Below are 45,227 nucleotides of genomic sequence, written 5' to 3' on the forward strand. Positions count from 1 at the left end.
TGGGCGCACCGGGTCCCAGGAAGCGCTCGAGGTTGGTGCGGCCGGTCTGCGACACGGTCGACGGGTCGATCGGCTTGTCGGGGTCCATGACCGAGAGGTCGACGCCGGTGTAGAAGGCGTAGGAGGCCGCGGCCTCGTCGAGGGTCCGGCTCGCGACCTGCCGCTCGCGCAGCTCCTGCGCCTGCGCGCTGGTCGGGGCGACGATGAAGGTGCCGGCCTGCAGGCACGCGATGCTCGCCGGGTCCCGGCCGAACGACTCCGCGCGGCGGCGGATGTCGGTGATCTGCTCGGCCATCTTGGCGATCTCGGCCGCCAGGAACACGCCCTCGGCGTACTTCGCCGCGAGATCGCGGCCCGGTCCGGAGGCCCCGGCCTGGAAGAGCATCGGGGTCCGCTGCGGCCCGGGCGGCACGTTCAGCAGGCCCTTGCTGCGGAAGTGGGGCCCGTCGTGCTCGATCTCGCGCACCTTCGACGGGTCGGCGTAGACACCGCCCTCGCGGTCGACGATGATCGCGTCGTCGTCCCAGCAGCACTCCCAGAGCTTGAGGGTGAGCTCGACGTGATCGGCCGCGATCTCGTAGCGCAGGTCGTGCTCGATCATCGGAGCGCCGAAGAGCCGGGCCGAGGCGTTCTGGCCGGCACCGGTGACGATGTTCCAGCCGATGCGCCCCCGGGTCATGTGGTCGAGGGTCGCGAGCTTGCGGGCCACCATGGGGGGCTTCTCGACCGAGGTCGACTGCGTGGTCACCAGGCCGAGCCGCTCGGTGACCGCGGCGAGGGCGGGCAGGATCATCGACGGATCGGCCTTGGGCACCTGGATCCCGTTGCGGATCGCGGCGTCCGGGACCGAGTCGTTCACGACCGGGTAGCCGTAGTCGTCGGCCATGAACAGGAAGTCGACCCCCGCCTCCTCGCAGCGCTTCGCCATCCGGATCCAGTGGTCGAGCTCGAGGAACCGGGTGGACGTGTTCTCGGGCAGGCGCCACGAGCCCATCAGCATCGCGGACTGGAACATCCCGATCTTCCAGCGCTCTGTCATCGCGTCTCCTCGCGTCGTCGTCGCCGGTTCGAGTGAACCGATCAGTTCAAAGGTAGGCGAGCGATGTTTCCGGCACGTCACAGTCGGGGAACGGTCTGCGTCCAGGGGTGCGGGACAGCCGCGGATCAGCGGCCCGCGTCGAGCTCGGCGACGAGCGAGCGCACCCGAAGCGCGTAGCTCGCATCGAGCTCGGCCGCGGGAGCCCCCGTCAGGAGCAGGATCTGCAGGCCCCGCCAGAGCGACAGGATCTCGATCGCCGCGGTGCGGCTCCGCTCGGGCCCGAAGCCGTCGGCCAGCAGCTGCGTGCCGAGCGACTCGAGCCACTGCGTCGCCGAACGGGCCAGGAACGGCGCCCAGGCGTGCCCCTCGTGCACGGCCGTGCCCAGCTGCTGGAAGTAGAGCCGCAGATAGGGCAGGTGCTCCGGGAGCGAGAGGTCGTGCCACGCGCGCAGCAGCCGGGTCTCGAGGCCGCCGGGGCCGGCGAGGTGCACGAACAGGTCGCGCAGCAGGGGGAACCGGTCGAAGGCGCGCACGGCGGCCTCGTCGAGCAGATCCTCGCGGGAGGCGAAGTAGTACAGCAGCATGCGGTTGTTCGAGCCGATGCTGCGGGCGATCCCGCTGAGGCTCATCTGGATCATGCTCTCGTCGAGGATCCTGTCCACGACCAGTTCGAGCAGTCTGTCCCGCTCCGATCGCCCCGCCACTCGTCCGACCCTACTGCTCGAGCGGACGGCCTCCGCGCTCCGAGGCGACTGCACCGCGGCCGGCCCTCGAGGTCAGGCCAGCCAGGCGTCGATGCGGCGCCGGGCCTCCTGCTTGAGCGCGTCCGGGGCCGCGGTCGTCTCGATCGACGTCCACGCGCACGCCGCGAGCTGCTCGTCGCTCAGCCCGAGCGTCGCGCGGCACAGCTCGTACTCCGACAGGATCTGCGGTCCGAAGATGATCGGGTCGTCGGCGTTGATCGAGCAGCGCACTCCCGCCGCGAGCAGAGCGGGCAGCGGATGGGCGTCGAGCGACTCGACCACGTCGAGCAGCAGGTTCGAGGTCGGGCAGACGTCGAGCGGGATCCCGCGCTCGGCCAGCTCGGCGACGAGTGCCGGGTCCTCGACGGCGCGGACGCCGTGCAGGATGCGGTCGGCGTGGAGCACGTCGAGCGCCTCCCGGATCGACTCGGGCCCCACCAGCTCGCCCGCGTGCGGCGTCGACTGCAGCCCTGCCGCTCGCGCCAGCGCGAACGCGTCGGCGAACGCCGCTCCGGGATGTCCGCGCTCGTCGCTCGCCAGTCCCAGCGAGACCACTCCGCGACCGGCTGCGCCGACCGCCGCGCGCGCGACCAGGAGGGAGTCCTCGACGCTCCCCGTGCGGTCGATCGTCACCATGAAGCCGAAGGCGACTCCGTGCCGTTCGGAGGAGCGGTGCGCGTGCTCGAGCATGACCTCCAGCGCCGCCGCGTGCGAGCCGTAGCGCTCGACGTAGAAGGACGGATCGACGCCGAGCTCGAGGTAGACCACGCCGTCGGCCGCCTGGTCCTCGAAGATCTCGTCGATCAGCCGCGCCAGGTGCTCCGGCTCCTGCAGGACCGCGAGGAGGGTGCGGTAGACGACGTCGAACTGCGTGAATCCGCTGAAGACCGTGGTCTCGGGTGCTGCGATGCCGAGGGCGGCGGCCATCGACTCCAGGGTGGCGGGTCGGACGGACGCCTCCATGTGCAGGTGGAGGTGCCCCTTGGGCAGGGCTCGCAGGTCGCGGAGGGGGGCGGAGCCAGTCGCGACGGTGCTCATCGTGTCGGTCACGGCGGTCACTCGACCCGCGCCGCAGCGGCCTCGAGGTAGGACATGTCGAGGTACTCCGCGGGGTCGGGGAGGTCCTCGTAGCCGGCGGCCTCGAGCCCCGGGTACATCTCGTCGCGCAGGCGCGCCTCGCTCATCCAGAGCAGCGGGTCGCCCGTCGTGCCGACCACGAGCGGCTGCTGCAGCTCGTTCTCGCGCGTCTGCTGCACGAGGTCGAGTCCGAGGTCGGCGCCGTACTCGTCGACCGAGAGCTGCGCGCCGACGGCCGGGTCCTCGCCGTTCTCCTCCCAGCCGCGGAGCGACGCCGCGAGGAAGCCCTCCATGACGTCGGCGTTGTCCTCGACGTAGGCCGAGTCGCCGTAGATGATGTTGCCGTAGGTGGGCAGACCGAGGTCCGAGTAGAGGGTCACGACGTAGTCGTCGGGAGCGAGGTCGTACTGCTCCTCGAGCATGATCGGCTGGTTCGTGGCGTAGGCGGTGTAGGCGACGCCCTGTCCCTCGACCAGCGGGGCGATGTCGAAGCCCGCCGGGAGGAACTCGTAGTCGGGCTCGAGGCCGGCGACGCGGAAGACGGCGTCGTAGTCGATCTGCGTGCCCTCCTGGCCCAGCACCGTCTTGCCCACGAGGTCCTCGGCCGAGGTGACCGGGTCGTCGGCCAGCGAGACGATTGAGGAGGGGCTGTCCTGGTAGACGGTCCCGACCGCGGTCCAGTCGTTGCCGTCGGCGAAGCTCGCGAGCCACGCCTGCGCTCCGGGCTGGATGCCGAGGTCGGCGTCTCCTGCGGCGACGGTGGCCATGGTGGTCGGCGCGTTGGGCCCGCCGCCGATCCACTCGATGTCCAGGCCCTCGTCCTCGTAGTAGCCGTTGGCGTCGGCGAGCCAGAAGCCCGCCCACTCGACGTTGGTGATCCAGCCGAGTGAGACGCGGACGGTGGTGAGGTCGTCGGCCGCGGCCGCGGAGCCGTCGGACGACGAGCAGCCCGCGAGGGCGGCCGCGGTGGCGGCGACGAGGCCGATGCCGGCGGTGCGGAGCAGGCGGGGCGGGATGGATCGGGACATGGGACTCCTTCGGAAGACTGCGGGAGGGGAGGAAGAGGAACGGGCGGAGGGGGTGCCGAGGACGTCAGCCCACGCGGGCGACGACGCGGTGCTCGAGTCCGCGGGCGGCCAGGAACACGAGCACCGAGAGGACGGTCGCGACCAGCGCGACGCCCCACGAGCGCTCCATGTCCATGTAGCTCCGCGACTCCGAGAAGAGCGCGCCCAGTCCGTGCGCGCCCATCAGGAACTCGGCGAGCATCGCTCCGAGCACCGCGGTGGGTGCGGTGATGCGGACCGACACCATGAGCTGGGGCAGGGCGTGCAGGACGCCGAGCCGCCTCAGCACCTGCACCTTGCCGGCGCCGAGCACCGCGAACAGGTCGCGACCGGCGGAGGGGATCGAGGTGAGCCCCGAGAGGGTGAAGACGAACGCGGGGAAGAAGCAGATCAGCACCGTCGAGGTGATCACCGCCGGGTCGCCGTAGCCGACGATCCGGGCGATGATCGGGATCATCGCGGTGATCGGCACCGAGCGGATGATGAGCGCGGCCGGAGTGACGACGCCCGCCACCGCGGTCGAGGACCAGACCAGCACCGCCGCGGCGAAGCCGATGGCCGTTCCGCCGACGAGGCCGACCAGTGCCACGCCGAGCGTGTAGCCGACCGACGGGAGGTAGTCGACGAAGCCCAGCACCACGTCGCCCACCACGGGCCACGGTCGGGGCGCGACGGTGGCGGTGTAGCCGTTGAGCACGACCCAGAGGTCCCAGGCGACGAGGACGAGCAGGACCGGCCAGAGGTGCACCAGGCCGCGGAGGGCGGGGCGGATCACGAGAACCTCCCGACGGCCAGGCGCTGCAGCTGCACGAAGACGAGGTAGGCCGCGAGCGAGACCACGGTCGCGACCAGCGCCGCCGACCACAGCAGGGTCATCTGGTAGTTCTGCATCGCGCTCACGAGGAGGAGCCCCAGGCCGCGCGGGGCGCCGAACCACTCGCCGATCGTCGCTCCGAGCACGGCGGCGGGTGCGCTCATGGTGAGCCCGTCGAAGAACGCGGGCACCGCGCGGGGGAGCTCGAGGCGGCGCAGGCGCTGGGCCCGGCTCGCTCCGAGCACGGTCAGCACGTCCGCGTGCGCCGACGAGCCGGTCGAGAAGGCGGAGGTCATCGTCACGAACATCACGAAGCCGACGCTCAGCGCGGCGATGACGAGCGGGGTGTCCTCGCGGCCGACGGTGGTGATCAGCAGGGGTGCGAGGGCGATCGTGGGGAACGCGTTCAGGATCGCCGCGAAGCGGTCGAAGCCGGGGCGCAGCGCCGGGACGATCAGCGCGAGACCGGCGCCGAGGACCGCGACGACGGCTCCGAGGACGAGCCCCTGCCCCGCGGCCGTGATCGTCACGACTCCGTTGCGCCAGAGCAGGCTCGACCCGGCGGAGGTCGCGGCGTACGCCAGCACCTCGGTCAGCGGGGGCCACGCCCGCCCGGCGAGACCCGAGCGGCCGACGAGCTCGGCGACGACGAGCAGGAGGACGGCGCCCGCCACTGCGGAGAGGGCCGCCGAGCGCGCGCGCGTCACCTCGGCACCGTCTCGGCCCCGTCGAGGAGAGCCGTGAGCTCGTCGACCAGCTCGTGGAACTCGGGAGTGCGCGTCGTCACCGCGTCGCGGGGGCGGGCGAACGAGACGTCGCGCACGGTGCGCACCTGCCCCGGTCGGCCGCTCATCACGATCACGCGGTCGGCCAGGATGAGCGCCTCGTCCACGTCGTGCGTGATGAGGACGGTGGTGATCCGCTCCTCGCTCCAGATGCGGGCGAGCTCGGCGTTCATGCGGCGGCGGGTGACCGCGTCGAGAGCGCCGAAGGGCTCGTCGAGGAGGAGGAGGTCGGGGCCGAGCGCGAGCGCTCTGGCGATGGAGGCGCGCTGACGCATGCCGCCCGAGAGCTGCTTGGGCCGGGCGTCCTCGAATCCGGTGAGGCCCACGAGCCGGATCAGCTCGTCCACGCGAGCGTCGTCGATCCGGCGGCCGGCGACCTGGAACGGGAGCGCGATGTTGGCGCGGACGCTGGCCCACGGCAGCAGCGCGTGCTCTTGGAACGCGACTCCGAGGCGGTGCTGGCGCGCGAGGCGGTGCGGGTCGTCGCCGAAGACCTCGACCGTGCCGGAGGTCGCGACGTCGAGGCCCGCTGCGAGGCGCAGGATCGTCGACTTCCCGCAGCCTGACGGGCCGATGATCGCGACGAACTCGCCGTGAGCGACCTCGATGTCGATGCCGGTCAGGGCCTGCACGCTGCGCCCCCGGCCGAGCGGGAACACCTTCTCGACGCCGCGGATCGACACCGCGGACGTGCTCTCGGTACCGCGGGGCGGCGCCGCGATCGGGCTGGTCTCGCGCATGGGGGCTCCGCTCCGGGGGGTCGCTCCCGGTTCGGGAGGGACGAGTGAACTGATCAGTACAAACCCTACGAAGGCTCTGTTTCGCCCGTGTGTCGGGCCGATGCGGTGCGTGTTAAGTCCACTGAGGGGTCGGAGCCACGTCCCGGACCGGCGCCCGACTCGCGGCCGCAACGCTGTCCGGAATCTTTTTGAGAGCGCTCTCTCACAACTCTTGACCTCTCCGCAGAAGTGTTCGTACACTCGCCCTACATCTTGTGAGAGCGCTCTCACGGACGCAGCGCAGCCGCGTGAGAGCGCTCTACGGGATGCCCTCACCAACTCACGAAGGAGTGACCGTGCTCGCATCACGACGCGCCAGGATCGCCGCAGCGATCTCCGGCGCCGCAACCCTCGCCCTCGTCGTCACCGGATGCTCGTCGTCCGGTTCCGACGCCGCCGAGGGCGGGAACATCGAACTGACCGTCACCACGTTCAACGCGATGGGGTTCGACGACCTCTACGCCGAGTACGAGGAGGCGAACCCCGGGATCACCATCGTCCCGAACAACATCGACACCGGCGGCAACGCCCGCACCGACGCCTTCACCAAGCTCGCCGCGGGCTCCGGGCTCGCCGACGTCCTCGCGATCGAGGAGGGCTGGCTCGGTCAGATCATGGAGGTCTCGGACCAGTTCGTGGACCTCCGCGACCACGGCATCGAGGACCGCAAGGCCGACTGGGTCGACTGGAAGTACGAGCAGGCGACCGACCCCGACGGCCGCGTCATCGGCTACGGCACCGACATCGGCCCCGAGGGTCTCTGCTACAGCACCGCCGCCTTCGAGGCCGCCGGTCTGCCGACCGACCGCGAGGCCGTCGCCGAGCTGCTCGGCGGCGCGGACGCGACCTGGGACGACTACTTCGCCGCCGGGAAGCAGTACAACGACGCGACCGGCAAGGCCTGGTTCGACCACTCCGGATTCGTCTGGAACGCCATGGTCAACCAGCTCCCCGAGGGCTACTACACGGCCGACGGCGAGCTCAACATCGAGGGCAACCCCGAGCTCGAGGAGCGCTGGGGTCAGCTGACCGATGCCGCGGCCGCAGGCCTCTCGGCCGGCCAGAAGGCCTGGGACTGGAACAAGGGCAAGTCGTTCACCGACCAGACCTTCGCCACCTTCGTCTGCCCGGCGTGGATGTTCGGCACCCTCAAGGGCGGCGTGGAGGCCGGCGGAGGAGACCCCGAGAACACCGGCTGGGACTTCGCCGACGTGTTCCCCGGCGGCGCGGCCAACTGGGGCGGCTCGTTCCTCTCGGTCCCGACGCAGTCCGAGCACCCCGCCGAGGCCGCCGCTCTCGCCTCGTGGCTGAGCGAGCCCGAGCAGCAGATCACGGCGTTCGAGGCGGCCGGTCCGTTCCCGAGCACCCTCGCCGCTCAGGAGGAGCTCGCCTCCGCCGCCGAGCCGGACCCGTCGCTGAACGGCTCGCCCACCGGCGCGATCCTCGCGAAGCGCGCCGAGGGGGTCGTCGCCCAGTACAAGGGACCGGACGACTCGCTCATCCAGGAGAACGTCTTCGGCCCCGTGCTGCAGAAGGTCGACCGCGGCGAGCTCGACGGTGATGCCGCCTGGGCCGAGGCGCTGAAGCTCCTCGGCGAGCTCGTCGACTGACGCGCCTCTCCCACCTTGGGCTCCCACCCGGCGGCACCGTTCCGCCGGGTGGGAGCCCCTCCCCCCGAGCCCTCCCACCGGCCCCTCCCATCGAGGAAAGCGATCGCGCCATGACGAGCACACTGACCCCGCCGGCGACGGCGACCCCGCCGAGGGGCGGGCGGCCCACCGCCCGCGTCCCCCTGACCTTCCGCCAGCGGCTCGGCCGCTTCGACGTGAAGGCCTCCCCGTACCTCTACATCTCGCCGTTCTTCCTGCTCTTCGCGATCACCGGCGCGTTCCCCCTCGTCTACACGCTCGTCGTGTCGCTCTTCGACTGGGAGCTGCTGCAGGGCCAGGGCGACTTCGTCGGCCTCGGCAACTTCGCGGCGGTGCTCGGCGACCGGTTCTTCTGGAACTCGATCGTCAACACCATCAGCATCTTCCTGCTGTCCACGATCCCCCAGCTGCTGGTCGCGCTCCTCCTGGCGGCGGCCCTCGACCAGTCGCTGCGCGCCAGGACCTTCTGGCGGATGAGCGTGCTGCTGCCCTACATCGTGTCCCCGGTCGCGGTGGCGCTCATCTTCTCGAGCGTCTTCAGCGAGCAGGAGGGCCTCGCCAACAACCTGCTCGGCCTGATCGGCGTCCCGCAGATCGACTGGACGAACGACCGCCTCGCCAGCCACGTCGCCATCGCCTCGATGGTGAACTGGCGCTGGACCGGCTACAACGCCCTGATCCTCCTGGCCGCCATGCAGGCCGTGCCGCGCGATCTGCACGAGTCGGCCGCGATCGACGGCGCCGGCGCCTTCCGCCGCTTCGTCTCGATCACGATCCCGAACATCCGCCCGACCCTGATCTTCGTGATCATCACGGCGACCATCGGCGGCCTGCAGATCTTCGCCGAGCCGCGCCTGTTCGACGTCTCGAACGCCGGTGGCATCGGCGGCTCGGACCGTCAGTTCCAGACCACCGTGCTCTACCTGTGGGAGATGGCGTTCTTCCGTGGGAACTTCGGTGAGGCGGCCGCGATCGCGTGGCTGCTGTTCCTCCTGATCGTGCTGATCGGGCTGGTGAACTTCGCGGTGTCGCGGAGGATCGCCTCGGTCGAGAACCAGGTGCTCGGCACGCGGGCGCAGAAGAAGGCCGCGGCCGTGCTCGCCTCCTCGGCCGACCGCGCCGACGAGATCGCCGCGACCGACCCCCTCCTGTCCTCCACCGGCCTCGGCCAGAAAGCGAGCGAGCGATGACCGCCCCCGCACCCACGGCCGCGTTCCCGGTCCGCCGCCCCGTCGAGGGGGAGGCCCCCGCGAAGGAGCCGCGCCGCCGCCGGAAGGGCGCCGGGCGCGTCGACCGCCCAGGCTTCCTCGTCTACGGACTGCTCAGCGCCTTCATCCTCGGCTCGACCTACCCGCTGTGGTGGTCGTTCGTCGTCGCGAGCGGCACCAACGCCACGCGCAGCGAGACGCTGCCGATGGTGCCGGGCGGCAACTTCCTCGCCAACGCGGCGAAGGTCTTCGATGCCCTGCCGTTCTGGACGGCGCTGATGAACAGCATCATCGTCTCGGGAGTCATCACCGTCTCGGTCGTGACCTTCTCGACGCTGGCCGGCTACGCCTTCGCGAAGCTGAAGTTCCGGGGGCGCGACGGGCTGATGATCACGGTCGTGGCGACCATGGCGATCCCGACGCAGCTGGGCATCATCCCGCTGTTCATCCTGATGCGGCAGCTGGGCTGGACCGGCGAGCTCGGCGCGGTCATCGTGCCGACCCTCGTCACCGCGTTCGGCGTGTTCTTCATGCGCCAGTACCTGATCGACGTGATCCCCGACGAGCTGATCGAGGCGGCACGGATGGACGGGGCGAACCAGTTCCGCACGTTCCTCACGGTCGCGGTGCCCGCCGCCCGACCGGCCATGGCGATCCTCGGGCTCTTCACCTTCATGATGGCGTGGACGGACTTCCTCTGGCCGCTGATCGTGCTCAGCCCCACGAACCCCACGCTGCAGACGGCGCTCGCACAGCTGCAGTCCGGCTACTACATCGACTACTCGATCGTGCTCACCGGAGCGGTCATGTCGATCGTGCCGCTGCTCGTGCTCTTCGTGCTCGCCGGACGCCAGCTCATCGCCGGCATCATGAGCGGCGCGGTCAAGGGATAGACGGGCGCCGAGCGGTGTCGTGGCTCCACTACCCTCGGATCACTGATCCGAGAGGCCCGTTATGAGTCACGACACCGCCTCGGCCGCGCCGACGCTCGAAGAGGTCGCCGCCCTCGCAGGAGTCTCGCGCTCCACGGTCAGCCGCGTGGTCAACAACTCGCCCCGGGTGAAGGACGACGCGGCCCAGGCCGTGCGCAAGGCGATCGAGGAGCTCGGCTACGTGCCGAACCGCGCTGCCCGCTCGCTCGCGAGCCGCAAGACCGAGGTCATCGCCCTCGTGGTGCCGGAGTCGACCGCGAAGGTGTTCTCGGATCCGTTCTTCGCCTCGGTGGTCCAGGGGGCGGCGCTCCGCCTCGCCGACACCGAGTACACGCTCAACATCGTCATCGCGTCGGAGGCGGCGCCCGAGAAGACCCGCCGCTACCTCCTCGGCGGCAACGTCGACGGGGCGCTCGTCGTCTCGCACCACAGCGGCGACCACTCCTACGCCCGGCTCGGCACGAGCCTCCCGGTGGTGTTCGGCGGTCGGCCGCTCAGCGCCGAGGAGCAGGGCAGCTACTTCGTCGACGTCGACAACATCGCGTCGGCCCGCGAGATCACCGAGCACCTGCTCGGCCTCGGCCGCCGCGAGCCGGCCATGATCGCGAGCCGCCAGGACATGCCGGCCGCCGTCGATCGGCTGCTCGGCTGGCGCGACGCGGTCCGCGAGGCCGGGCTCGACGACTCCCGCGTCGAGATCGGCGACTACTCGCCGGCCGACGGAGCCGCGGCGATGCACCGCCTGCTCGATTCGGGCCGCCCGATCGACGCGGTGTTCGCCTCCAACGACCAGATGGCGGCGGGCGCGCTCGCCGCGCTGCGCGAGCGCGGGCTGTCGGTTCCCGGCGACGTCGCCCTCGCGGGCTTCGACGGCGACTACTTCGCGCAGGCCGCGGATCCGCCCATCACGACGATGCGCCAGCCGTCGACCGAGCTCGGCTCGGCGATGGCGGAGGTGCTGGTGCGCCTGCTCGCCGGCGAGACGGTCGAGCGCGTGACGATCATGCCGACGGAGCTGCTGGTCCGCGGGTCGACGGTGCCCGGGGCCTGAGGTCGCCTCTTCGCTGATCGAGTAGCCGCGCAGCGGCGTATCGAGATCCCCGTGTCCCGGGAGTGGCGGGTCTCGATGCGCGCCTGCGGCGCTCCTCGACCAGCAGAGGCCGCGCCTACGGCGCTCCTCGACCAGCAGGGGAGGCCGCGAGTGGTCACTGAACGGTGCCTGCCGGCCTCGCAGGCCCCGTTCCGGGTCGACTCGGCCTGAGCTGGCGTGGCGAGTGGTAGCGAGCCGGGCCCTGGCTGGGGCGCCGCGCCCGGTTCGCGTCCACTCGCTGATCGAGTAGCCGCGCAGCGGCGTATCGAGATCCGCGTGTCCGGGGGTCGATGGGTCTCGATACGCCCCTTCGGGGCTACTCGACCAGCAGGGGGCCGGTCACTCCACCAGCGTGTAGACGCTCGACGGCCGCCCCGTCGAGTAGCGCAGCGTCCGCGCCGCACGGCCCGACGCCACCAGGTGCTCCAGGTACCGCCGCGCGCTCACCCGCGAGATGCCGACCGCCACGCTGACCTCGGTCGCCGACGCGTCCGCATCCGGTCGCAGTGCGCCCAGCACCGAGGCGAGCGTCTCGGTGCTCAGCCCCTTCGGCAGCGCCTGCGCCCGGGCGCCCGAGGTGAACAGCACGTCGATCTCGTCCTGGTGCAGGCCCGCCGCCCCCTCGAACAGGCGCCGATCGTGCGCCACCTCGTCGAGCCGGTTCCGCAGCGCCGTCGCGCTGAACGGCTTCACCAGGTAGTGGTGCACCCCCGCCGCCCGCGCCGCGCGCACGCTCTCCACGTCGCGCACCGCCGTCACCGCGATGAAGTCCGGCTGCGGCCCCGCCGTCGCCCGCACCGCCCGCAGCACGTCGAGCCCCGAGAACCCGGGCAGGTGGAAGTCGAGCAGCACCACGTCGGGCTGATGCGCCTGGATCGCGGCGACCGCGGACGGTCCGTCGCCCGCGACCTCCCGCACCTCGAACCCGGGGTGCGCGGCGACGAACCGCTCGTGCAGGGCGGCGATGGCGGAGTCGTCGTCGACGATGACGACCGACAGCGGGCCGGTCACCGGACCACCTGGACGGCCGCGACCGGCGGCAGGTGCAGGCGCGCGGTGAGGCGCGCCCCTCCCCACTCCGACGCCCCCGCCGTGACCGTGCCGCGGTTGCGCTGCGCCACCCGGCGCACGAGAGCCAGCCCGATGCCGCGCCCGTGCACCCGCTGCCCGGAGTCGGGGCCGCCCTTGGACGACACGCCCTCCTCGAAGACCTGCTCGCGGTGCTCCGGCGGGATCCCCGCTCCGTCGTCGTCGACCTCGATCACGAGGTCCTCGCGGTCGATCGAGAACTGCACGCGCACGCGGTGCCCGGCCGAGCAGGCCTCGAGCGCGTTGTCGACGAGGTTGCCGACCACGGTGACGACGTCGTCGCGCAGGGTCGAGGGCAGGCGTCCGGCGAGGGCCTCGGCGTCGGGAGTCGCGGAGACGGCGAGGTCGATCCGGAGCTCGCGCGCGTGGGCGCTCTTGACCATGAGCAGCGCCGTGAGCTCCGGATCCTCCATCAGCATCTCGGGGGCGATCGCTCCGCCGACTCCGAGCGGGCCTCCGCTGCCGAGCCGCGCGATGAACGCGCGCGCCTCGTCGACGCAGTCCAGCTCGAGCAGCCCCGAGACGACGTGCATCGTGTTCGCGAACTCGTGCGCCTGAGCGCGCAGGCCGGCGGCGAGCGACTGCGCGCCGTCGGTGTCCTGCATCAGCTGGTGCAGCTCGGTGTGGTCGCGGAGCAGGAGGGTCGCGCCGACCGTGCGCTCACCGCGGTGCGTGCCGGTGCCGCGCGCGATCAGGATCCGCTCGCCCGCGAGGACCAGCCGCCCCTCGCGCTCGCCCGCCTCGAGCACCTCGAGCAGCGACGGCTCGAGCACGTCACGGGCCAGCGGGGGAGGCTGCGTCGGATCCGGCGACCAGCCCAGCAGTGCCGTCGCCGCGTCATTGACCAGCACGATCCGCCCTGCCGCGTCGACCGTGACCACCCCCTCCGAGAGCCGGTGCAGCATCGTCTCCTGCTGCGTCACGAGCGAGGCGATCTCCTCCGGCTCGAGGCGGAAGATGCGGCGGCGGATGATCGCGGTGACCCAGGCGGCCCCGAAGATCCCGAGCACCGCCGCGCCCGCCATCGCCCAGAGCAGCCAGCTGAGGTGGCCGAGGAAGTCCTTCCGCAGCGCCGACTCGAGGATCCCGACCGAGGCCGTGCCGATCACCTCCCCGTCGGAGCCGAACACCGGCACCTTCACCCGCCACGACTCGCCGAGCGTGCCCGTCTGCGTGCCCACGAAGGTCTGCCCGGCCAGCGGCACGGAGGGATCGGTCGAGACGCGCTCGCCGATCCGCTCGGTGTCGGGGTGCGAGAACCGCACTCCCGCGCGGTCGGTGACGACGACGTAGGTGACGTCGGACGCCTCCCGGATCACCTCGGCGATCGGCTGGATCACGATCGAGGGGTCCTCGTCGTCGAAGGCCTCGGTGATCGCGGGCAGGTTCGCGACCGAGCGCGCGACTCCGGTCATGCGGTCGAGATAGGAGGAGCGCAGCGAGCGCTCCTGCAGCGATCCGGCGACGAGGCCGGTCGCGACGACGGCGACAGCGACGATCAGCGCCTGCAGCAGCAGGAGCTGTACTCGAAGCGACATTGCCCGAACCACCCGCCCATCATGACGCGCCACGGGTGCCGCCACGTCGCTCCGGCACCGGATCGAGACCGACCGGCCGCCGACCAATAGTTACGAAAGCCCGCACTTAGTTTCCGAAGCCGCGGCCGCCGCATCGCTCTCATTAGGTTCTGACTCGCGCGCCGCAGCGGCGCATCACCCCGATCTCGCACTCGGGAGTTCTCAAAGGAGAGAAAGAACCATGCGATCCAAGCCCTTCCTCGTCGTGCTCGCCGCCTCGACCCTCGCCCTCACCGCCTGCTCGTCGGGAGGGACCGCCTCCGACGAGCCCGCGGCCGCCGGCGGCGCCGTCGAGTCGCTCCAGATCATCGTCCCCGCCGACCCGGGCGGCGGCTGGGACCAGACCGGCCGCGCCATGTCGCAGCTGCTGACCGCCGAGGAGCTCGTCGGCTCGGCCCCCGTCACCAACGTCGGCGGCGCGGGCGGCACCGTCGGCCTCGCCTCCCTCGCCAACGAGAAGGACCCGAACACCCTGATGGTCACCGGCCTCGTCATGGTGGGCGCGGTCGAAACCAACGCCGCCGACGTCCGGATGGAGGACACGACTCCGATCGCCCGCCTCACCGAGGAGTCGCTCGTCATCGTCGTGCCGGCCGACTCCGACTACGAGACCCTCGAGGACCTCGCCGACGACATCGTCGACAAGGGCCAGGAGGTGACCGTCACCGGCGGCTCCGCGGGCGGCGCCGACCACATCCTCGCGGGCCTGCTCCTCGAGTCGGCCGGCCTCTCGGGCGACGAGATCGCCGAGAAGCTGAACTACATCCCGAACTCGGGCGGCGGCGAGGCCGTCTCGCTGATCCTCGGCAACAACGTGGGCGCCGGCATCTCGGGCGTGGGCGAGTTCCTCGAGCACATCGAGGCGGGCACCATGCGCGCCCTCGCCGTCTCGTCGGCCGAGCCCGTCGAGTCGCTCCCGGACGTCGAGACCATGACCGAGGCCGGCTACGACGTGACCCTCACCAACTGGCGCGGCGTGCTCGCCCCCTCCGGCATCACGGAGGAGGAGACCGCGGCCCTCACGGACCTCGTCACCGAGCTGCACGGCACCGAGGCGTGGACCGAGGAGCTCGCGACCCGCGGCTGGACCGACGCGTTCCTCACCGGCGACGAGTTCGGCGACTTCCTCGAGAGCGACATCACCGAGGTCGGCGCCACGCTGAAGAACATCGGGCTGGTCGACTGATGTCGACCTCCGCTCCTCCGGTGGCCCCGGGGACGGATGCGGCCCGCGCCGACCGGGGCCGCCTGATCGGCGAGCTGGTCTTCGCGGTGCTCGCCGTCGCCCTCGGGATCTTCGTCTTCGTCGGCGCGTTCTCGATCCGCGCCCCCGGCGCCGGCTCGCAGGTCGGGCCGCGGGTCTTCCCGTTCCTGGTCAGCGGCATCCTCACTTTCTCGGCGGTCATGGTGCTGATCGACGTCCTCCGCGGCCGCCTCGGTCCGCAGGAGGAGGGCGAGGACATCGACTCCGCCGCGACGACGGACTGGGTCACCCTCGGCAAGCTCGTCGCCTTCGTCATCGCGCACATCGTCCTCGTCGACCTGATCGGCTGGGCGCTCGCCGCGGCCGTGCTCTTCGGCGGAGTGGCCTGGTCGCTGGGCGCGAAGAAGTGGTGGGTCGCGATCCTCGTCGGCCTGGCACTGGGCCTGGTCGTGCAGATCGTCTTCGGCGGTCTGCTCGGGCTCTCGCTGCCGCTGGGTCCGCTCCTGGGCTGGCTGCAGCCCCTCCTCGACGCGATCGGAGGCTGACGTGGACAACATCTCGGCACTGCTCGAGGGCTTCGCGATCGCCGCGCAGCCGGAGTACCTGATCTTCGCGTTCCTGGGCGTGCTGGTCGGCACCGCCGTCGGCGTGCTGCCCGGCATCGGCCCGGCCATGACGGTGGCGCTGCTGCTGCCCCTGACCTACACGCTCGACCCCACCGCGGCGCTGATCACCTTCGCCGGCATCTACTACGGCGGCATGTACGGCGGCTCGACCACGAGCATCCTGCTGAACACGCCGGGGGAGTCGGCCTCGATCGTCACCGCGCTCGAGGGCAACAAGATGGCGAAGATGGGGCGCGGAGCCGCGGCCCTCGCCACGGCGGCCCTCGGCTCGTTCGTCGCCGGCACCGTCGCCACGGTGCTGCTGACCCTCCTCGCCCCGACCATCGCGGCCTGGGCCGTGAACCTCGCTCCCGCCGACTACGTGGCCCTGATGGTCATCGCGTTCATCACCGTGGGCGCCCTGCTGGGCTCCTCCGTCTGGCGCGGTCTCAGCTCGCTGGGCCTGGGCCTGTTCGTGGGCCTGGTCGGCACCGAGATCCTCTCGGGCCAGCAGCGCTACACGTTCGGACTGCTCCCGCTGGCCGACGGCATCGACGTGGTGCTCGTGGCGGTCGGTCTCTTCGCGGTCGGCGAGACGCTCTACGTGGCGTCCCGGATGCGGCACGGCGGCATCCAGGTGATCCCCGTGACCCGCGGATGGCGCAGCTGGATGACCCGCGACGACTGGAAGCGCTCGTGGAAGCCGTGGCTGCGCGGCACCGCGATCGGCTTCCCGATCGGCACGATCCCGGCCGGCGGTGCGGATGTGGCGACGTTCCTGTCGTACGCGACCGAGCGCAAGCTCTCGAAGCACAAGCACGAGTTCGGTCGCGGGGCGATCGAGGGCGTGGCCGGTCCGGAGTCGGCGAACAACGCGGCGGCGGCGGGCGTGCTCGTGCCGCTGCTGACACTGGGCCTGCCGACGACCGCGACCGCCGCGATCATCCTCTCGGCGTTCCAGAGCTACGGCATCCAGCCCGGACCGCAGCTGTTCACCAACCAGCCGGGACTCGTCTGGGCGCTGATCGCGAGCCTCTACATCGGCAACGTGATGCTGCTGGTGCTCAACCTGCCGCTGGTGGGCATGTGGGTGAAGCTGCTGCAGATCCCGCGTCCGTATCTCTACGCGGGCATCCTGACCTTCGCGGTGCTGGGCGCGTACGCCGTCAACTTCTCGACGGTCGACATCGTGATCCTGCTGGTCGTGGGAGTGGTGGGCTACTTCCTCCGCCGCTTCGGCTACCCGGTGGCGCCGCTCGTGATCGGGCTGATCCTGGGCCCGATGGCGGAGGCGCAGCTGCGCCGGGCGCTGCAGCTCTCGCAGGGCGACCTGACCGCGCTGGTCACCCGCCCGTTCGCCGCCTTCGCGTACCTCGCGCTGATCGTGATCATCGCGCTCGGCCTCTACCTCCGCTCGCGCCAGAGCCGGATGGAGAGGGCGATCGCCGCGGCGACGGTCGTCGACGAGTCGGTGCAGTCGGCGGTCGACACCGCCTACCGCCCGGGCGAGCGCCCGACCGACATCGACACCACGGGCGTGAACCAGGTGACGGGGACGACCGGTATCCGCACCGTCGAGAAGGGCCCCCGCCGCAAGAAGTGAGGTGGATCTCGATACGGCCGCCGCGCGGCCTACTCGATCAGCAAGCACTCTTCTGCTGGTCGAGTAGCCGCGCAGCGGCGTATCGAGACCCGCCCCACACGAGACGTCCTCGGACCGTCGAGACAGCCCGCAGCAGCGGGACGTGTCGACGGCACGGGGACGTCTCGTCGTGGGTGCGGGGGCTGGAGGAAGGGGGTGGATCTCGATACGGCCGCGGGGCGGCCTACTCGATCAGCAGTAAGGGCCTCGCCAGTCCTTGCTGGTCGAGTAGCCGCGCAGCGGCGTATCGAGATCCACGTCCTTCAGAACCTCGATCTCCCCTGCCCCGTGCAGGATGCGAATGGTCGCGAAACGGCGCTCCCCGCCCTGGCAGGCCCCGTCCAGCGACCACTCGCACCATCAGCGCTCACGGAGTCGACCCGAAGCGGGGCCCACGAAGGCGGCAGCCCCCGTCCGGCGACCACTCGCCTCACCAGGCCCTCTCGCTGGTCGTGCAGCCGCGCAGCGGCGTCTCGAGACCCGCCCCCGCCGAGGTCCGTCCCGAACCCTGCCCCCGCCCTGACGCTCCCCTGACGCAGCGCTGACGGGCCGGTCGAGACAGTGGTTGCACCGATGACCGCTCGATCCGGAACCCCCGGGTCACGACCTCGAGGACCCCCTCATGACACTCCGCACCCGTACCGCCCTCCCGCTGCTCGCCGTTCCCGCGGCGGCGATCCTCGCCCTCACCGGCTGCACCTCCGGAGCCGTCGCGGCCTCGGCTCCGGTGCTCGCGACACCCTCCGACTCCGAGGTGCAGGGCCTGTTCGACGAGTGGAACGCCGCGCTCGCGACGGGCGACCCGGAGGCGGTGAACGCCTTCTACGCCCAGGACGCGGTCCTCCTCCCCACCGTCTCGCCCGGGGTGCACGACACCCCGGAGGAGCGCCTGGGCTACTTCGACATGTTCCTCGACAACGAGCCGCAGGGCGTGATCACCGAGAGCGTCGTGCGCGACCTCGGCGACGGCACGGTGTCCCACTCCGGGCTCTACACGTTCACGATGGGCGCGAGCGGCGACGTGGTGCCCGCGCGCTTCACCTTCGTCTACGAGCAGGTCGACGGTGAGTGGCTGATCGTCGAGCACCACTCCTCGAAGGAGCCCGCAGCGGCGTGACCGCTCCTCCTCAGGCGGCGATGGGACCCTCGAGCGTGCTCGTTCTGCTCGTGGAAGACGACCCCTCGATCGCGCAGTCCCTCCGGGAGGGGCTCGAGCGCTTCGGGTTCGAGGTCGACTGGGTGACGACCGGGGCCGAGGCGCTCGCCGCCGACGCCCCGGACGTCGTGCTGCTCGACCTCGGGCTGCCGGATATGGACGGGCTCGACGTCTGCCGCAGCCTGCGCGCCCGCTCCGACCTGCCGATCATCGTGATCACCGCCCGCGGCGACGAGATCGACACGGTCGCGGGGCTCGAGGTCGGCGCCGACGACTACGTCGCGAAGCCGTTCGGGGTGCGCGAGATCGTTGCGCGGATCCGGGCGGTGACGAGGCGTCATGCGGTTCTCGACCGGGAGACGCCCGCCCGCCCGGTGATCGCGCTCGGGCCGCTCGCGATCGACGTCGCCGCCCGCCGCGTGCACCGCGACGACGAGGAGCTGGCGCTCGCTCCCAAGGAGTTCGACCTGCTCGTCGCGCTCGCCGGCGCGGTGGGCGCGGTGCTCACCCGCGAGTCGCTGATCGACGAGGTCTGGGACAGCCACTGGTTCGGATCCACGCGGACGCTCGACGTGCACGTGTCGACCCTGCGGCAGAAGCTCGCCGGCGCCGCGGTGATCACGACCGTGCGCGGAGTGGGCTTCCGCCTGGAGCGGCCCTGATGCGCCGCCGGCTGATCGCCGCGTGCGTCGTGCTGGTGACTCTCGCCCTGGCCGTCTTCACCGTGCCGGTGGCGCTCGACCTCGACCGGGTCCTGCGCGACGACCAGCGCGAGGTGGCGCTCCGGGAGGCGCGGACCATCGCCGTGCTGCTCTCGACCGCGACGGAGGCCGACGAGGAGACCGCCGAGGGCGCCGAGCTGGCACTGGTGCGGCTGCGCGCCGAGCTCGAGGCGCAGACCGACGGCCGGGTCGAGCTGCTCTCGCCCGACGGCGCACCGGCACTCGGCCGCGCGGTCGAGGGGGCGGACGACTCCGATTTCTCGGCGGCGCTGACGGGGGAGGAGCGCGTGCGCACGCGCGAGGACTCGGTGCTCGGCGAGCCGGGACTCCAGGTGACCGTGCCGGCCACGACCGACGCCGGAGTCGTGGACGGCGCCGTGCGGCTGACCCTGCCCACGGCGCCCGTCGACGAGCAGCTGCAGGCGATCTGGCTGTTCCGCGGAGCCGTCGGACTCGCGGTGCTGGGGCTGGCGGTCCTCGCGAGCGCCCTCATCGCGAGGTCGCTCCTGCGCCCCCTCCGCCTGCTCGACGCGATGGCGGGGCGGATGTCGCACGGCGACTTCGACGCCCGTCTCGACCCGGCGACGGTCGGGCCCGCCGAGACGCGGCGCCTGGCCGAGACGCTCAACGACGGGGCGCACCGGATCGGCGTGCTGCTCGCCGCGCAGCAGGCGTTCACGGCCGATGCCTCGCACCAGCTCCGCACCCCGCTCACCGCGCTGCGCCTGAGCCTCGACAACCTGCACCACCGGCTCGATTCGCCCGGCGACCGTGCCGCCGTCGACCGGGCGCTCGCCGAGGCGGGCCGGCTCGGCCGCCTCGTCTCGGACCTCCTCGTGCTCGCGCGGAGCCAGGCGCCCACCCGGCCGCGCGAGCCCGTCGACGTGTCGGCCCTGCTGAGGGAGCGGGCGACGTTCTGGGCCGCGGCGGCCGACGACGCGGGCGCCGAGCTCGTGCTGTCGGCACCCCGCAGCACCCCGCGGGCGCTCCTGACCCCGGGGCACCTCGAGCAGGCGGTCGACAACCTCGTCGACAACGCGCTGCACGCGGGCGCGGGTCGGGTGCACCTGCATGTGGCCGAGCGCGGCCAGGAGCTGGTCGTCGAGATCGCCGACACGGGTCCGGGGATGAGCGCCGCCGACCGCGCCCGCGCGTTCGACCGCTTCTGGAGCGCGACCCCCGACGGCTCCGGCCTCGGCCTCGCGATCGCGCGGCAGGTCGTCGAGCACGACTCCGGCACCATCGAGCTGCTCGACACCCCGGGCGGCGGAGTCACGGCGCGCCTGGTGCTGCGGCGCGCGGGGTGAGAACGGGGGTCGCGCCGGCAGCTCGGGAGGGGGATCTCGATACGGCCGCTGCGCGGCCTACTCGATCAGCAAGGCCCCCGTGCTGGTCGAGTAGCCGTGCACCGGTATCTCGGACCCACGTCCACCGACGGCCCGCGTCAGCCCTCGACGGGCTCCCACCCGTTCTCACCGCACGCGTCCGCGAAGGCCTCCGACGCGTCGGTGAAGCCGGCCTCGTCACCCGATCCGAGCGCCGCCGTCATCGCGGCCGACGCGCTCCGGAGCTCGGCCGGATCCTCGCCCGTCAGCAGCTCGGCGACAGTCTCGACGATGCGCTCGCGCCGTTCCTCGAGCGCCCCTCCGCTCACCCAGCCCGCGTGAGCGGTGCAAGCATCCGTCGCCGGGGTCGAGAGGCCGGGCGCGCAGCCCGCCAGCGCGAGCACCATCGCGGTGACCACCCCGGCCTGCGCGCCGAGTCGCCCGGGAAGGCGCGTTCTCGCGGCGTGTCGGCAGCCGTTCCGGGCAGCTGAGCGCGCGCTGATCATGCCGGCAGCAGGCCGATGATCACCGACATCACCAGGATCGTCACGAGCTCGTGCGTGACGTTGAGGATCGTGAGCTTCGCGGGGCGGCCCTCGAAGGCGTCGTGGGTGATCATCCGGGCCGCGGTGAAGCCGACGAAGAGGAACAGACCGGTGACCAGGGAGTTCGCGAACCAGCTTCCGCCGTAGAAGGCGTGCGCGATGTCGACGCAGCCGGCCAGCACCAGTGCGGTGACGAGGCTGACGACCAGGGTCACCAGGATCGGCACCACCGCGCTGCGCGAGCGCATGCTCTCGTCGGTGATGCCGGTGAGGCGCATCCAGAGCGTGCCGAAGACCTTCGGGGTGTACCAGACCGAGCCGACGATCACCGTCGAGAGGGTGGCGAGGGCGACGGCCCAGGGATTGATGTCGGGGACCACGGCGGGGCCTTCCTCGAGGGGCGCCGCGGGTTCGGCATGCCGCTCACCCTAGGGCCGGGGCGCCCGCTCCGGGCGGCGCCTCAGCGAGCGGGCGGCGCCTCGATCGCGTGCGCGCTCCCGCTCACCGTGATCCCTCCGGAGGCGGGTACGTCGACGAGCAGCACGCTCGGCCGTCCGACGTGGCGGCCCTGGTGCACGACGACGCGGGTGGGAGGCGCGACCGCGCCGATCGCGCGCAGCCAGCCGCCGAGCGCGGCGGCCGCGGAGCCGGTGGCGGGGTCCTCCGAGAGGGTGCCGACGGGGAACAGGTTGCGCGTCTCGAACGCGCCGTCGGGCAGGGCCCGCGCGATCGTGACCGTGCCGCTCCAGCCGCGCGAGTCCATCAGCGAGCGCATCGCCGCCGGCTCGAACGAGAACCCGTCGAAGACCGCCGCGCCCTCGAGCACGAGGATCGGATGCCGGTTGCCCGCGAACGACTCGGCCGGCGCGAACCGCGCATCCAGCGCCACCCGATCCAGGCCCAGGAGCCGCAGGATCGCGTCGATGTCGGCGTCCGGCAGCGGGACGACCCGCGGCTCGACGCTCGTGAACGAGGCGAGCACGGCGCCGCCCTCGACGCGCGTCCCGATCGCGACCTCGCCGACGGGGGTGTCGAAGACGAACGCCCCGGCTCCGTCGCGCTCGGAAAGAGCGACCGCCGTCGCGATGGTCGCGTGGCCGCAGAACGGCACCTCGGCGACCGGCGAGAAGTAGCGCATCCGGAACCGCCGCGGCCCGGTGCGCTCGATCGCGAAGGCGGTCTCGGCGTAGCCGACGTCCGTGGCGACGCCCTGCATCGCGGCGTCGTCGAGGGCGGTCGCGTCGAGCACGACGCCGGCGGGGTTGCCGCCGTCGGGGGTCGCGGGGAAGGCGGCGAGGCGGAGGATCTCGGTCACGCGGTCCACCGTGCCCGACCCGGGCGGCCGGAGGGAAGGGCCGCTCCCGGATGCGCGGCCTCACCTCGGCGGACTCGAAGGCGTACCGTATCCATGTCAGCACATAACTACATGCTGGCCGGTTCACCGAAGAATCATCGGCCACCCGACGAAGGAGTCCCATGACCGCATCCACCCGTCCCTCCCAGGCGCTGCCGCCCCTCACCGCCGGCCCCCACAGCCGCCGGCTCGGCATCGTGGCCATGATCGCGACGCTCGGCGGCCTGCTCTTCGGCTACGACACCGGAGTCATCAACGGCGCTCTCGAGCCGATGGCCGCCGAGCTCGGCCTCACGACCTTCACCGAGGGCGTCGTGACCAGCTCCCTGCTCCTCGGCGCCGCTGTCGGCGCCCTGCTCGGCGGGCGGCTCTCGGACAGCTGGGGGAGACGCCGGACGATCATCCTGCTCGCCGTGATGTTCATCGGGGGCGCCCTGATCTGCGTGGTCGCGCCGAACCTCGGGGTCATGGTCGTCGGGCGCTCCGTGCTCGGGCTCGCCGTCGGCGGCGCGTCGGTCGTGGTGCCGGTGTTCCTGTCCGAGCTCGCGCCGTACGAGATCCGCGGTGCCGTCGCGGGGCGCAACGAGCTGATGATCGTGGTCGGCCAGCTCTCGGCCTTCGTCGTGAACGCGATCATCGGCACCGTCTGGGCCGACCACGGCAGCGTCTGGCGCTACATGCTCGCGGTGAGCGCGCTCCCCGCGGCCGGTCTCCTGATCGGCATGATGCGCGTTCCGGAGTCGCCGCGCTGGCTCCTCTCGAAGGGACGCGGTGAGGACGCCCTCGCCGTCCTGACCACGGTCCGCAGCCCGGAGCGCGCACAGGCCGAGCTCGACGAGATCGAGAGGTCCGCGCAGGCCGAATCCGCTCGGCCGCAGGGCGGTTGGCGATCCCTGAAGGACAAGTGGATCCTCCGGATCGTGCTCATCGGGATCGGCATCTCACTGGGTCAGCAGCTCACCGGCATCAACTCGATCATGTACTACGGGCAGTCGGTGCTCACCGAAGCCGGCTTCGATCAGGGATCCGCGCTGATCGCGAACATCGCACCGGGGGTCATCTCGGTCATCGGCGGCATCATCGGGCTCTCCCTGATGCAGAGGATCAACCGGCGCACGACACTCATCGTCGGCTTCTCCCTCACCACCACCATGCATCTCCTGATCGGGATCGCGTCGATCGCGCTGCCCGTCGGCAACCCTGCGCGGCCGTTCGTGATCCTGCTGCTCGTGGTGCTCTTCGTCGGGTCGATGCAGACCTTCCTCAACATCGCGATCTGGGTGATGCTGGCCGAGATCTTCCCGCTGTTCCTCCGCGGTTTCGCGATCGGACTGGCCGTCTTCTGGGGCTGGATTGCGAACGCGGTCCTCGGCCTGTGGTTCCCGAGCGTCGTCGAGGCGATCGGGATATCGGGGACGTTCTTCGTCTTCGCGGGCATCGGAGCGGTCGTCCTGCTCTTCGTGGCGACCCAGGTTCCGGAGACGCGAGGGCGCACCCTGGAGGCCATCGAGGAGGGCGTGACGACCGGGGCGATCTACACCGTCCGGGCGCGGTAGGGGTCCCGCCTCGCCCCCGATGCGCGGCAGGTCGACGAGGGCCTCAGAGCGACGCGAGGTACGAGCGCCACCCGCCGAAACGGGTGATGTCCTCGGCGCCCTCGACCACGATCGGCTCGACCAGGAACCCGCTGACGAGCGTCCCGTCGGCGAGCGTCACCTTCCCGATCGCCATCGGCTGAGGCAGAGCGGCGACGAACGAGCCGAAGCCGGCGTCGTCGAGGCGCCACACTTCGACCTCGAGCGCCGCACCGCCGTCGGCGACCCGCACCACTCCGGGCTTCGGCGGCGTCGTCGCGAGCGCGACCAGCCGGTAGTCGGGGCTCGTCGTGGTCGTCGAGACGAGCTCGGCGCCTCGATCGGTGAGCTGCGCGTTCAGCGGCTGCCCGCCGAGGTGGGCGCCGGCGACGGCGAGGAGGACGGTCATGAGCGGTTCCAGACGAGGTCGGCGAGTCGGTGGTCGGAGAAGGCGGGTCCGATGAGCTGGACGCCGAACGGGAGCCCGTCGACGAGGCCGGCGGGGTAGGCCACGGCCGCCAGATCGAGCAGGTTGGCGGAGTTCGTGAAGCGGCCGAGGCGCGAGTTGACGCCGATCGGATCCGCGGCCACGGCCGCGAGCGTCGGGTGCTCGACCGTCGTCGGCAGCAGCAGCGCGTCGATCCGCTCGAACACCTGGTCCGAGACGACGCGCGCCCGGTCCAGGCGCTCCTGGTCCTGGAAGAGCTTCCACGCCGGCAGCTCCCGCGCCGCGCCGATGATGCGGCCCACGGTCGGGTCGACCTCGTCCGGGTGCGCGTCGACGAAGGCGCCGACGGCGGCGTAGCGCTCGGCGACGAACGCGCCGTCGTAGAGCATCCGAGCGGTCTCGAGGAACACCTCGATGTCCACGGGGACCACCTCGGCCCCCGTCGCGACCCAGCGCGCGACCTCCGCGTCGAAGGCCCCGGCCCAGCCGGGGGCCAGCTCGCCGAGCTGCCCCGGCAGCGGCACGCCGATCCGCGGGGTCCCGGTGACCGGAGCCGTGGATCCGGAGCGGCTGAGCGGGTCGCGGGCGTCCGGCCCCGCCATCACGTCGAGCGCCCGCCGTGCGACGGCGGGGTCGGCCGCCATCACCGTCACGACGTCCAGGCTCCGGCAGGCCGGTACGACGCCCGCAGCGCTCACCCAGCCCTTCGTCGGCTTCAGCCCCACGAGCCCGTGGAACGCGGCGGGCACGCGTCCGGAGCCCGCGGTGTCGGTTCCGAGCGCGAAGTCGGCAGCACCCAGCGCGACCGCGACGGAGGAGCCCGAGGACGAGCCTCCGGAGATGCGCGTCTCGTCGACCGCGTGCCGCACCGCCCCGTAGGGGGAGCGGCTGCCGACGAGCCCGGTCGCGAACTGGTCGAGATTGGTGGAGCCGAGGACGACCGCTCCGGCCGCGCGCAGCCGCGCCACCGTCGTCGCGTCCTCGGCGGGCTCGTAGGCGAAGGCCGGGCACGCCGCGGTCGTCGCCAGGCCCGCGACGTCGATGTTGCCCTTCACCGCGAAGAGCAGCCCGGCGAGCGGCAGCGCCGGATCGACCGCTGCCAGTTCGGCCACCACGTCGGCCTGCGGTCGTAGCGCGATGAACGCCTCGGGTCGCGAGCGCAGCCGCTCGTAGCGCTCGGCGACGTGCGCCGCGGTGTCCTGGATCACGCCGCCTCCTCCTCGATCAGGGGTTCGAGAACGACGAGCACGGCACCCGCCGTCACCTGGACGCCCACCTCGGCGACGACTTCGACCACGCGACCGGCCGTCGGCGCGGTGACGGGCGCCTCCATCTTCATCGCCTCGAGGGCGACGAGCGTCTGACCGGCCTCGACGAGATCGCCGACCGCCACGTCGAGCCGGAACACCGTCGCGACGAACGGCGCCTCCACCGCCTCGCAGCCCTCGGGCACCACGACCGCCGGTCCGTCGACCGGAGCCGGCACCGCGTCCTCGCGGTCGAACTCGCCCGACGCCCGCCACGCGTCGCGCTCGGCACCGAACGCCGAGGCCTGGCCCGCGCGGAACTCCGCGATCTCCGACGCGTTCTCCGCGAGGAACTCCTCGTACTCGGCGAGCGAGAACTCGCCCTCCTCGATCCGCAGCGGCAGGCGTCCCGCGGCCATCTCCGCACGCAGCTCGAGCAGCTCCTCCGGCTCGACCGGGTACCAGCGGATGCGGTCGAAGAACCGCAGCAGCCACGGCACGCCCTCCTCGAACGCCCCGGCCTGGTGGTGAGTCGACCAGATCGGCACGGTGCGGCCGACGAACTGGTAGCCGCCCGGGCCTTCCATCCCGTAGATGCAGAGGTAGGCGCCGCCGATGCCGACCGCGTTCTGCGGGGTCCAGGTGCGCGCCGGGTTGTACTTGGTCGTCACGAGGCGGTGCCGGGGGTCGAGCGGAGTCGCGACCGGCGCGCCGAGGTAGACGTCGCCGAGCCCCAGCACCAGGTACTCGGCCTCGAACACCGTCCGGTACACGTCGTCGACGCTGTCGAGGCCGTTGATGCGGCGGATGAACTCGATGTTCCACGGGCACCACGGAGCGTCGTCGCGGACCCCGGCCATGTAGCGGCGGATCGCCTCGCGCGTGGACGGGTCGTCCCACGCCAGCGGGAGGTGCACGGTGCGACTCGAGACCCGCAGGTCCGCGGTGGCCGGCAGCACCGCCTCCGCGGCGAGGACCGCCTGCGCGACCGCCTCGGTGCTCGTGGTGCGGGGGTCGAAGTGGACCTGCAGCGAGCGGATGCCCGGAGTCAGCTCGATCACACCGGGCAGTCCCGCCGCTTCGAGCGTCTCGGCGATCGCGTGCACCCGCATGCGGGAGGCGATCTCGAGGCTCATCTCGCCGATCTCGACGAGGAGGTTCGCGTCTCCGCTGCGCCGCAGCACCACCGACGGGGCGCCCTCGCGCTCGGGCAGGCGGTGCAGGACGCCCTCGTCCTCGACCGGCGCCCGTCCCGCGGACGGCACGTCCAGCGGCGCGTCCAGGAGTGCCGTCGCTTGAGCGGAGGTGACGGGGACGAAGCGCACGGTGTCGCCGGGCCGGAGCTGCCCGAGCCGCCACAGGTGCCCGGTCGCCACGGTCGCGGGGCAGGTGAAGCCGCCCAGGCTCGGCCCGTCGGGGCCCAGCAGGATCGGCAGGTCGCCCGTGTAGTCGACCGCGCCGACCGCGTACGGGGTGTCGTGGATGTTGGAGGGATGCAGCCCCGCCTCGCCGCCGTCCGAGCGGGCCCAGCGCGGCTTCGGGCCCACGAGGCGGACACCGGTGCGGGCGGAGTTGAAGTGCACGTCCCAGTCGGTGGCGTAGAAGACGGCCATGTCGTCCTCGGTGAAGAACTCCGGAGCGGCATGGGGGCCCTCGAGGGCCGCGATCGTCCACGCGCTGGGGAACCCGGGTCGCGCTGCGGGCGGCACCGGAGCGACGTGGTGCGGCGTCGCGGGCGTCCGGATCCCGAGGACGTCGCCCGGCGCGAGGGCGCGTCCGGCGTGTCCGCCGATCGCGCCGAGGTCGAAGGTGCTGGCCGATCCGAGGATCAGCGGCACGTCGAGGCCTCCCTCGACTAGGAGGTACATCCGCATGCCGCGCTCGGCCGTGCCGACGGCGAGCACGCCGCCGGCGGGCACGTCGACCGGCTCCCACTGGGCGACGGGCGCGCCGTCGAGCGTCGCCGGAGCGGGGGCGCCGGTCAGCACGATCCGCGCCGCGCTGTGGAAGCGAAGGGTCGGCCCGCTCATCGTGATCTCGAGTCCGGGGGCCGCGGCCGGGTTGCCGAGCGCCTCGTTGCCGAGCCGGAACGACAGCGCGTCCATCGGCCCCGACGGCGGGATGCCGACCGGCCAGTAGCCGAGGCGTCCCGGTAGGTCCTGCACCGTGGTGAGCATGCCGCCCTTGAGCACTTCGAGCCGCGGAGTCGCGTCGCGGATCCCGTCGAGCGTCGCGGTCGAGTGCTCCGCGGCGAGGACGGCGGGCTCGGCGGCGATCGCGCGCAGGAGGCCGGTGTTCGTCGCGATCCCGTCGACCCGGGTGCCCTCGAGCGCCTCGCCGAGCGCCGCCCAGGCCGCAGCGCGGTCCTCGGCGTGCACGATCACCTTCGCCAGGAGCGGGTCGTACGCTGTCGAGACCTCGCTGCCGGGGCGGATCCAGCCGTCGATCCGCGCGCCCGCCGGGTACTCGAGGGCGGTGACCGTGCCCGAGCTCGGCGCATTGCCCAGGTCGGGGTTCTCGGCGTAGACGCGCGCCTCGACCGCCGCTCCGGAGGGTTCGGGAAGCGTGTCGAGGAACGCGGTCTCGCCCTGCGCGAGCCGCAGCATCCACTCGACCAGGTCGATCCCGTAGCGCGCCTCGGTCACCGGGTGCTCGACCTGCAGGCGCGTGTTGACCTCGAGGAACGCCGCCTCCTGCCGCACCGGGTCGTAGATGTACTCGACGGTGCCGGCGCTGCGGTAGCCCGCGTCGGCGCAGAGCCGCGCCGACGCCTCCGCGATGCCCGTGCGGACGGAGTCGGGCAGATCGGGGGCGGGGCTCTCCTCGATCACCTTCTGGTTGCGGCGCTGGAGCGAGCAGTCGCGGTCGCCGAGGGTGAGCACGCGGCCGGTGCCGTCGCCGAACACCTGCACCTCGACGTGGCGGGCCCGCTCCACGAGCCGCTCGAGGAACACGCCGGCCGAGGAGAAGCCGGCCTCGGCGAGACGCCGCACCTCGCGCCACGCGGTGCGCAGCTCGGACTCGTCGCGGCAGGCGCGCATGCCGATGCCGCCGCCTCCCGCCGTCGCCTTGAGCATCACGGGGTAGCCGATCCGAGCGGCCTCCGCAGCCGCGTGGTCGGCGTCGTCCAGGAGCCCCGTGCCCGCGAGCATCGGCACCCCGGCGCGCTCGGCCGCGTCACGGGCGGTGTGCTTCGCGCCGAAGATCTCCAGCTGCTCGGGGGTCGGGCCGACGAAGACGATGCTCGCGGCCTCGCAGGCGCGCGCGAACTCGGCGTTCTCGCTGAGGAAGCCGTAGCCGGGATGGATCGCACCGGCGCCGGTCGCGCGCGCGGCCTCGAGGATCCGGTCGATCCGCAAGTAGCTCTCGCTCGCGGCGGCCGGACCGATCCGCACGGCCTCGTCGGCGAGCGCGACGTGCGCGGCGCCGAGGTCGGCGTCGGAGTGGACCGCGACGGTGCGCAGGCCCATCCGCTTCGCCGTGCGCAGGATCCGGACCGCGATCTCGCCGCGATTGGCGACGAGGAGAGTGTCGAAGGTCATCGTGCGGCCACTCCGTCGAAGACGATCATCTCGGCGCGCGAGGGGTCGAAGCCGTTGCAGGGATTGTTGATCTGCGGGCAGTTCGAGACCACCACGAGGGTGTCGCGCTCGGCGCGCAGCGTCACGCTGAGACCGGGGGAGGAGATGCCGTCGACGATGCCGAGAGCGCCGTCGGGGTCGACGGGCACGTTCATGAACCAGTTCACGTTCGACACCTGGTTGCGCTTCCCCATCCCGTGCCGCGAGAGCTCGGCGACGAAGTTCTCGGCGCACGCGTGCTGGGAGTAGGTGTGGAAGCCGTAGCGGAGCGTGTTGCTCTCCTTCGAGCAGGCGCCGCCGAGGGTGTCGTGGCGCTCGACGTCGGTCGCGAGCACTCTCAGCAGCGGGCGGTGCTCGGCGTCACGCAGCACCGAGCCGGCCGTCAGGTAGACGCTCGACTGGGCCTGCAGCGTGGCGGCGGCCGAGTAGGCGGTGCGGTCCTCGGCGTCGTAGGCGAGGAAGTCGACAGCCTGGTTGCCGTCGACGTCGACGATCACGAGGACCTCGCCCGCCCGCAGCAGGCGCGACCAGGGCGCGCGGGCGGCGACGGTCTCGCGGTGGATCTCGGTGCCGTGGTCGGTGCCGGTGCTCATGCGATACCCCTCGCCTGCAGGAAGTCGTCGGTGTTCAGGAACGCGCGGCGCCCCTCCGGGGTCGCCGAGCGCAGCGGATCGTCGGGGCCGGCCGGTTCGCCGCGCCAGGCGAGCACGTCGACGGGACCGCACGAGTAGGCCGGCCGGGGGTCCAGCGGATGGGCGGTGTTCGCCAGCAGGACGATCGCGGGCATCTCGAGACGGAGGACGACCGAGCGACCGGCTCCGGCGCTGCCCAGGTACTCGGGGGACCCGTCCGCGCGGATCCGCACGCCCTGGAAGTACGAGACGCTCGGCGGGAGGTCCTGCCGGCCGAGCCCGTGCTTCGCGGCGCCGAGCAGCAGCAGCTCGCGACCGGCGGGGGAGGGCCCCTGAGGCGATCCGTCGCCGTAGCGCTCGACGTTGCGGGCGAGTGCGGTGGTGCCGTAGATCGTGTCGTGATGGCCGGAGTCGTCCGACACGGTGCTCGCGAGCACGCGGCCCTGATCGCTGAGGAGCAGCTGGCCCGCTCCGGTGTAGACCTGCCACTGCACCTTGACGGTGTCGGCGACGTTGAGGCGCTCGTGCGTGCCGACCGCGCTGTAGAGCAGGAGCGAGACGCAGGCGTCCCCGGTGACGTCGGTCAGACGGAGGTGCGTGCCGCGGGCGAGAGCGCGGTGGCCGTAGCCGCCGCCGGCGATCCGCTCGGACCAGCGCAGATCCGCCGGCGTCGTGCCCGCGGGCGGATCGGGGTGCAGGCTCGCGGGCAGCAGCGGGCCGGTCTCGGCGGGCGTTCCCTCCTGGGCGCGGGCGTGCGCGCGGGCGCCCGCCGTGGTGGAGGTGGTCGATGCGCTCATCGGTCTGCTCCTTCTCTCGGTCGTGCACCGTGCGGCCCGGTGGCCCCGAGCTTTCTATCGTTCGACAGGAAGTCGATCACGCGCCGGTGTCGCGGGCGTGACCCCGGTGTTGCGATCGTGTTTCGGGTGCGGCGCCGGCGCCGCTTCTCCCGAAGTTGCGGGAAGCGTGCGCGGTCACCGCAACTTCTGGAGGAGCGCGGAGGAGGTGCCACGCCACTTCTTCAGAAGTTGCGGGAAGTGCGAGCGGTCACCGCAACTTCTGGAGAAGCGCGGAGGGAGCCGGGCAGGGCCGGCACCGCCCCGCTGCTACCGTCGAGCGCATGGCCAGCGCACCCACCGGACGGCCGCGCGCCTCCGGAGCCTCGCTCACCGGCCTCGGCACCCGCGCCGACATCCTCGCCGCCGGTGCCGCGCTCTTCTGCACCGAGGGCTTCGGCAGTACGAGTACGCACGCCATCGCGGGCGCCGCCGGGATCCGGCAGGCCTCGCTGTACCACCACTTCGCCGGCAAGCACGCGGTGCTGCTCGAGCTGCTGCTCGGCACCGTCCAGCCGTCGCTCGACGCCGCAGCCCAGCTGCTGGCGCGCGACGAGTCGCCCGCGGCGCGCCTGTGGGCGCTGTGCGTGTCGGACGTGCGGCTGCTCTCGGCGGGCGAGTACAACGTCGGCGCGCTCTACCTGCTGCCCGAGCTGGGCGACGAGCGGTTCGCGGCCTTCCGCGAGCGGCGCTCCGAGCTCGAGACCGCCTACCGCACCCTCGTGGCGGCGTGCGGAGCCGAGGACGTCGAGGTCGGGGCCGCTCTCGTGCTCGCCCTCGTCGAGAACGTGATCCTGCAGCGCCGCCGCCCCGGGATCGACCTCGAGCGCCACGGCGAGGCGGTGGCGCTCGCCGCGCTGCGCGTACTCGACCTCGACCGCGCGGCCGTCGCGGAGGCGCTCGCCACCGGCCCCGCCGTGCTCGCGCGCCTGCGCTGACCCGCCCACTCCTCGAAAGTCGTCGCACTCGCTCGTCGAGTACGACGACTCTCGGATACTCGCCCGCGCGTCCGCTCCTCTGCGGCGGAGCGGCACGCCACTCCTCGAAAGTCGTCGTACTCGCCCCTCGAGAACGACAACTTCCGAGTACTCGACCGCGACACCTGGCCACCGCCCTCGCGCGGCGGAGTTAACGCGATCGTTGCACGCTCGAAAAAATCGGCGCCTCCGGGCGCGGCAGGATCCGTGTCTATCAACCGATAGAAACACCTCGCCGCACCACCGAGCACCCTGGAGCACGCATGATCATCCTCGGAGTGGGGATCACCGTCCTGGTGGTCCTCGCCGTCGGCATCGCTGTCGCCCGCAAGATCGACGGAGACAGCGCCAACTACCTCGTCGCCGGCCGCCGCCTGGGCATCCCGCTCGTCGCGGTCTCCCTCACCGCCGCCGCGGTCGACTCGAACGCCACCGTCGGCAACACCGACCTCACCTCGCAGTTCGGCTTCTGGGCGGGCGCCTCGCTCGCCATCGGACTCGCGATCTGCCTCCTGATCACGGGGCTCTTCCTCGCCAAGCCCATGAACGCGATGAAGCTCTTCACGCTCGCCGACTTCTTCCGGATGCGCTACGACCGCACCACCGAGGTCGTCGCGTCGGTGATCATGGTGCTCTCGTTCACGATCCTGCTCGCGGGCAACCTGGTCGCCTGCGGCTTCCTGCTCGAGCGCTTCGCCGCCATCCCCTACGCGTGGGGAGTGGTCCTGTCGGTCGCCCTCGTGCTGACCTACACGATCGCCGGCGGGCTCTTCTCGGACGCGTACACGGCCGCGATCCAGACCGTCATCACGGTCGTCGCCGCGATCTCGCTGCTCGTCTGGGTCGCGCTCGCCTACGGCATCGTCATCCCCGAGGGGATGGGGCCGTTCGACTTCGAGCAGCTGACCGACCCGGCGATGGGCGCGCCCGTCAACTGGGCCACGCTCGTCGCACTCGGCATCGGCGACCTCGTCGCCATCGACTTCATGCAGCGCATCTTCGGCGCCAAGTCGCCCGAGGTCGCCCGCCGCGCGTGCTTCGCCGCCGCGGCCGGGACCGCCGCGATCGGCACGATCTTCGCGATCGTGGCGCTCACCGCTAGTGCGGTCCTCGGCATCACGACCGCCGACGGGCCGATCCTGTTCACGCTCCTCGACGACTACGCGCCGCCGCTGATCGCGATCCTGGTGCTCTCGGGCGTCGTGGCCGCGTCGTTCTCGACCGCGTCCGGAGCGATCCTGGCCACCTCCGCGATCGTCGTCCGCAACGTCCTCTCGGTCCGCCGCCACACCGGCTCCGGGGTGGACCCGCTGCTGAAGTGGACCCGCGTCGCGATGGTCCCGATCGTGATCCTCGGCTCGTTCCTCGCGATCCGGGTGAGCCAGACGGGCATCCTGCTCACGCTGGCGTTCGACCTCATGCTCGCGTGCCTCGCGGCGCCGTTCCTGATCGGGCTCTTCTGGAAGCGCCCGGGAGTGACGGCCGCGCTCGTCGCGGCGGGGGTCGGCTTCGCCGTGCGGATCGTGTTGCTGGCGCTCACCCCGACGCTCTACGGAGTGCCGAACGACATCCTCTACGTGCCGAACGACCTGATCGGGGCCGGTTTCGACGGCTACGCCACGCTCGTCGCCGCCGCGATCGGCTTCGGCACCTTCGTCGTCGTCGGTCTGCTCGCCCCGCGCTCCACGCGCGAGCTCGACGGCGAGCGCACCGTGCGCCGCGAGCTCGACGAGGAGCAGGCGGGCGTCCTCGAGCCCGCTGGCGTCTGACCCGGCCCGATCCACCCGCCCATCCCGATCCGTCGCGACACTGCCCACCCGCAGCTGGCCGAGTGCACCACCTGCGAGAGGGTCCCCCGCCTCAGGGCTACACGACGGCACGCACCGTCGACCAGATCTCGGCCCGGCACAAGCGGATCTCGATGCAGATCAGCTCGAGTACCGCACTGTGGTACTCGCGCATCGATCTTGTGTGCTCGTCGCTCTCGTAGTGGCGGGGTTCGACGGCGTCGGGATGCAGGAGATTCGGGACGTGCTCTGCTCGGAACGCGTCGACCTCGAGCAGCCAGCGCGCGGTGAACTCGAGGACGAGCGAGTGCGTGGCCCAGTGCGGGAGGAACGCGGGGAACTCCGCCGCGCGCGCGAACGGGGAGGGCCCGCAGCTCGAGCAGCCGTCGGCCGACCTCGGCAGCGGCTCCGATGGCGAGAGCCGTCCGACCCAGAGCGCCTTCCACGACTCCACGGCCTCCTCGATCAGCACGGGCAGGCCTTCGCATCCGTTCGGCCGACGCGGTCGGACCGCGATGGCGCCGCCGCAGGAGCGGATCGGGTGGTCAGCGCGCTCGTCGGGCGCGAGGGGGAGTGCATCGGTGATCCGCCTTCCTGTTGGACAGAGCGCGACCGGGTACGGAGCGCCGATATCGTGACCGATCCCGCTTGCGGCGCTCCCGCCCGGGTGCCCGCCGTCGGGATCGGTAGTGAGTGCGAACCCCGAGGAAAGGACTCTCCGTGCCCACTCGCACTGCTCCGCACGCATTGACGCTCGGCATCGTCGGTGACCAGCGCTCGTGCTACGTTGATCGCGCCCGGGTCGATCTTTGCGCTTCTGCCGCGCCTCGCACGGCCGGGAGACGGGGGCGGACGATGGCGATCCTCTCCCACGCGTTGTCCGCCGCATGGTCTCTGCTTCCCGAGACAGTCCTAGGGTGTCCTCTGGTCACGAACGGCGGTCTTCCGGTCCGCTCCGTCCGTGAGGGATTCCTGGTCGAGGCCCTGACCGCAGCGGGGTTTCCGGTGACGCAGAACCGGCTCACGGCGGCGAAGGGCAGCCGGATCGACGACCAGGAAGCGGCGACCCTGCTGGCCGGCATTGCGGCCTCCGAATCCCGCATCATCACCTACACCGCGTGGGTCCGTGCGCTCGATGCGGTGCGCGTGCGGCGGCTCACTCCGATCGACACCGTGCACCGGCTCGCCCGATCGCTGGAGAAGTTCACCGACCTCCCTGGCGACGAAGCGGAGCAGCTGGTCATCGCCCGTCGAGCGATCGACCACGAGATCGCGAAGGACTCTCTGACCGGACCCTCCGCGAACAGGATCTGGCGCGACGCAGCGACGTCCCGGCGCTTACAGGACCGACTCGACGCCGTTTGGATGGACCGGCCCCGGATCCGGGGGCGTTCCTCTCACCTCGGCCTCTACGCGACGTTCCTGACGATCGCGGATCCCTATTCGCGGGATGAGGGATCCGTCGACGCACTCGCGGCGGAGCGGGTCCTCCGCGAGATCTACGATGCCCCGGTGCGATTCACCGACGACGACGCACGCGATCTGTGGCTCACCGAGTACCTGACCGTCGCCCAGCCGTCGCTGGGCAGGGTGTCCACCTCCCCCCGCGATCTGAGGCCGTCCTTCCCTCTGGATCAGGCGATCGCGGACCGGGTGTCGCGACTCGTTACCGGAGCGGGCGCGTCCCTCGTCATCCCCGGCAGTGCTGTGAACGCGATCGAGGGCGTGATCGACGCGTCCGCGCTCCCGCTCGGACTCCCCCACGACTGGGCGCGCAAAGTGATGGCGATCGGGCACCAGCTCGCTGAGCTCATGACCTGGGAGGAGGCCACCGTCGACCAGTGGTTCCTCGAGTCGCTCTCGGGCGGCAGGCTCCGCATCGCGAAAGGGTGGCGCGACGAGGTCTCCCGATCACGCAAGCGGAGCAGACGGGCGGAGATGGCGGACGCCGTCGCGTTCTACCAGGAGCCCGGACCCTATCTCGCCGGGAAGCTCTGGTCTCGAGTACTCCGGCGGAGTCTGTGCTCGGAAGCGGAGCCGGACGCTCTCGAGGTGTGGAATCTCGTCCACGGCGTCTACGTGACGGCTCGCGAGCAGCTGAAGGAGCTGTCGCGCTACTTCCCTCCCCTCGTCAGCACCGACGATCCGCTGCTCGGCGGGGCCCGCACCGGTTCGGGGCGGCGCAGAGGCCTCGCGCCCACTGCGCCGAAGCGCTCGGCGATCGACGACGTCCTGCAGACCGCCATCGATGCCTTCGGTGCGGAGGCCGTCGTCGTGTTCTGGAACAGTGTCGCCCGCCTCCCGAGGAGGGCGCCGGACCCGGATCCGCTCATCGCGACCTGGCGGACGTACGTGGAGGCCGAGACGGCCCGTCTCGGAACCGAGGATCCACTCCACGTCGTGCCACCGCTCTCGATCCCCTTCCCGCAGGTGCGGGAGTGGATCTCCTTCAAGGGCCCGCTCGACGGCGGCTCCGACCACGACGACACGCAAGAGGACCGCTCATGACCACACTGACCGCTCGGCGACAGGACCGCTACACGGTGGTCGCGCCCGCCGAGAGCGCCGACTTCTCGAGCATCACCTCCGTGCGCCTCGGTCTCGCGGGAGGGACCCTCGTGTTCGATGTCCAGGAACACGACCCCGTCGCCTCGGTCGAGATCTTCGACGCCGACGCAGCCGCGTGGTGGCTGTTCTCGCTGTACGGAGCGGAGGCGGCGGAGACGATCCTCGACATCGCTGCGGGCGACAGCGAGGACGCCCCGGATCCGATCCTCGTCGAGGTCGTGCAGGGCGCCCTCGCCGACAGGCTGCGCAGGCTCGCACTCGCGCTGTGGCTGCGTCGCTGGTGGCCTCAGCCCTCGGTCTCGGTGCCGGAGTGCCTGGAATGGCTGCTCGACGCCGAGGCCGCAGTGCTCGCGTCCGGAGCGGAGCACGCTCTGGACCGCAGCATCGTCCTGTCCGCGCAGCTGCTCGAGCCTCATCTCGCCAGCCTCGCTCTCAATCTCGGCGACCACGAAGCCCGGATCGACGGTTCGGCGATCGACGGAGCGATCGATGCGGTGGTCGTGGAGGCCGCGCAGATCGCTCTCGAGGTCTCGGACCCGGAGGCGGACGGTTACGCCGTGCTGGAGGAGATCGAGGCCCGGATCCGCGCGGCCGATACCGCCGCCTCCGAGCTCCGCACTCGCCTCGACGACGAGGGGGTCGCCGGTCTCCTCGCTTCTCTCTCAGGAGCCGCACTGTACGTCGGTGAGCCGGCGTACTCGGACGACGATCTGTTCGCGCTCGCCGCCGGCGGGAGTGATGGTCTCGAGGGCCGGGAGGATGCGGGCGAGGGCTCGGCGGTGCTGTCGGGCACCTTCCCCGTCGATCCGCGCGCAGTGCCGCCTCGAGTGCTCTCGAGCGCGGAGGACGCCATCCGATGGTCGGTGGACGAGCGGGACGGATCCACCGGATGCCGGATCGAGGTCGAGGTCGCCCCCGGCGCTGATCCCCGCAGAACCGGCCCCTTCTTCGCCCGAGTCGATCGCGGCGGGGACACCGCGGTCACCGCTCTCGATTTCTGGGACGGAGTGCTCGTCGGCACGGCGTGGCTCGAGACGACCGGTGATCTCTCCGATCCCGCCGTCACGGTGTATTCCGGGATCGACGGCTACGACGCCGTGGCCCCTCGGGCCGCCGATGCCCGTCGGCGGGATCGCGATGCGATCGCCGCTCTCGTCGCCGCGCGGAACCGTCGGGCGGTCGCTCCGACCGAAGCGACCGCGTCCCGATGGGACCTCCCGTTCGCCGCCGAACTCGCACATGCGGCCGAGGCCGTCCCTGTCCGATGAGCGGCGAGGTCCTGCTGGACACCGAGAACGTGTTCCACGGCGTCAGCGCTCAGCAGCGCCCGGAGACGGATGAGCGCACGGTCCAGTCGGTGCTCTTCGGTGACGGTGGAACGGGCGAGCGCGAGTTGTGCGAGCTGCGGGCGATGCTCCGCGCCGTCGACCTGGTCCTGGGGTGGTTCGAATGGCATTCCGGCGCCGAGGTCGCGGCCGTGGACAGCTACGGGAAGCGCTGGGATCCGGCGGTGGACCTCCTGCTCCGGAGCCTCGCCTCGGGCGAGGAGGGCCTGGCCCGCATCGAGGTCTCCCGCACCTGGGCTCCCGCGATCCACCCGGACGCGCTGCTCGTGCTGTTCACACGGCGCGGCGTGAGGATCATCCATCACGTGGTGGGCAATGAGCGGCACGCCGCGGAGAACGAGCTCGTCGACGAGCTCCGACGTCGGCTCGACGGCGGGAGCCCGTCAGCGGCCTACCTCCTGGGAGGGGAGGACCACGACGCTCTGCTGCCCGCCGATCATCTGCAGGCCCGCCACCCGGAGGTCGAGCTCTGGCTCCTGCTGCCGCGATCCAGCAGGGTGTGGCGGCGCGCTCATCGACTGGGGGCGCTCCCGCACCTCGCTGCCGATCGCTTCGTCACCGTCGGTGAGCTCCTGAGGAGTTTCGACGAAGGGGATGCGGCCGTCGAGACGAGGCTCGCCGAGGAGCACCGTCATCGCTCGTCCGTTCTCTCGCGTGCGCGATCGAGCCTCGCGAGGCGGCGGGTGGCGCTGTTGACCCAGGAGCAGGAGGGTGCGTTGGCGTCGCTGAGCGGCGTGCACGCAGCAGGACTCCAGAGGCAGCGCCAGGGATCGGATGCGTGGGTCGACGCTATCGGCAGCGCGTGGCTCGTCGCCGCTGCGGACGCGTTCCTGCCGACGGTCGCGGGACCGGCCGAGCTCGCGCGGTTGCGGTCGAGCGGTATCGGAGGCGAGCGCGCGGCGTATCTCGTGCGGCAGTGCGGGATCCTGCGTCTGCGGGAGGAGCGGCCCGATATCGGCCCGTCGGCACTGGGGACCTTCCTGACCTCGTTGTCGAGCGTCATGTCGACGACGAGCACGCTCTCGGCGCTGGCCGCGGTGTCCCTCCGGTAGGAGCACCCCCGGCCATCGGGATCGGTCGATTCTGCGAACGGCGTCCACGCGTGGACGCGCAGATCAGGACGGAGGTGATGACTGATGACTCCAGTGAACAAGGAGGCTCGCACCTGTGCGACGTGCGGCACGAAGAACAACGTGTCCAACCGCACGTGCGTCGGCTGCGGCGCGGCCCTCGCCGGCCGCTAGGCCACCGGTCGCCGTGGATCCACCTTCGGAGCCACGGCGACCACCATCGGGATCGGTCGAGCCGGTGCACACCGTGCGATGAACAGGAAGGACACCACCATGGCCGCTGACACCCGTCGGATCCAGGAGCAGCGCAGCACGATCGAGAGGCTGCGCCGTGAACGCTCCCTCGAGGAGCGTGCCCTCCGCGCCGCGGCGACGCGCGAGAGTGCTGGACGCACCCAGCGGCGCATCGAGGAGCTCGACCGTCTCCTCCGCCGAGCAGAGGACGGCCTCAGAGCTCTCGAGCGGGGGTGACGGACGCTGCGCGCGGTGGCGGCCGCGGTCGGCGCGGGTACGCTGCCCGGATCGCGGCGCGGTGCGGGGCGCGATGTCCTGAGACGCCGTGTCCTAGAGTCGGGTCATGTCAGAGACCGTGCCTCCTGCCGCCCTCCTGTACCAGCGGATCCTCGAGTCCGCACCTGAGCGCGACCCCGCCGAAGCGTTGAGGCTGGGCGCCGACCAGTGGCCCGCGATGCAGGCTCGCGTCACGAATCGGTACGACGCCGAGACCTGCCGAGTGCTGGCACTGTCCGCAGGAGTCACCGCGCAGTACGGACTCGCCGCCGTCTGGCGAGCTCGTGCGCTCATCCGGTTCAGTGAGCTCGGCTGGATGGACGGGGTCGCGATGATCGTCATCGGTGAGGCGCTGGCGACACTCTCGCGCGAGAACGACGACTTCGCTCGCGGACGCACTCTCGACCTCCTTCAGACCTCGACGGCTCCGGAGGAGATCCTCGCGACCATCGAGCCGTGGGCGCGCGCAGACCGGGCGGCCGAGAGCGACAGCGAGCGGCTCAGCGCGTGGTCGCCGGGCCCCGACCTCACCGCCCGCGGATACTGGGAGAAACTCGGGTTCTTCGCACTGATCGCGCACCGGTGGGACGACGCACGGGAGCGGTACGCTCACGCGGCTGCCGTCTCCCGACCGGGCCGCGGCGCGGGGAAGGTGCGCGGCGCGCGGGTGATGGTCGAGTACCTCGCAGCGCGAGCCGGCGAGCCGCACCGCGGCGACCCCGAGAGTGTGCTCGCCGAGCAGGAGGGCGTGCTCGCGGACCTCCGCGCCGTCGGGGATCCCGTGCTGCGCGATGCCGCGGCGCACAACCTCGAGGTCATGCGCCGCGGGGGTGCGGACCTGCTGGCGTACGAGATCCTCTGAGCAGCGGAGTCCCCTGTCCTGCTACTCCCAGAACGAGTCCGCCGGAACCGGCACCTCGCCCCGGCTGATCGCCTGCAGCGTCGCCACCGGAGCGAGCAGGTGCATCACGTCGATCACAGCGGCCTGTGCGGCGGGATCCTCCTCGGCGTGATCGTTGATCCTCTCCCATGCAGCGGCATCGGGAACGTCTGCGCGCAGCGGGGAGTGGAGGGTCATCAGGTCCCAGACGGCGGATCGTACGCGTCCGGCATGTGCGGGGAAACCGTCGGCGCTCGGCGAGGACCTGAGAGCTCTTCCGAGCAGCCGAGCTTCCCACGCCGTTCCCGACACCCCCTGCCCGTGCAGAGGATTGGGTGAGCCCGAGGCGTCGCCGACGGCGACCAGTCCGGCGACAGGTGCGAGGTCGTGCCTGTTCCAGGTGGCCACAGGTCTGCGGAACAGTGCAGGCCTGTCGAGGAGCGCTCCTTCGAGGAGCTCGGTGATGCCCTCGTCCGGGAGGCTTCGCGCGTACGCACGGAACTCGGCTTCGGTGACCGGCGGTCGGTCCACCGCGCCGATCCCGTTCAGAGAGACGGCGTAGCTCCCGTCTGCTCGAGGGCTGGCCAGACCGCCGCGGGTGGAGCCGGGGGAGGGGAAGACCATGATGAAACCGGAGAGGGCCCGCGCGGGCCTCACGAGCGCGGTCGAGTACCACTGATCGACCTCGGTGACCGTTCTCTCCACCTCGATGCCCTCGGCCCGCAGCCACGCCACGACGGGGGACGTCCCACCCATCGCGTCGACGACGAGGTCCGCTCGGATGGGCCTCGGGCCACCGGTCGAATCGACCCGAGCGCCACCGCATCCGTCCGGTGTCAGGAGGAGGCCGACGGCCCGTCCCGGTATCAGAGCATCGGGTGCGGTCTCGGGTCGTGCTCGGAGGGCGTCCTCCAGGCGCATCCGCGGGATGCTCCAGAGTTCGCGCCCGAGGTCGCGTTCGAGAGCCCGCCGGCCCCCGTCGACCACGCGGGTGTCGGTCGACACCCGTGCACGGACACCGTCGAACAGCGGGAGATCGGCGGTGATCCCGGGCAGCAGGCGCTCCAGCTCTCGGCGGCCCCGACCGAGCAGATTGTGCAGTTGCGAGGCGTGAGGAACGCCGGCGCGCCGATCGGTCGGGGCGCGCTCGATGACCGTCGACGACAGTCCCGCGGCGCGAGCCGCGGCAGTGACGAGGAGCCCTCCGATCCCTTGCCCGAGGACGAGCACGTCCGTCTTGATGTCGTCCATGCAGTCAATGCCAGACGACGGACGGATCGGCTGCATCGCGGAGCGGTCGCGTCGGAGCCGGACCCGATGCGTACCCCAGGCAGAGCGCCCCGATGAGATCGCCGCTCAGGCCGAGCTCTTCGGCGATGCCTTCCTCGGCGATGACGACGTCGCCCAGGAAGGCCGCCCCCAGTCCGAGCGCGTGCGCGGCGAGCCAGAGGTTCTCCAGTGCGGCCCCGATCCCCACGCATTCGAACGTGTAGCCGTCCAAGGCCGGACGAAGGCGGCGGGCGGGCGTTCTGGCGAGCTCGGCCCGGCCCCGACTGAAGACGCCGAGGTTCTCGATCAGGATGACGGCGCGAGCTCCCTGCAGGACATCCGCGGATTCCCCGACCGTCGGAGTCCAGCGCGGGTCGGGGCGGCCCGTCCGCGGATCGTGCGGGATCCAGTCGTCGGCACCGCGCGCCGAGCGGACCGCTGTCGCGAGGCTCGCCAGCCGCACCGGATCCTCCACGACGTGGAACCGCCACGGACGCGCGCCCTTGGACGACGGCGCGGCGAGTCCGCACTCGAGGACCCGTTCGAGAACGGTGCGCGGGATCGGTCGCGCCTCGAATCCGGACCGCACGCTGCGGCGGTCGAGGATGGCATCGACGACCGCCGTTCCCGCGCTCGGAGGACCCTCGCTGGACGGCATCTGTCGATAGTATCGACCCACGCCTGAACGCACTGGGGAGCCGTACATGTCCGCATCCTTCACGCCGGCCCAGCAGCTCAAGTTCTCGCTCCTCGCGGACGGCGCGGTGATCTCCCCGTCGGCCCAATCGGCGCTCGACGACATCGTGCACGGCGGGGAGCTCTCGCCGGCCGACTACGCCTCGACGAGTGGACTGATCATCCGCATGGAGGACGACGTCTGGGTGAACATGCCCGTCGAGCGCTACAACCCGAACTTCGTACCGGGCACGACACTGGTCTTCGACCACGGTTCCGACGGCTTCTTCGTGCACGGTCGCGGCTTCGAGAGCAGTGCGTCGTACTGGGTGCCGCCGAGCTACCTCGGTGGCACGACATCGACCGGCCGCCCCCTCAACAACTATGTCTTCACTCACGGCGATCGCGTGAGGCTGTCGCCCACCATCGGCTGCGCGATGGTGTGCGATTTCTGCAACATCCCCTTCGATGACCGCTACGCGGGACTCAAGCCGGTCGAGATCATGCTGGAGTCCGTGCGCACTGCCCTGGGCGACGAGCTCCAGCCGGGGCGGCATCTCCTGATCTCGGGGGGAACGCCCGGGCCGCCGCATGTGCCGGCGATGCGGGAGGCGTACGAGGCGGTGCTCCAGGAGTTCGCCGGTCTCGAGATCGACATCATGATGGTGCCGCTCGACGGGCTCTACGACTTGCCCAGGCTGGACGCCCTCGGCCTTCACGAGATCTCGATCAACCTCGAGGTCTACAGCGAGACGATCGCGCAGAAGATCATGCCGCACAAGTTCCGCCAGGGCCGCTCCTACTACCTCGACTTCCTCGCCACCGCCGCGGAGGAGATCGGCGGCCACCGAGTGCGGTCCATGCTGATGGTCGGCCTCGAGCCGCTGGAGAGCACTCTCGAGGGTGTCGAGGCGATCCTGGAGCGAGGCTGCCGCCCCGTCCTCAGTCCCTTCCGCCCCGATCCGGCCACCCCCCTGCGCGACTCGCGGCCACCGTCGGCGGAGGAGCTCCGCGAGGTGTTCCTCCGGGCGAGCGATCTCGCCGATTCGTACGGCATCGAGCTCGGCCCGGACTGCCCACCCGACACCCACAACACGCTGACCCTGAGCCGGACCCCCGTCGAGTACCGTCACGAACTGCCTGTGATGTTCAGCGGGGTCTAGATGAGCCGCCGCCTCCTCGGCATCGGAGACCTCACGAGCGCGGAGATCGACGCCGTGCTGGATCGAGCGCGAGTGCACTCCGCGGGGGAGAGCGTCTCGACGGTGACAGGGGCTGTCGTGGGTCTGGCCTTCTTCCAGACGTCTCTGCGTACGCGCATCGGCTTCGAGAGCGCGGCGCACCGCCTCGGTGCCCGGCCCGTCACGGTCGTCGACCGTCGCGCCTCTGAGGCGTCCCTGCCGGAGAGCATCGGCGACACGGTCCGCGTGCTCAGCGGGTACTCCGATGCCGTCGTCGTGCGGGCAGACCGCCCGGCGGCTCGCACGGATGCGTCCGTCCGACTCGGGGCGCCCTGGTTGAACGGGGGCGACGGAGGCGCCGCCGCCGAGCACCCGTCTCAGACCCTGATCGACCTGTTCGCCGTGGAGCGCCTGGTCGGCCCGGTGAACGAGCTGCACGTCGCGATCACGGGGGATCTGCGCATGCGCGCGGCGCGGGGGCTCCTGCGCCTGCTCGCCCGTCGTCCTCCCGCCAGGCTCTCCGTGGTGAGCGACGGCGACCTCGGGCTGTCGGATCCCGTGGTGCTCGCCTCGGGTGCCGCCGTCGTCCCGTCGGTGCGGGACCTCGACTCGGTCGACGTGCTGTACGCGGTCGGGATCCCGAAGGGACCCGGCGAGGCCGTCCGGTCCCGACTGCGCGTCGACGGCAGGGCGCTGGAGACCCTGACCGCGCGCGGCGCGGTGCTCTCGCCCCTCCCGATCATCGACGAGATCGCCCTGAGCGTGCGCGGCGACCGCAGGCTCCGGTTCTTCGAGCAGAGCGACCTCGGGCTCTTCGTCCGGATGGCCCTGCTCGAGCACGTCCTGTCGGACCCGCTCCTCCCGACTGCTGACGGCTTCTAGGTCGGAGTGATCCCGGTCTCCTGCACCGCCGCCCGTCGGAGGAGGAGCTCGCGTTTCGCAGGCGTCGAGCGGTAGTCGACCTTCGTCGCCGTCTTCTCGAGCGCGGACCTGCCGGCGTCGTCGAGCACGAGGCGACCGCGCACGAACGACTTCTCGTCGTCGATGCGGAACGTCGTGCTGCCGTTCGCGAGCTGCCACACCGGGCAGTCGTCGAAGACGGCGGAGCCGGGAACGTGTGCGGAGATCCACACGTTCTGCAGGAGCGAGTAGTACGCGTGCAGATCAATGCCGTCGCCGGCGGTGCTCTCGTAGTCCAGCGGAGCACTGATCGTCAGCCCTCGGAGTGCCACGTTCCTCAGCTCGATGCTCCCCACGGCCTGCTCGGCGAACTCGAGCGATGTGCCGGCGAGATCCCGGAGGGCGACCGAGCCGTCGTCCGGGAACTCGCAGCGGCCGAAGACGAGCGAGCTGAGTCGTCCGCCGTACATCAGCAGGCCGCCCTCCGACGCCGGAACGGCGTACGCGGACTCGCCGCGACTCGGCGTCGCGGGCAGCCCCGAGGTGAGTGAGTACAGCTCGTCGATCGTGCCGGGCTCGGCGAGTTCCCGGTACCGACTCAACGAGCGGACCACGCTCGCTGACGCGGCGGGCAGAGGGAGGGTGAAGGAGAGGAGATCGAAGTCGGAGCTCTCGAGCTCCGCCTTCTCCTCCCCGGTGAACTCCGGCAGGCGCTTTACCGGGCCGCGGAAGCGGCAGTCGGAGAATGAGACTCCGTCGAGCAGGCAGTTGACGAACGTGACGCCCTCGAATTCGCAGCCGACGAAGGTCGAGTTGCGGAAGTCGCCGTTGACGAAGGTGATGTGCCGGAGGGTCGCAGTGACGAGGCACGACTTCCAGCGCAGGTTCACCGCGTAGCGGTAGGTCGGGTCGGCCGAGCCGTCGATCGGCTCGTCCCAGTGGATGGTGTCGCCGACGGCCGCGATGAGGAGTCCGAAGTGATCGCCGGGCCGCTCCTCCTCGCGTGCCGCCCAATCGACGAGCCCCCGCCCGAAGCCGTCGTGGATGAGCGAGACCGTCGTCTCGTCCTCCGACTCCTTCGACACGCGGCGGCTGGTCTGGCGTACCAGGAAGCTCGCCTCGAGCCACTCCAGGGCGAAGAAGAACAGCCGGTAGACCTCGAGGAGGGTCTCGGACGGCGTCGCGCCCATCATCATCCCGCCGGTCACCTCGAGGGGGTCGGCGTCCCAGGGGTCGCTCGTCCCCGCGGGAACGAGCGCCGCCGACTCTCCGACGAGCTCGGCTCGGGGTGCCGAGAGGTAGTCGGCCGGCTCGGGGCCGGCGCCTGCTGCGCCGGCCCCGACCGGC

Annotated in this window: 41 protein-coding genes; 20 read left to right on the plus strand and 21 right to left on the minus strand. The window is 71.6% G+C overall.

Features of this window, described 5'->3' with window-relative positions:
• The 7 genes from ASF46_RS17970 to ASF46_RS18000 form a co-directional block, all read right to left on the minus strand.
• Positions 1 to 1,039: NtaA/DmoA family FMN-dependent monooxygenase (locus ASF46_RS17970; protein WP_082485655.1), on the minus strand; the 1,039-nt coding region annotated here is incomplete at its 3' end.
• A 125-nt stretch (positions 1,040 to 1,164) separates the two neighbouring features.
• Entirely contained in the window at positions 1,165 to 1,743 is a 579-nt protein-coding gene (locus tag ASF46_RS17975; RefSeq protein WP_157602767.1) for a TetR/AcrR family transcriptional regulator, read from the minus strand.
• A gap of 72 nt (positions 1,744 to 1,815) precedes the next feature.
• Positions 1,816 to 2,832: an adenosine deaminase gene (gene add, locus ASF46_RS17980; RefSeq protein ID WP_200919762.1), complete on the minus strand. Its 1,017-nt coding sequence runs from the start codon at positions 2,830 to 2,832 to the stop codon at positions 1,816 to 1,818.
• Between the two features lie 5 nt (positions 2,833 to 2,837).
• Complete coding sequence (locus ASF46_RS17985; protein WP_056868886.1) at positions 2,838 to 3,887, minus strand: ABC transporter substrate-binding protein; 1,050 nt, start codon at positions 3,885 to 3,887, stop codon at positions 2,838 to 2,840.
• A gap of 64 nt (positions 3,888 to 3,951) precedes the next feature.
• On the minus strand, positions 3,952 to 4,701 hold the full coding sequence (locus ASF46_RS17990; RefSeq protein WP_056868887.1) for an ABC transporter permease: 750 nt from the start codon (positions 4,699 to 4,701) through the stop codon (positions 3,952 to 3,954).
• Positions 4,698 to 5,447, minus strand: a complete 750-nt coding sequence (locus tag ASF46_RS17995; protein ID WP_055784712.1) for an ABC transporter permease — start codon at positions 5,445 to 5,447, stop codon at positions 4,698 to 4,700. Before ASF46_RS17995 ends, ASF46_RS17990 begins: the two co-directional genes overlap by 4 nt.
• Positions 5,444 to 6,265 (minus strand): ABC transporter ATP-binding protein, encoded by an 822-nt coding sequence (locus tag ASF46_RS18000; protein WP_056868888.1) that lies wholly within the window; start codon positions 6,263 to 6,265, stop codon positions 5,444 to 5,446. The genes ASF46_RS17995 and ASF46_RS18000 overlap by 4 nt, the downstream gene beginning before the upstream one ends.
• 335 nt (positions 6,266 to 6,600) lie before the next feature.
• On the opposite strand from ASF46_RS18000, the gene ASF46_RS18005 reads away from it, so the two are divergent.
• The 4 genes from ASF46_RS18005 (at position 6,601) to ASF46_RS18020 (ending at position 11,144) form a co-directional block, all read left to right on the plus strand.
• On the plus strand, positions 6,601 to 7,914 hold the full coding sequence (locus ASF46_RS18005) for an ABC transporter substrate-binding protein (protein WP_235577018.1): 1,314 nt from the start codon (positions 6,601 to 6,603) through the stop codon (positions 7,912 to 7,914).
• Between the two features lie 110 nt (positions 7,915 to 8,024).
• Positions 8,025 to 9,143 (plus strand): carbohydrate ABC transporter permease, encoded by a 1,119-nt coding sequence (locus ASF46_RS18010; protein ID WP_056868890.1) that lies wholly within the window; start codon positions 8,025 to 8,027, stop codon positions 9,141 to 9,143.
• Positions 9,140 to 10,054 carry a carbohydrate ABC transporter permease gene (locus tag ASF46_RS18015; RefSeq protein WP_056868891.1) on the plus strand — a complete coding sequence of 305 codons (915 nt, stop codon included), beginning with the start codon at positions 9,140 to 9,142 and terminating at the stop codon, positions 10,052 to 10,054. The genes ASF46_RS18010 and ASF46_RS18015 overlap by 4 nt, the downstream gene beginning before the upstream one ends.
• Positions 10,055 to 10,115: 61 nt before the next feature.
• Positions 10,116 to 11,144, plus strand: coding sequence for a LacI family DNA-binding transcriptional regulator (locus ASF46_RS18020; protein ID WP_056868892.1), 1,029 nt, complete (start codon positions 10,116 to 10,118; stop codon positions 11,142 to 11,144).
• A gap of 378 nt (positions 11,145 to 11,522) precedes the next feature.
• Here the strand turns inward: ASF46_RS18020 and ASF46_RS18025 are convergent, their stop codons facing one another.
• A complete protein-coding gene (locus ASF46_RS18025; RefSeq protein WP_200919763.1) occupies positions 11,523 to 12,194 on the minus strand; it encodes a response regulator in 672 nt (223 codons plus the stop codon).
• Positions 12,191 to 13,810: an ATP-binding protein gene (locus ASF46_RS18030; protein ID WP_056868893.1), complete on the minus strand. Its 1,620-nt coding sequence runs from the start codon at positions 13,808 to 13,810 to the stop codon at positions 12,191 to 12,193. The genes ASF46_RS18025 and ASF46_RS18030 overlap by 4 nt, the downstream gene beginning before the upstream one ends.
• Positions 13,811 to 14,030: 220 nt before the next feature.
• On the opposite strand from ASF46_RS18030, the gene ASF46_RS18035 reads away from it, so the two are divergent.
• The 6 genes from ASF46_RS18035 (at position 14,031) to ASF46_RS18060 (ending at position 20,485) form a co-directional block, all read left to right on the plus strand.
• Positions 14,031 to 15,035 (plus strand): Bug family tripartite tricarboxylate transporter substrate binding protein, encoded by a 1,005-nt coding sequence (locus ASF46_RS18035; protein ID WP_056868894.1) that lies wholly within the window; start codon positions 14,031 to 14,033, stop codon positions 15,033 to 15,035.
• Between the two features lie 20 nt (positions 15,036 to 15,055).
• Positions 15,056 to 15,598: a tripartite tricarboxylate transporter TctB family protein gene (locus tag ASF46_RS18040; RefSeq protein WP_056869025.1), complete on the plus strand. Its 543-nt coding sequence runs from the start codon at positions 15,056 to 15,058 to the stop codon at positions 15,596 to 15,598.
• 1 nt (position 15,599) lies between these two features.
• The gene (locus ASF46_RS18045; protein WP_082485658.1) at positions 15,600 to 17,261 is read left to right on the plus strand and encodes a tripartite tricarboxylate transporter permease; all 1,662 of its coding nucleotides are present in this window, start codon (positions 15,600 to 15,602) and stop codon (positions 17,259 to 17,261) included.
• Positions 17,262 to 17,922: 661 nt separating this feature from the next.
• Complete coding sequence (locus tag ASF46_RS18050; protein WP_082485659.1) at positions 17,923 to 18,417, plus strand: SgcJ/EcaC family oxidoreductase; 495 nt, start codon at positions 17,923 to 17,925, stop codon at positions 18,415 to 18,417.
• On the plus strand, positions 18,414 to 19,118 hold the full coding sequence (locus tag ASF46_RS18055) for a response regulator transcription factor (protein WP_327205474.1): 705 nt from the start codon (positions 18,414 to 18,416) through the stop codon (positions 19,116 to 19,118). The genes ASF46_RS18050 and ASF46_RS18055 overlap by 4 nt, the downstream gene beginning before the upstream one ends.
• Positions 19,118 to 20,485 carry a sensor histidine kinase gene (locus ASF46_RS18060; protein ID WP_056868895.1) on the plus strand — a complete coding sequence of 456 codons (1,368 nt, stop codon included), beginning with the start codon at positions 19,118 to 19,120 and terminating at the stop codon, positions 20,483 to 20,485. The genes ASF46_RS18055 and ASF46_RS18060 overlap by 1 nt, the downstream gene beginning before the upstream one ends.
• 137 nt (positions 20,486 to 20,622) lie before the next feature.
• On the opposite strand, the gene ASF46_RS18065 is transcribed toward ASF46_RS18060, so the two are convergent.
• The 3 genes from ASF46_RS18065 to ASF46_RS18075 all read right to left on the minus strand — a co-directional run bounded on the left by ASF46_RS18065 (position 20,623) and on the right by ASF46_RS18075 (position 22,363).
• Entirely contained in the window at positions 20,623 to 20,922 is a 300-nt protein-coding gene (locus ASF46_RS18065; RefSeq protein ID WP_056868896.1) for a hypothetical protein, read from the minus strand.
• Between the two features lie 83 nt (positions 20,923 to 21,005).
• Positions 21,006 to 21,428: a DUF1761 domain-containing protein gene (locus ASF46_RS18070; RefSeq protein WP_056868897.1), complete on the minus strand. Its 423-nt coding sequence runs from the start codon at positions 21,426 to 21,428 to the stop codon at positions 21,006 to 21,008.
• 80 nt (positions 21,429 to 21,508) lie between these two features.
• Positions 21,509 to 22,363: a PhzF family phenazine biosynthesis protein gene (locus tag ASF46_RS18075; protein WP_056869028.1), complete on the minus strand. Its 855-nt coding sequence runs from the start codon at positions 22,361 to 22,363 to the stop codon at positions 21,509 to 21,511.
• A 161-nt stretch (positions 22,364 to 22,524) separates the two neighbouring features.
• Between ASF46_RS18075 and ASF46_RS18080 the strand changes: the two genes are divergently transcribed.
• A complete protein-coding gene (locus tag ASF46_RS18080; protein WP_056868898.1) occupies positions 22,525 to 23,958 on the plus strand; it encodes a sugar porter family MFS transporter in 1,434 nt (477 codons plus the stop codon).
• A 43-nt stretch (positions 23,959 to 24,001) separates the two neighbouring features.
• On the opposite strand, the gene ASF46_RS19620 is transcribed toward ASF46_RS18080, so the two are convergent.
• Genes ASF46_RS19620 through ASF46_RS18100 form a run of 5 tightly spaced genes read right to left on the minus strand, consistent with a single transcriptional unit; the run spans position 24,002 to position 30,681 of the window.
• Positions 24,002 to 24,385, minus strand: coding sequence for a hypothetical protein (locus ASF46_RS19620; RefSeq protein ID WP_200919765.1), 384 nt, complete (start codon positions 24,383 to 24,385; stop codon positions 24,002 to 24,004).
• Positions 24,382 to 25,632, minus strand: coding sequence for an allophanate hydrolase (locus tag ASF46_RS18085; protein WP_200919766.1), 1,251 nt, complete (start codon positions 25,630 to 25,632; stop codon positions 24,382 to 24,384). The genes ASF46_RS19620 and ASF46_RS18085 overlap by 4 nt, the downstream gene beginning before the upstream one ends.
• Positions 25,629 to 29,213: an urea carboxylase gene (gene uca, locus ASF46_RS18090; protein WP_056868899.1), complete on the minus strand. Its 3,585-nt coding sequence runs from the start codon at positions 29,211 to 29,213 to the stop codon at positions 25,629 to 25,631. Before uca ends, ASF46_RS18085 begins: the two co-directional genes overlap by 4 nt.
• Entirely contained in the window at positions 29,210 to 29,845 is a 636-nt protein-coding gene (locus ASF46_RS18095; RefSeq protein WP_056868900.1) for an urea amidolyase associated protein UAAP2, read from the minus strand. The genes uca and ASF46_RS18095 overlap by 4 nt, the downstream gene beginning before the upstream one ends.
• Positions 29,842 to 30,681: an urea amidolyase associated protein UAAP1 gene (locus tag ASF46_RS18100; protein ID WP_056868901.1), complete on the minus strand. Its 840-nt coding sequence runs from the start codon at positions 30,679 to 30,681 to the stop codon at positions 29,842 to 29,844. Before ASF46_RS18100 ends, ASF46_RS18095 begins: the two co-directional genes overlap by 4 nt.
• A 320-nt stretch (positions 30,682 to 31,001) precedes the next feature.
• Between ASF46_RS18100 and ASF46_RS18105 the strand changes: the two genes are divergently transcribed.
• Positions 31,002 to 31,655, plus strand: a complete 654-nt coding sequence (locus tag ASF46_RS18105) for a TetR/AcrR family transcriptional regulator (protein WP_056868902.1) — start codon at positions 31,002 to 31,004, stop codon at positions 31,653 to 31,655.
• Positions 31,656 to 31,957: 302 nt separating this feature from the next.
• Positions 31,958 to 33,463, plus strand: a complete 1,506-nt coding sequence (locus tag ASF46_RS18110; RefSeq protein WP_056868903.1) for a sodium:solute symporter family protein — start codon at positions 31,958 to 31,960, stop codon at positions 33,461 to 33,463.
• 97 nt (positions 33,464 to 33,560) lie between these two features.
• On the opposite strand, the gene ASF46_RS18115 is transcribed toward ASF46_RS18110, so the two are convergent.
• Positions 33,561 to 33,953: a hypothetical protein gene (locus ASF46_RS18115; RefSeq protein WP_056868904.1), complete on the minus strand. Its 393-nt coding sequence runs from the start codon at positions 33,951 to 33,953 to the stop codon at positions 33,561 to 33,563.
• Between the two features lie 533 nt (positions 33,954 to 34,486).
• Here ASF46_RS18115 and ASF46_RS18120 point away from each other — a divergent pair.
• The 5 genes from ASF46_RS18120 (at position 34,487) to ASF46_RS18140 (ending at position 39,837) form a co-directional block, all read left to right on the plus strand.
• Entirely contained in the window at positions 34,487 to 35,989 is a 1,503-nt protein-coding gene (locus tag ASF46_RS18120; protein WP_056868905.1) for a hypothetical protein, read from the plus strand.
• On the plus strand, positions 35,986 to 37,317 hold the full coding sequence (locus ASF46_RS18125) for a hypothetical protein (protein ID WP_056868906.1): 1,332 nt from the start codon (positions 35,986 to 35,988) through the stop codon (positions 37,315 to 37,317). The genes ASF46_RS18120 and ASF46_RS18125 overlap by 4 nt, the downstream gene beginning before the upstream one ends.
• Entirely contained in the window at positions 37,314 to 38,447 is a 1,134-nt protein-coding gene (locus ASF46_RS18130; RefSeq protein WP_056868907.1) for a hypothetical protein, read from the plus strand. The genes ASF46_RS18125 and ASF46_RS18130 overlap by 4 nt, the downstream gene beginning before the upstream one ends.
• Before the next feature lie 291 nt (positions 38,448 to 38,738).
• Positions 38,739 to 38,936 (plus strand): hypothetical protein, encoded by a 198-nt coding sequence (locus ASF46_RS18135; protein WP_157602770.1) that lies wholly within the window; start codon positions 38,739 to 38,741, stop codon positions 38,934 to 38,936.
• A 106-nt stretch (positions 38,937 to 39,042) separates the two neighbouring features.
• Positions 39,043 to 39,837 carry a hypothetical protein gene (locus tag ASF46_RS18140; protein ID WP_056868909.1) on the plus strand — a complete coding sequence of 265 codons (795 nt, stop codon included), beginning with the start codon at positions 39,043 to 39,045 and terminating at the stop codon, positions 39,835 to 39,837.
• A gap of 21 nt (positions 39,838 to 39,858) precedes the next feature.
• Here ASF46_RS18140 and ASF46_RS18145 read toward each other — a convergent pair whose 3' ends face one another.
• Together ASF46_RS18145 and ASF46_RS18150 are read right to left on the minus strand one after the other, a co-directional pair.
• A complete protein-coding gene (locus ASF46_RS18145) occupies positions 39,859 to 41,106 on the minus strand; it encodes an FAD-dependent oxidoreductase (protein ID WP_056868910.1) in 1,248 nt (415 codons plus the stop codon).
• Between the two features lie 4 nt (positions 41,107 to 41,110).
• Complete coding sequence (locus ASF46_RS18150) at positions 41,111 to 41,863, minus strand: nitroreductase family protein (protein WP_200919767.1); 753 nt, start codon at positions 41,861 to 41,863, stop codon at positions 41,111 to 41,113.
• Here ASF46_RS18150 and ASF46_RS18155 point away from each other — a divergent pair.
• Together ASF46_RS18155 and ASF46_RS18160 are read left to right on the plus strand one after the other, a co-directional pair.
• Positions 41,829 to 42,962 carry a radical SAM protein gene (locus ASF46_RS18155; RefSeq protein WP_056868912.1) on the plus strand — a complete coding sequence of 378 codons (1,134 nt, stop codon included), beginning with the start codon at positions 41,829 to 41,831 and terminating at the stop codon, positions 42,960 to 42,962. The two genes, ASF46_RS18150 and ASF46_RS18155, sit on opposite strands and share 35 nt — an antisense overlap.
• Positions 42,963 to 43,862, plus strand: coding sequence for a hypothetical protein (locus tag ASF46_RS18160; RefSeq protein WP_056868913.1), 900 nt, complete (start codon positions 42,963 to 42,965; stop codon positions 43,860 to 43,862). It begins immediately after the preceding gene.
• Here the strand turns inward: ASF46_RS18160 and ASF46_RS18165 are convergent.
• A partial coding sequence (locus tag ASF46_RS18165) for a pentapeptide repeat-containing protein (RefSeq protein WP_162240200.1) occupies positions 43,859 to 45,227 on the minus strand: 1,369 nt, incomplete at its 5' end. The two genes, ASF46_RS18160 and ASF46_RS18165, sit on opposite strands and share 4 nt — an antisense overlap.

Origin of the sequence: Rathayibacter sp. Leaf296 (assembly GCF_001423045.1) — a bacterium.
Lineage (GTDB): Bacteria > Actinomycetota > Actinomycetes > Actinomycetales > Microbacteriaceae > Rathayibacter > Rathayibacter caricis.

Bases quoted from the DNA above. Each gene is read 5' to 3' on its own strand.
- ASF46_RS17985 (WP_056868886.1), bottom strand. From the start codon at position 3,887: ATGTCCCGATCCATCCCGCCCCGCCTGCTCCGCACCGCCGGCATCGGC.
- ASF46_RS18000 (WP_056868888.1), bottom strand. From the start codon at position 6,265: ATGCGCGAGACCAGCCCGATCGCGGCGCCGCCCCGCGGTACCGAGAGC.
- ASF46_RS18010 (WP_056868890.1), top strand. From the start codon at position 8,025: ATGACGAGCACACTGACCCCGCCGGCGACGGCGACCCCGCCGAGGGGC.
- ASF46_RS18015 (WP_056868891.1), top strand. From the start codon at position 9,140: ATGACCGCCCCCGCACCCACGGCCGCGTTCCCGGTCCGCCGCCCCGTC.
- ASF46_RS18020 (WP_056868892.1), top strand. From the start codon at position 10,116: ATGAGTCACGACACCGCCTCGGCCGCGCCGACGCTCGAAGAGGTCGCC.
- ASF46_RS18030 (WP_056868893.1), bottom strand. From the start codon at position 13,810: ATGTCGCTTCGAGTACAGCTCCTGCTGCTGCAGGCGCTGATCGTCGCT.
- ASF46_RS18035 (WP_056868894.1), top strand. From the start codon at position 14,031: ATGCGATCCAAGCCCTTCCTCGTCGTGCTCGCCGCCTCGACCCTCGCC.
- ASF46_RS18050 (WP_082485659.1), top strand. From the start codon at position 17,923: ATGACACTCCGCACCCGTACCGCCCTCCCGCTGCTCGCCGTTCCCGCG.
- ASF46_RS18060 (WP_056868895.1), top strand. From the start codon at position 19,118: ATGCGCCGCCGGCTGATCGCCGCGTGCGTCGTGCTGGTGACTCTCGCC.
- ASF46_RS18080 (WP_056868898.1), top strand. From the start codon at position 22,525: ATGACCGCATCCACCCGTCCCTCCCAGGCGCTGCCGCCCCTCACCGCC.
- ASF46_RS19620 (WP_200919765.1), bottom strand. From the start codon at position 24,385: ATGACCGTCCTCCTCGCCGTCGCCGGCGCCCACCTCGGCGGGCAGCCG.
- uca (WP_056868899.1), bottom strand. From the start codon at position 29,213: ATGACCTTCGACACTCTCCTCGTCGCCAATCGCGGCGAGATCGCGGTC.
- ASF46_RS18095 (WP_056868900.1), bottom strand. From the start codon at position 29,845: ATGAGCACCGGCACCGACCACGGCACCGAGATCCACCGCGAGACCGTC.
- ASF46_RS18100 (WP_056868901.1), bottom strand. From the start codon at position 30,681: ATGAGCGCATCGACCACCTCCACCACGGCGGGCGCCCGCGCGCACGCC.
- ASF46_RS18105 (WP_056868902.1), top strand. From the start codon at position 31,002: ATGGCCAGCGCACCCACCGGACGGCCGCGCGCCTCCGGAGCCTCGCTC.
- ASF46_RS18110 (WP_056868903.1), top strand. From the start codon at position 31,958: ATGATCATCCTCGGAGTGGGGATCACCGTCCTGGTGGTCCTCGCCGTC.
- ASF46_RS18125 (WP_056868906.1), top strand. From the start codon at position 35,986: ATGACCACACTGACCGCTCGGCGACAGGACCGCTACACGGTGGTCGCG.
- ASF46_RS18130 (WP_056868907.1), top strand. From the start codon at position 37,314: ATGAGCGGCGAGGTCCTGCTGGACACCGAGAACGTGTTCCACGGCGTC.
- ASF46_RS18135 (WP_157602770.1), top strand. From the start codon at position 38,739: ATGGCCGCTGACACCCGTCGGATCCAGGAGCAGCGCAGCACGATCGAG.
- ASF46_RS18140 (WP_056868909.1), top strand. From the start codon at position 39,043: ATGTCAGAGACCGTGCCTCCTGCCGCCCTCCTGTACCAGCGGATCCTC.
- ASF46_RS18145 (WP_056868910.1), bottom strand. From the start codon at position 41,106: ATGGACGACATCAAGACGGACGTGCTCGTCCTCGGGCAAGGGATCGGA.
- ASF46_RS18155 (WP_056868912.1), top strand. From the start codon at position 41,829: ATGTCCGCATCCTTCACGCCGGCCCAGCAGCTCAAGTTCTCGCTCCTC.
- ASF46_RS18160 (WP_056868913.1), top strand. From the start codon at position 42,963: ATGAGCCGCCGCCTCCTCGGCATCGGAGACCTCACGAGCGCGGAGATC.